The sequence below is a fragment of the Nonomuraea sp. NPDC050310 genome (assembly GCF_040655795.1).
Taxonomy (GTDB): domain Bacteria; phylum Actinomycetota; class Actinomycetes; order Streptosporangiales; family Streptosporangiaceae; genus Nonomuraea.
On sequence record NZ_JBFAKP010000028.1, the window covers coordinates 1 to 56,183 of the forward strand.

The following is a 56,183-nucleotide window of genomic DNA, read 5'->3' on the forward strand; positions in this document are numbered from 1 at the left end:
TGTTGAGCGGAGCCGCGCCGGCGGGAACGCGCGTGCCCGACGGGGACGTGCCCTCCTCGCCCCGGGCCCGGCCCTGAGCGGTCGCCGAGGCCGCGGCCGCGGCGACGCCGGCCGTGCTGCCCGCGGCGGTCGCCGCGATGAGCGGCTCGGCCTTGCGCAGGCCCCACTTGCCCACCCGCGCCGCGGCCACCGGCGGCAGCGCGACGGCCGAGCGCTCCAGCACCGGGGAGCTGGCCGCCTCGCCGAGCATGCGGGTGGTGATCGTGTGCCCGCTCATCGAGGCGAACAGGTGCTGGAACGGCCGGCGGTAGAAGAAGACGGCGATGGTCAGCAACGCCATGAACAGGATCTGCAGGCCCCACGACATGCCCGTCGACATGATCAGGGCGTAGCCGTACACCAGGATCGACAACACCAGCGCGAGCACCGCCTGCCGAAGCAGGGTGCCGACCAGCATCTCCACCCAGCGCATCGCGATGATCCGGCCACTGCCCGGATGCACGCCGATGAGCAGGAAGACCGGGCCGAGGATCAGCAGGAGCAGGAAGCCGACCTTGAGCACGAGCAGCGAGACCGCGACCAGGAAGATCAGCAGGCCGGCGACCAGCGCGGCGAGCAGGGCGCCGATGGCGACGCCGAGCCGGTTGGTCCAGTCCTTGCCCTGGAAGATGGCGTAGCGGTAGTCGCCCTTGAGCTTGTTGGCGATCTCCTCGTACTTCGCCTGGTGGGCGCTGCTGTTCGGCGGCACCGCCAGCTCGGTGGCGTCGACCGACTGCGTCTCCAGCATGGTCAGGCCGTAGTCGCGCACGACCGGCGCGGTCGGGTCGGAGGTGCCGAACAGGCCGACCAGCCACGGCTTGCAGACCAGCGTGGACCACAACGCGTTGGCGTTCTGGTCGACGCCGGGCGTGCCGGTGTTGCCGAAGGAGCCGGCCGCGCCGGGCGCGGTGAGGCAGTCGGTGCCCTCGGCGCCGGGCAGGCCGGAGAAGGCGGAGTTGACCACCTCGCCGGTCTTGTCGGTGACCAGCTTGCCCAGCCCGGTGAAGTCCTGCGGGCGGGCGAAGAACCAGGTGGCCACGGTGACCGCGAGCACCATCCAGACCACGCCCTCGACGCTGACCGAGGCCCGCTTGCGCAGCAGGCCGTACCACGCCAGCCAGATCGCGGCCAGCAGGATGATCGGCGTCAGGTAAGGCCAGTACAGCGCGTTGGACAGGTTGGTGACGATCTCGTCGACCTTGTCCTTGATCACGGTGAGCGGGCCCTCGCTGGCCGCCGCCTGGTAGGTGCTGATCGTCAGCTTGTCGATGGACTTGGCCCACAGGAAGATCGTGTTGGCCCACGAGTTGCCGAAGACCGCGGCGATGTCGGAGCAGCCCAGTTCGTTGGTGTGCCAGAACTGCCCGGCCATGCCGAAACGGGAGTAGTTGGTGGTCGCGGCCGGCGCCGTGCCGCCCTCCGGCACGGGCGGCTGGAGCAGCCCGTCGACGCTCGATCCGACGACCTCGGGGGTCAGGTCAGGTGACAGGTCACATGGCCCGTCGGCCACGGCGGACCCCGGCATGGCCAGCAGTCCGACGAACATGACGAGGACAAGCATCCACAGCCGACGACGTCTCATGACCGGACCTCCTGAGCTCGGACCACTCCCCCTTGAAGATCATGCCCGTTGTCTTTGGGTTTGTCGTGCGTCGGGTTCGTGTCGAGCCACCGGAGCAGGTCTTCGGAGATCAGGTCTACCCCGATCCGGCCGGCCCGGCCATCCAGATCGCGGAAAATGCATTCGCCGTTGCCGAGCGAACGCAGCACTGCCTTGTGCTCCTCGGACGGGTCGACGCCGAGCAGCGACATCACGTGCTCGACCTCGGTGCGCTCGGTGGAACGGAAGGCGAAGACGGACGACAGGCAGTTGGTCACCTGCTCGTTCAGCAGGTCACCGGCGTTCTGCGAGACGAGCACCAGGGCGGTGTTGCGCGAGCGGCCCATGCGGCTGACCTCGGGCACCAGCTTGGCCCCCTCCGGGGTCGAGGTGATCGCCCACGCCTCGTCCAGGAAGATCGCCTTGGGCGCGCGGCGATCCAGGCCGTTCATCAGCCTGCGGGCGAACTGCGAGACCAGGTAGAGCAGGGCCACGCTGAGCCGCTGCTCGTAGCTGTAGTCGTCGCGACCGGTGGCCACGTCGGGCAGCGTCAGCCCGGCGAGGGTGAAGACGGTGGTCCAGCCCTCCGAATCGATCTGGTCGCCGCCCGAGGGGTCGAAGCAGAGCCGCGCCAGGTGCATCTCCGACATCGAGCGCAGGACCGCGCCCAGGTTCTTCGACGCGGCGTCGTCGGCCTGCTCCAGGAAGTCGACCACCTTGCCCAGCGACGGGTCGGGGTTGTTCGAGACAGCCGAGACCGCCTGCACGAGCGCTGACTCGCGTTCCTCCGACATGCGGGGCAGCAGCAGGCGCAACGTCTCGGTGGCCATCATCTTCTTGGTGGCGATGTCGTCACCGAAGGAGAACGGGTCCAGCAGGCCGGGCGCGGCCGAGCCCAGCGGGATGATGCGCGCCTTGCGCTCCCGCTTCTGCAGCAGCCGCACCAGCGACTCGGCGTCGCCCTTGGGGTCGATGACCGCCACGGTCACCCCGCGCAGCGCCATCTGGTAGATCATCAGCAGCGCCAGCGTGGTCTTGCCGCCGCCCGGCTCGCCGGTGATCGCGATCGCCGTCGGCCGGTTGCGGGTCGCCGCCACCAGCGGGTCGAAGTGCACGATGCTGCGCGCGCGGCCGATGGTCTCCCCGATGTACGGCCCGAGCCAGCCGGCCTCACCGGTGTCGATCCGGTCGCCCAGATCGACCGTCGCGGTGGCCATCCCGCCCGCGATCGTGCGCAGCGGCTGCCGCTGGGCGTAGGCGTTGACCGTGACCTTCTCGCCCGGCAGCGACTCCTTGAACAGCGAGAACTGGTCGCCGGTCGAGTTGACCACGTCGATGCCCATGTCGCGGTAGTGCTCGATGACCGCCTCGACCCGCTGCAGGCACAGCGCCTCGGTCGGGCCGGAGACGATCAGCCGGTGCCAGCCGTAGACGAACGGCAGCCGCTCCTTGGTGATGCCGTGCTCCAGCATGCGCGCCGCGTCGATCTGCTCGGCCAGCGCGATCGGCGCCTCGGCGCCCGCCTCACGGATGTGGATGTCCATGTCGCGGGCGTGCGCGAGCTTGCGCGCGACGTCCCGCGACGCCTTGACCGGCGGGATCAGCCGCATCCTGGAGGAGACCTCCACCGGGAAGGGCAACTGGTCGGCGAAGTGCATCCACGGCTCGCCGTCCGGGAAGGGCATCAGGTCCGGGAAGCGAGCGAACGACAGGTAGGCCACATAAGCCTCACCCTGCGGCTGCACCATGCGGAGCACCGCCCGCCCGTTGTGGATCTGGCCCTCGACCAGCGTCTCGATCTCGCCCCTGCCCCAGCGGCGCTTCGGGCTCGCGCTCGGCGGCGGATCGCCCGCGCTGCCCGCGGCGGCGTGCTGGAACAGCCAGGCGACCTCCACCGAACTGGCGTGCCGGGCGTACAGGGCGCTGGAGGCCAGCGCGCGGCCCAGGCGCTCGGCGTGCTCGGTCCACTTGGCGATCTCGCCGTCCGGCACGTGGTCGTCGTCGAGACCCAGCGCCTTCTCGCTGCGCTGGTAGAAGCCGAACAACTGGCTGAGCACGCCCTGGCCGATCTGCCGGCCGCGCGGGCCGAGCCGTACGCCCAGGTAGACCTCCTTGGTCCAGAAGTCCTTCGCCCAGACGTGCCCGTACATCTCCTCCAGGTAGTCGCGCCAGCCCGGCCCCTGGTCGGAGGTGGCGTTGAGCGCCATCGCCCACTCCGCCGCCGGATAGGCCCGATGCGCCACCCGCAGGTGCACCTCGGCGTCAGGCATGCGGATCGCGGCCAGCGCGATCGTGATGTTCGTCGCCAGCGCCTCCCGCTCCTCGGGCGTCACGAACTCGTAGCTGACCGTGGGCAGCCTGAAGTACGCCCACGCGCAGGTGTCCGTCAGCAGGATGCGGTCGTCGAAGTAACGGACCGCCAGGCGGCTGTGCGCCTTCGAGGCCCTGCTCACAGCCTCTCCTTCACCAGGGCCGGCGAGATCACCGGATCACTCGCAAGCCCGCTCACCTAGCGCTCACCGATTCTCGTGCCCGGGGGGTCACCGGCCAGCTCCCTTCCACTCGGCGCCTCGCTCACCTGCTGTGCTGCCTGGGCCGCGGCGAAGCCGGCGACCACGACCCCCGCCAGGGCCAGGTAGGCCCGGCGTCCCGCGGTGCGCAACTGCTCCAGCGCGATCGGCTCGCCGCCCTCCGCGGCCAGCTCGTCCTCCCACGGCACCCGGACGATCGCCCGGCAGCGGCCCCTGGCCATCGCCTCGGCCTGCTCGACATCGCTCATGCTGCGCCGGCTCACCCCGTTGACCACCAGCACCGCGCGCCGGCGCAGGTCCGCGCAGCCGTGCCCGTCGAGCCAGTCGTAGGTCATCGCCACCGCGTCCGCGCCGTCCTCGTTCGCCGGGACCACCAGCACGAGTTGGTCCGCGTACGGCAGGACGCGCGCCGCCAGCGCCGGCGCCGGGTCCATCACGGTCAGCTTGTAGTGCCGGTCCACCAGGTGGACGGCCTGGCCCAGGCGGTGGTCGGAGAACAGCGTGCGATCGGCCAGCCGCTGCTCCGCGCCCGCGGCCGAATCCGCCGCGATCACCTCCAGGCCCGACGGCGTCCTGGTGGTGAAGGCCCGCATGGTCAGGTAGCCGCTGATGCCGTCCAGGCCGGACAGGAAGCTGGTGAGGGTCTCGGGGGACTCCTCGATGATCCTGCTCGTCAGCGTGGTCGGGCCGGTGCTGGCGTCGATCGCCAGCACCCGGTCGTCGCGCACCGACGCCAGCGTCTGGCCCAGCATCAGCGCCGTCGTGCTCTGCCCCGCGCCGCCCGTGCAGCCCAGGACCACGATGCGGCGGCTGCCGGAGAACACCGCCCTGGTGCGGGCCTCGTCCACCTCCGAGCCGTCGCCGCGCACGTTCGTGTTGCCTACGACCACCTGGGCGATCCGGCGCCAGCCGCCGGAGTTCTCCCGCCCCACAACCGACTCCACCCTGCGGACCTTTCCCTCACCTGTCCGCGGCGTGGGGACGCCCTGCTGGGGGCTCCTCTCCGGGGCACGGGCGGCGGGGCGGTCCTGGACGGGGCGGCCTTGAACGGGGCGGTCTTGAACGGGGCGGTCTTGAACGGGGCGACCTTGGGTGGGCCGGTCCTGGGTGGGCCGGTCCTGGACGGGCCGCTCTTGGGTCGGCCGGTCTTGGCCGGGCCGGTCTTGGCCGGGGCGGCTCTGGGCGGGCCTTCGGGGCCCGGGCGGCGGGGTGAAGGTCGGACGCTCAGGCTCACGAGCAACCGCCTTGTCCGCCATCCGGCCGCCAAGCGGAAGAACGGTCGCCGTCCGCTCCCCCTCCAGCTTCTCGGGACGCGCAGTCTCGGGCCGCTCCGGCCGCGTGGGCTCGGCCCCCTCCGACCGCACAGGCTCGGGCCGAGCGGGGGCGGCCTGCTCGAGGTGTGTGGGGACGGTTGGCTCGGGTTGCTCGGGGCTTGCGGACTCGGGTCGCGCGGGGGCGGTCGGCTCAGGACGTTCCGCGGCCGACGCCTCGGCCCGTTCGGTGGCCACCGGGCTGGGGTGATCCGGGGTGACCGGGCCGTGGCGTTCCGGGGTGGCCGGGCTGTCCGCCGTAGCCTCCCCTGCCACCGGTGTGACGTCGACGGCACCCTCGGGGGCCGGACGTCCACCGACGACGCCGGCCTCCTCGACGGAGCCAGCCGAGCTCACCGGGCCAGCGGTGGCCTCAGCATGGTCCCGCGCGACCGCTCGTGCGGCCTCGGCGGGCGTCTCCGAGTGGCCAAGGTCGGCAGAGGCCGGCGGCTGAGCGGAGACGGCAGAGGTGGGGGCAGGAGTCTCCGACTGGCCGGAGTCGGCGGGACTCGCGGGCTGGGCGGTGGTGGCTGAGGCAGGGGTGGGCGTCCCCTCGGCCGGGGTGTCCGAGGAGGTGGGCCACATCCGGTGGGCGTCCAGGGCGGCGACCGACGGGAGGGGGCGCGGGGGCGGCTGCCCCTTGCGGTGCTGGGTGCGCGCGACCTCATCCCCAGGCGGGATGGGCACGTGCTGGCCGGGCCCCGGCTGGGCAGGACGCGGTGCCTCGTGGCGCGGTGAGTCGGCCTCGGCGCTGGCGGCCAGCTTCCGCAACCGCCGAAGCGCCTCGGTGTCGATCGGCTTCCCCACCACCGGCCTCCCGGCAGCGGGCTTGTCCGTCGCGGGCTTGTCCGTCGCGGGCTTGTCCGTCGCGGGCTTGTCCACAGTGGGCTTGTCGGCCGAAGGCTTGTCCCCAGCAGTCGGACCACCGGCAGCTGCACCCGCGGTGGCAGGCCTTCCGCCAGCGCCACCCGGGGTGGCGGGCTTCTCAGCAGCCGCACCCGTCGTGGCGGAGATTCCAGCAGCCGCACCTGTCGTGGCGGGCATTCCGGCCGCCACATCCCCGGCAGCAGGCTTTCCGACCGTTGGGGCTGAGGTCTTCTGGTCCGGTACGGCAGGCGTCCCGGGCTCTCCCACGGGCTGGTCGACCGGCGGCTCGTCCAGCCGGCGCACCAACGGACGGTCGAACGGGCGCCGCGCACCCCGCTCCTCGACCGGCCGGCTCGGCGCACCCTCGGCGTGGCGGGCCGTCTCAACGGGCTCGACCTCACGCCCACCCGCACCCCGACCACGGGCCCCGCGAGGCGGCTCGGCCCGCCGACGTCCAGCCTCGGTCTCCCGGGCACGGACCTGCGCGGGCTCACCACCACGAGTGGACTCGGTGGCACGCGAGGGCTCGGTGGGGCGGGAGGACTGGCCGCTACGGGTGGACTCCGTGGCGCGGGAAGACTCGGTGGCACGGGTGCGGTCGCCGCCACGAGCGGGCTCGGTGGCGCGGGTGCGCTCGCCGCCGCGAGCGGGCTCGGTGGCGCGGGTGCTGCGTGGCTCGGCGTCTCCGCGGGCACGGCCACGCTCCGTCTCGCGGGCGCGACCACGCTCGGTCTCGCGGGCCCGGCTCGGCTGCTCGGCCTCGCGCCCGCGACCCGGCTCGGCCTGCCGTACAGACGGGTGGGGGGGGACGGTGAGGGCGGGGGCGTTGGCGGGGCGGCGGGAAGGGTGTGGGGTGAGGGTCGCGGGGACGTCGGCCACAGCGGGCGCGACGGCGCGGGATGGCTGGGCGGCGGAGGATGGCTGGGCCGTTGCGCGGGACGGCTTGCGGGTCTTGGACGGGGCGGCGGCGCGGGCGGGCTTGCGGGTCTTGGCACGGGCGGGGAGGGCCCGCCAGACCCGGGCGGTGAAGAAGACGGTCTCCGGCTCGGAGGCAGGCGCCAGCCGGCACCACACCTTGGGCTCGCCGACATACCGCGCCTGCGACTGCAGCAGCTCGGTGAGCCGCTTGCTCTCGATGACCGGCCGGGTGGACAGCCACGTGACGACACCGGGCGGGACCAGGTAGAGGACGTGCCAGGGCGCCTGGAAGGGCACGCCGACGAGGTACAGCAGGAGCGACCAGGGCACCACGACGCCGACGAACACGCCGATCCACACGATCGGCAGCGGCATAGGCAGCCGCAGGTCGTACAGCTTGTAGAGCCGCTTCTCGATTCGCCAGATATTGGTATACGTAGGCAGGTCCACGCGGTCCCTCCTCTCCGTCCGCTCGTCAGGTAACCGGGTGGCCGCTTACTTGATGCCCAGTGCGCCGGCGATGGCCTTCGCCGTCACCTCGATGATGTTCGGCACGTAGAAGATCACACCGATCGCCACCGCCAGGATCAAGAACTGCACGAATCTGGTGATCTCCCTGGTGAACAGGAAGAACAGGGCGACCACCGAGACGATGACCAGGAACAGCGGGGCGAAGAACGAGCGGAGGAAGTTCGCCAGTCCTTCGGTGTTCACGCCGGTCGGTGCGGGGGACGGCGTGGCCAGTTCGATCAGGTTCAGGAAAATGGTCTTCACGATCACTTCTCGTCCTCCAGGGGGGTGTCGATCAGCAGGCTGTTATCCAACGGCTCGACCGGCGCCGCGGATGTCCTTGACGTACCACTTGTCGCCCTGCTTCACGACCGTGAGCCGGTAGCCCTGCTCGAGACGCCCGGCCATCGCGCCAGGGTCGGACGGCGTGGGCTCGGCCGTCGGCGCGGCGCCGGACGGCACGCCCCAGACCACGACGGCCTGGATCTCACGGCTGGTGGTATCCCCCACAGGTACCACGATGTCCTTCAACTCGACGAAGCTGAACGCGCCGCCGAGACTGGTCAGGCTGGTGCCGCTGGCGGTGTAGCGCGAGAGCTGGTCACCGGAGGCGTAGGCGCGGAAGAACTCGGCGAGCTGCGACCTGAGCTCGGTCGCGGTCTCGTCGTCGGTCGCCGCGGCGGCGACCTGGGGAAGCTCGGCGGGGCCCGGCGCGGGGAGCACGCCGGGGCGGCCGGAGACCACGAACTTGCCGCCGCCGTCCCAGTGCACCGGCACCGAGAGCAGGTAGCGCCGGTCGCCCGACTGGAAGGTCAGGGTGACCACGGCGTTCTCGTTGTCGCCCGGGTTGACCTCGACGCTGTAGGGCTGGATGTAGGCGGCCTGGAGGCGGCCGTAGCCGTCCCAGCCGAACTGCTCGCCCGCGTCCGGCGGCAGGTACGGCTTGAGCCGCGCGGCCCGGATGGAGAGCTCGGCCGGGTTGAGGTCGAGATAGAGGTGGGCGAACTGCACCACGAAAGCGGAGGCGGCCGCGGTCGGGAAGGGCGCGGCCGAGCTGGTGGCGCCGCCGGGCGTGGTGACGGCGCCTTCGCGGAAGCGGCTGACGATGGCGATGACGCCGTTGGCCAGGACCACCAGGATGAGCGCCCAGACGATCACCCGTCCGGTGGCGACCAGCCAGCGGCCGCCGCCGCCGGACCAGCCGCGCCGGGCCGACCTGCGGCCCTCGAAGTTGGAGGTCGATTCCGGGCGTGCCGAAAGCTCGAGGTCACCAGCGATCATGGGATCGTTCTGGGTGGTGGACCTACGAGCCATCACGCCTCCGCTCGCGCCATCCGAACTGGAGGACGCGGTCTGAAGATGTCACATTACCGGTCGCGGCAATTCTTCCAGGAAAGCCACGCCCATGCTGCAGGCATCGCCGTGCAGGAGCAAACCGAGTGTGCATGACTCGGCGAAGTGCCGGCTCCTGGCACGGTTTGCTGAAATGAGTAGTCGACCAGGCGATATGCCGGAAAACCCATAGCCCGACAGTCAGGTAATGCTGTCCGAATAGCTCAGATACCCTCGCTACCTGTTCATTTCGTACAAGTCACGCGGGCTCGGGGTCCTCCGCCTGCCGGGCCCGGCGGTGACTGCGCAGGTCGACGACCTTGCCGGCGGACTGGGCGGGGACGGGGGCGCTGTTCAGGGACGCGGGGTGGACCACCCGCTCCAGGCAGCCGCGCAGCTCCGAGAGGAGCTCCTCCGGGTCGCGCCCGTGCAGGCGGCGGCTGAGCTCCTCGCGCTCGTCCATCTTGCGCCGCAGGTAGGCCTCCCTGCTCACGCGCAAGCCGTACATGAGCTCGACACGGAGCAGCGCGAGCTCCTCCTCCAGGCTGATGCCGACCAGGGTAGGCCGGCGCTTGCCGAGAATGCGACGGATCATGGGGCCCTCCGAGTGAACACGGTTGCGCGTGAACGCCGTGACGATTCGACGCGCCAGAGCCCCGTGAGGTTGTCAGACGTTGAAGCGGAACTCCACCACGTCGCCGTCGCGCATGACGTAGTCCTTGCCCTCGATGCGCGCCTTGCCCGCGGACCGGGCGCTGGCGATCGAACCGGCCGCGACCAGGTCGTCGAAGGACACGACCTCGGCCTTGATGAAGCCGCGCTGGAAGTCGGTGTGGATGACGCCGGCCGCCTCGGGCGCGGTCGCGCCCTTGGGAATCGTCCAGGCGCGGGTCTCCTTCGGCCCGGCGGTCAGATAGGTCTGCAGGCCGAGGGTCTCGAAGCCGACCCGGGCGAGCTGCGACAGGCCCGACTCCTCCTGGCCGACGCTCTGCAGCAGCTCCAGCGCCTCCTCGTCGGACAGCTCGTACAGCTCCGACTCGATCTTGGCGTCGAGGAAGACCGCCTCGGCGGGGGCGACCAGCTCGGCGAGCTGCTTGCGCAGCGCCTCGTCGGTCAGCTCGTCGGCGTCGAGGTTGAAGACGTACAGGAACGGCTTGGCGGTCAGCAGGTGCAGCTCGCGCAGCTCCTCCTGGTCGAGGCCGCTCTCGAAGATGGTCTTGCCGGTCTCCAGGACGGCCTTGGCGGCCTCGGCGGCCTCCATCGCGGCCTTCTTGTCCTTGTTGATCCGCGCTTCCTTCTGCAGCCGCGGCAGGGCCTTCTCCACGGTCTGGAGGTCGGCGTAGACCAGCTCGGTGTTGATGGTCTCGATGTCGCGGCGAGGGGAGACGTCGCCGTCCACGTGGGTCACGTCGGGGTCGGAGAAGACCCGGATGACCTGGCAGATCGCGTCGGTGTTGCGGATGTTGGCGAGGAACTGGTTGCCGCGGCCCTGGCCCTCGGAGGCGCCGCGCACCAGGCCGGCGATGTCCACGAACTCCACCTTCGCCGGCAGGATGCGGGCCGAGCCGAAGATCTCGGCGAGCTTGGCCAGCCGCTCGTCGGGCACGCCGACGATGCCGACGTTGGGCTCGATGGTGGCGAAGGGGTAGTTGGCCGCGAGCGCGTTGGCGCTCTTGGTCAGGGCGTTGAACAGCGTGGACTTGCCCACGTTGGGCAGGCCGACAATGCCGATGCTGAGGCTCACGAGCGCTCCTTCGTCGGCCTCATGAGCCGATGGCTGCGGTGTGTACGGCAGGCAAGTTTACCGCCGGACACCACCGTTACTCGCGGGCGAGCGCCAGGCAGGTCGCCGGCCGGCCGGGGCCGGTGAGCGCGTGGTCGGCGGCGGCCGGGCAGCCCTCGGCGGACGCGGCGAAACCGAGCACCCGTCCCCACGCCCGCCGCGACCGGCAGGCGACCGCCGCGACCCGGCCCCGGCTGGGGCGCGTGACGCAGTCGCCGGCGCCGGGCACCTGGCCGCCCCGGCCGAGGCAGACCAGCGCGGCGGAGAGCTCGATCGAGTCCACCGAGCCGCCTGGACACCGGGAGCCGCCCGCGCCGGGGCCGCCGGGCACGGGGCCGCCCGGCAGGACCGCCACGGCTCTGCCGTACCAGCCCTTGGCCGAGCATGGCCGCTCGCGGCCGTCGCGGGTCAGGCAGTCGCCCGCGCGCAGCACCCCGCCGCCGCGCCCGGGGTCGCCGGGATGCGGCGCGACGTGGTTGCGCGCGCAGGCCGTACGCCCGCCCTCGACGCGCATGAGCACGTCGGTCGGCGCGGGGCACTCCTGCGGCGAGGGGGCGACGGCGAGCACCTCGGCGTCGCCGCCGTTGCACGGCACGAGGTCGAAGCGCGCCCCCGTCCGGCTGACGCACGCGCCCTCGGCCCACCGCAGGGTGAACTGCGGCACGGGAGGCGGCGGCTGCTCCTCGGCCCGGCTCGCGATGACCGCTCCGGAGACGGCGACCGCCGCGGCGGCGACGGCGACGGTCGCGACGATGGAGAGGATCATCCGCTGGCCGGTAACCATATGGGTACTCTGGGTGACAGAAGTGCGGCGGCACAAGCGGAATGCGCAGTTTCCCCGCCCCACGCGTGTCGGGACGACCCGCGCGACCCACGGTGCAATCATCGATCGAGTGGATGTCGTCTCGCTTCTGCTCGGCCTCGCCGTCGGGCTCGCCATCGGATTCCTGATCGCGAGGACCCGGTCGGCGGTCCGGGTGGCCGAGGCCGACGCCCGCGCCAAAGCCGCCGCCGACAAGCTCACCTACGTCGAGGAACAGCTCACCGAGCGCTTCCAGGCGCTGTCCAGCCGCGCGCTCGACGTCAACAACCTCCGCTTCCTGGAGCTGGCCGAGACCCGGCTGGCCGCCAGCCGCGCCGAGGCCAGCGGCGACCTCGACCAGCGCCGCCAGGCCGTCGAGCACCTCGTCGAGCCGCTGCGCGAGGCGCTGGGCCGGCTGGAGGCCCAGCTCCGCGAGGCCCAGGCCGGCCAGCGCGCCGCCCGCACAGAACTGGAGCTGGTACGGCAGAGCAACGAGCAGCTCCGCACCCAGACCGGCGCGCTCGTGCGGGCCCTGCAGCGCCCCGAGGCCCGGGGCCGCTGGGGCGAGCTCCAGCTCCGCCGGGTCGCCGAGATCGCCGGGATGCAGCGCTTCTGCGACTTCGACGAGCAGGTCGTCTCCGCCGACGGCACCCAGCGCCCCGACATGGTGGTGCGGCTGTCCGGCGGCAAGAACATCGTGGTCGACTCCAAGGTCTCCCTCGCCGCCTACCTGGAGGCCGCCGGGCTGGAGGACGAGGCCCAGGCCTCGGCGCGGCTCGACGCGCACGCCAAGCACCTGCGCCAGCACGTCGACCAGCTCGCCTCCAAGTCCTACTGGCAGTCCTTCCACCCGACGCCCGAGTTCGTGGTGCTGTTCATCCCCGGCGAGGCCTTCCTCGCCCCCGCGCTGGAGCGCGACCCCGCGCTGCTGGAGCACGCCATGAACCGGCGCGTGCACATCGCCACCCCGACCACGCTCATCACGATGCTCCGCACCGCCCAGTACGCCTGGCAGCAGGCCGCGCTCAGCGAGAACGCCAAGGCCGTCTTCGACCTGGGCAAGGAGCTGTACGAGCGGCTCTCCTCGATGGGCCGCAACGTGGACGGCCTGGGCAAGGCCCTCACCCGCGCGGTCGAGGCGTACAACAAGACGGTGGGATCCCTGGAGAGCCGCGTGCTCGTCACCGCACGCAAACTGCACGATCTGGGCGTCGTGGAGGGCACGCTCGACGAGCCGGGGATGCTCGACGACCTGCCCAGGCCGCTCGCCTCCCCCGAACTGCTGGAAACCACATCACTGATCACTCACGTCAACGGTAAGTTGAGCCATTAAGGGGGTGGGCTGGTGAGTGGTGACTACGGCAGGCGATCGGCGATCAGGCTGACCGCCCGCGGCGCCATCGCGCTCGCCCTGTTCTCCGCGCTGGCCGGATACGTCGCCGCGGCGGCCACCGGCATACCACTCGTCGTGGGCGCGGTCTTCGTCGTGGGCAGCCTGCTCGGCGTGCTCTTCGTCAACCCGCGCGAGCTGTTGTCCCTCGTGGTGACGCCGCCGCTGGTGTTCTTCGTCGCGACCTTCGTGGTCGAGCTGGCGCGCGCGCTCGGCTCGCCCTCGCTGCTGCAGTCGCTGGGCTTCGGCCTCTACACCTCGCTGTCGGCGGGCGCGCCCTGGCTGTTCGCCGGCTCCGCGCTCGTGCTCGGCGTCGCGTGGAAGCGCGGGCTGCCGGCCAACGTGCGCGACCTGCGCGACGACCTGCGGACCGCCGGCGAGGTGCCCCGGCCGCGGCGCGGCGGCGAGCAGTCCGCCTTCGCGCCAGAGCCGGAGGGATACTTCGAGCCCCGCGTGTACGGCACAGCACGGGGCTCGGAGGAGTGACTAGTTGGCCCGCAGGTCCTTGCGCAGCTCGTGCGGAAGGGCGAAGCGCATGCTCTCCTTGACCGACTCGATCTCCTCGACGTCGCCGTAACCGCGCTCGGCCAGGTAGGCCAGCACCTCGGCGACCAGCTCGTCCGGCACCGAGGCGCCGCTGGTCAGGCCCACGGTGGTGACGCCGTCGAGCCACTCCTCCCGGATGAAGGAGGCGTTGTCGACCAGGTAGGAGGCGTCGGCGCCGTAGTCCTTGGCCACCTCGACCAGGCGCTTGGAGTTGGAGGAGTTCTCCGAGCCGACCACGATGACGAGCTGCGCCTGCTCGGCCAGCTCCTTCACCGCGACCTGGCGGTTCTGGGTGGCGTAGCAGATGTCGTCGCTCGGCGGGTCGAGCAGCGTCGGGAAGCGCTCGCGCAGCCGCTTGACCGTCTCGGTCGTCTCGTCCACCGACAGCGTGGTCTGCGACAGCCACACCAGCTTGGACGGGTCCTTCACCTGGATCCCGTCGACCGCGTCGAGGCCGTCGACGAGCTGGATGTGGTCGGGCGCCTCACCCGCGGTGCCCTCGACCTCCTCGTGACCCTCGTGGCCGATGAGCAGGATGTCGTAGTCCTGGCCGGCGAAACGACGGGCCTCGTTGTGCACCTTCGTCACCAGCGGGCAGGTCGCGTCGACGGTCTTGAGCCGGCGCTGGGCGGCCTCCTGGTGCACCGCCGGGGAGACGCCGTGCGCGGAGAAGACCACGATCTCCCCCTCGGGCACCTCGTCGGTCTCCTCCACGAAGATCGCGCCCTTGGCCTCCAGGGTGCGGACCACGTGCGTGTTGTGCACGATCTGCTTGCGGACGTAGATCGGTGCGCCGTACTGCTCCAGAGCCCGCTCGACCGCTTCCACGGCACGATCGACTCCAGCGCAGTAGCCACGGGGCTTGGCCACCAGGACGCGTCGGGTGGTAGTGGGGGTCTGAGGCTCCATGTTCCTATGCTACGTGGAGCGACGAAGCGGCCCGCTCGCAACTGGTAACAGCCTTTGCCAGACTGGCCGTCCACACCCAAGGAGTCGGCATGTCCCTCAGCGACGTCATACGCAGCATCACCAAGACGATCACCGACAAGGAGAAGGTCAAGGAGATCCCACTCGCGATCATCCAGGGGACGCTCAGCGCCGCCGGTCAGGCGCTGCTGGTGGTGGACCGGGTGAAGAACTCCATCAAGGGGCTTGGGCAGAAGGAGGAGGAGCAGGAGGAGACCGTCCTCGAGGTCGAGGAGAGCAAGCCTCGGCGTGAGCCGGTCATCTTCGCTCCCCGGCCGGCCGGTGGCGCGGCCGAGTCGAACGGGACGGGGTCCAAGGAGAAGGCCGAGCCGGTCATCTTCTCGCCCGCGCCCAAGAAGGAGGAGACCCCCGAGCCCGCCGCCCCCACGGCGACCGTCTCCCCTGCTGAGACCCCGGCCCCTGCGGCCGAGGCCTCCAAGGCCGAGCCCGCCAAGCCCGCCGAGCCCGTTGAGCCCGCCAAGACTGCCGAGGCCGTCGAGCCGGTCGTGTCGAAGGCCGACGAGGCCCAGGCCGTCGAGCCCGTGGAGACCGTCGAGCCGAAGCCCGAGCCTGAGGCCGAGGTCAAGCCGGTTGCCAAGCCGAAGGCCGCCGCCACGAAGGCGGAGGGTGCGGCGAAGGCCAAGGCTCCTGCCAAGCCGCGGGCGAGCGCGGCGTCGAAGGCCGCCAAGCCGGCCCCCGCCGCCGAGGGCGGCGAGCTGGCGACAGCCGTACACGCGGTGGAGAGCACGCTCACCGAGGAGCCCAAGCGGGTCCCCGCCGACCTGGCCGAGCCGCTGCCCGGTTACGCCACGCTCACGGTGGCCTCGCTGCGCGCCCGCATGCGCGGCAAGACCCCCGACCAGCTCAGGGAGCTCCTCGCCTACGAGCAGGCCACCTCGGCCCGCGCCGACGTGGTGAAGATGTTCGAGAACCGCCTGGCCAAGCTGGAGACCGCGGAATAGTCGGTCGCACCGTAGTCTGCCCTCATGGCCACCACCTCGCCGGAGTCCCCCCTCCCGATCCGCACCGTCCTGCAGATGGTGGCGGGCTGGATAGGCAAGCTCGGCACGGTCTGGGTCGAGGGGCAGATCACGGAGCTGACCGCGCGTGGCGGCACGGTCTTCCTCACCCTGCGCGACCCGGTCGCCAACGTCTCGGCCCGGGTCACCGCCCCGCGCGGGGTGTATGAGGCGACCGTCCCCCGCCCGGCCGACGGCGCCCGCGTGGTCGTGCACGTCAAACCCGACTTCTGGGTCAACCGGGGTTCGTTCGCCTTCACCGCGCTGGAGATCCGGCCGGTCGGTGTGGGCGAGCTGCTCGCCAGGCTCGAACGGCTCCGCCAGCTCCTGGCCGCAGAAGGCCTGTTCGGCGCCGAGCGCAAGCGCCGCCTGCCGTTCCTGCCCGGCACCGTGGGCCTGGTCTGCGGGCGTGACTCCGCGGCCGAGCGCGACGTCCTGGAGAACGCCAGGCGCCGCTGGCCCGCGGTGCGTTTCAAGGTCGAGCAGGTGGCCGTGCAGGGACCCTACGCGGTGGCCGAGGTGACCGACGCCCTGCACCGGCTCGACGCCGACCGCGAGGTCGATGTGATCATCATCGCCCGCGGCGGCGGCTCGCTGGAGGACCTGCTGCCCTTCTCCGACGAGTCGCTCGTGCGCGCCGTCTCGGCCGCCCGCACTCCGGTGGTCAGTGCCATCGGCCACGAGCAGGACAGCCCGCTGCTCGACCTCGTCGCCGACGTCCGCGCCTCCACCCCGACCGACGCGGCCAAGAAGGTCGTGCCCGACGTCGGCGAGCAGCTCACCCTGGTCCGGCAGCTTCGCGACCGTGGGCGGCGGGTGGTGGGCGGCTGGCTCGAACGCGAGCGTTCCTGGCTGGCCTCCGTCCGCTCCCGGCCCTCGCTGGCCGATCCCGTGCGGGAGATCGAGCGGCGGGCCGAGCAGGTCGACGCCCTGCGCGACCGCACCCGCCGTAGCCTCCACAGCTCCCTCGACCGGGCCGAGGACTCCCTCACCCACCTGCGCGCCCGCCTCGTCGCCCTCTCCCCCGCCGCCACGCTGGAGCGGGGGTATGCCATCGTCCAGCTCCCTTCCGGGGAGGTGGTACGGCAGGCGAAGGGGATCGGCGTGGGCGAGGCCCTCACCATCCGCCTCACCGACGCCCGCCTCGCCGTCCGCACCGAAGACCCCGAGGCTTTCGAGGGCTCCGCCGGGGGCCGCGCGGCCGATCCTGCGGCGGCGTCGGCCGAACCGGCCGCCAAGCCTGCCCCGAAGGCCCGCAAACCCCGCAAGAAGCCCGAGCCCGCCCCCACCAAGGTGACCGACTCGCCGGATGCGGCGGAGTCCGGAGCCGCCGCGGGATCCAAGGTGGCGGCGGAGGACTAGGCCCGTCCCCCGGGTGACATCCGGGGGTGTCGGCGGGCTTGGGGGCGGTTGTCGGTGGTGGACCCTAAGGTGGGTCCCGTGGCAGACGAGAATGCATCCGCGACCAAGTCGCCCTCATATGAGCAGGCCAGGGAAGAGCTGACCGATGTGGTGCGGCGGCTGGAGGCCGGCGGGCTGACCCTGGAGCAGTCGATCGAGTTGTGGGAGCGCGGCGAGAAGCTGGCGGCGATCTGTGAGGAGTGGCTCCAGGGCGCACGGGTCAAGCTGGCGGCGGCGATGGCCCGCAAGACCGAGCCCGACCCTGGAGCTCCTTTCTAGGCGACGCTCCCGCGCTTCGGCACGCCCGGCTCTCAGGTATGTCCCGGCTTCGGCTGGGAAGGCGGCGGTGGCTGAGAGGTGGCCCGGCCGCTGAGGGCGGGTAGCCGGCTGCCGGGTGGTGGAGAAGCGAGGTGGCCAGGTGGAGGCTGGAGAGGTGTCGGTCCCCGGCGAGAAGGAGCCACGCCCGGAGGGGCCGCTCGGCCAGGAAGAGGGTTGGCCTGGGGAAGAAGTGCTGCCTTTTCGGGTTGAGGTGGCGGAGGGCGAGCTGGCTGATCTGCGGGAGCGGCTGGGGCGGACGAGGTGGCCGGAGCGGGAGACGGTCGACGACTGGTCGCAGGGAGTGCCGCTGGCGTACCTGAAGGAGCTGTGCCGCTACTGGGCCGAGGAGTACGACTGGCGGGCGACGGAGCGACGGCTCAACGGGTTTCCCCAGTTCCGCACGACGGTGGACGGGCTGGGCCTGCACTTCCTGCACGTACGCTCGCCGTACCAAGACGCGGTGCCGTTGGTGTTGACGCACGGGTGGCCCGGGTCGGTGGTGGAGTTCCTCAAGGTGATCGGGCCGCTGACCGACCCGCCGAAGTACGGCGGCGATGCGCGGGAGGCGTTTCATGTGATCTGTCCGTCGTTGCCGGGTTACGGGTTCAGTGACAAGCCGGCGACAACGGGGTGGGGTGTGGAGCGGATCGCGGGGGCGTGGATCCGGTTGATGGGGCGGCTCGGGTACGAGCGGTTCGGGGCGGCGGGCGGCGACTGGGGCACGAGCGTGACGGCGAGCATCGGGCAGCAGGCGCCGGAGCGGGTCGTCGGGATCCACCTGATGCCACCGCTGGCACCGCCGGACCCGGCGACGTTCGGGACGCTGACGGAGGCCGAGCGGGCGTCGATCGCCGCGCTGGAGCAGGCGCAGGAGTGGGAGGACGGCTACTCGCTGGAGCAGTCCACCCGGCCGCAGACGATCGGGTACGGGCTGGTGGACTCACCGGCACTGCTGGCCGCCTGGATCGTGGAGAAGTTCCGGGCCTGGACGGATTGCGCGGGGCATCCGGAGAACGCGCTGACACGGGATGAGCTGCTGGACAACCTGATGCTGTACTGGCTGCCGGGCACGGGGGCCTCCGCCGCCCGGCTGTACTGGGAGAGCTTCCGATGGGTGCAGCGGCTGTTCGCCGGGGAGGCCGGTGACGTGGTGGCGGTGCCGGCCGGGTGCTCGATCTTTCCGAAGGAGAATCCCCGGCCGTCGCGCCGGTGGGCGGAGCAGCGCTTCACCGACATCCGGCACTGGAACGAGCTCGACCGGGGTGGGCATTTCGCGGCGTTCGAGCAGCCGGAGCAGTTCGTGGCGGAATTGCGGGCGTTCTTTCGGCTGGTCCGCTGACGTCGGTGCGTGGCTAGCGCACCACCTCGTACGGCACGGGCGAGTCGACCGTGAGGTCGCCGTCGCGCACCTCCACGGTGACCAGGCCGTGCGGGGTGGGGACGGCGCCGCGGGCCCAGGCGAGCGGGCCAAGGCGGGGCTCGACCCGCACCTTGGTGTAGCCGGGCTCGGCCGGGGTGAGGCCGAGGACGTAGGTGACCAGGTCCCGGGTCGGAGTGGCCGACCAGCCGTGGCAGAACGAGCCGCCCTCCCAGCACTCGCGGAAGGCCCCGTGCCGCATGGGCGCCCAGTCCAGGCACAGCTCGGCGATCCGGTCGGCCGCGCCGAGCAGGGCGAGGGCGTCGTGGACGACGTAGCGGTAGAACGGCTGGGCGCCGACCACGAGCCGTTCCACGTCCCAGTCGGGCAGCGCGCGGGTGGACACCGGCTCGCTGGAGACGGGCCCGTCCTGGTCGGTGCCCCGAGCGCCCATGGGGCTGCGGGTGAACAGGGCGGCCCGGTCGAGCAGGAGCCGGAGCACCTCGGCCCGGCGATGGCCGGGGACGAGGCCGGCGCAGACGGCGGTGGCGGCGACGTGCTCGCTGACCGAGCGGATGTCCAAGGTGTCGAGGTAGGCGCCCCGGCCGGCGTCCCAGAAGGCCTCGAAGCCGGCCGCGACGCCCGCGTGCAGGTCACGGGCCCAGTGGGCGCGGCCCAGGTCGCCCAGCCAGGCGGCCATCTCGGCGAAGTCGGCCAGCGCGCGGGCCCACAGCGCGTTGAGCGCGGCGCTGGTGCCGGTGACCTGGACGGGTGACCAGTCGATGAGCACCCAGCCGGTCACGTCGTGCAGCAGGCCGTCGCCGCCGCGGAAGGGCACGAACCAGCGCAGGACGCCTTCCGCGGTGGCCAGCAGGTCGGCGACGAGGGCCCGGTCGCCGGTGTAGCGGTAGAGGTTGTGGACGGAGCGGATCCAGTGCAGCGCCCAGTCGGGGATGGACGGGAGCGCGGGTGAGGCGAAGTCGCCGGCGGCGACCATGCCGAGCAGCCCGTCGGGGCGAGGCTGGGCGGCGAGCTTGGGGTGGTGGCGGGCGAGGCTCCAGTCCGGGTTGGCGATCAGGTCGACGGACTGGTGGACGACGGAGTCGCCGGTCCAGGCGCGTTGCTCGCGGGTGGGGCAGTCGAGGTAGGCGTCGTGCGCGGTGAGGTCGACCGTGCGCAGGCCGGCGGCGTAGATCTCGGTGAGGCGCTGGTCGGAGCACTCGAAGAAGGGGCCGGGCGGGCGAGGGCGGAGGCGTTCGACGACCTCGACCCGGACGAGTTCGGCGGCGCCGGTGACGGAGAGCACGGCGTGCCGGCCGCCCACCGGGTCGGCCGTCTCGAACGACTCGGCCTCGCCGCCGCGCAGGGTGTAGCGGAAGGAGTTGGCGGTCTGCCGGCCGATCGGGCTGTCCACCTCGACCAGCGCGCCGTCCACCACGCTGCCGCTGGGGCCGCGCAGGGTGAGCCGCAGGGTGCCGCTGACCACGTCGCCGAAGTCGGCCCTGAACTCCCCCGGCGCGGCCCCCGCCTGCACGTCCGCCTGCCGTACCGTCGCGGTGAGGGGCGGGATCGGGCGGGGCAGGAGGGCGCCGAACGGGTCGGAGGGCGGGCGCGAGTCCGGGGCGCCGCCGACGACCGCGCGGGCCTCGATGAGCTGGGCCGGCTCCCAGGAGGAGTCGTCGTACTCGGGCCGCGTCCAGGCGGGGTCGAGCAGCCGGGCGTCGAGCACTTCGGGGATCTGGGAGACGAGCTGGTGCTTGGGCCGGCCGGGGGTCCAGGCCGCCGGGACGGTGCACCGCCAGGAGGCGTCGGTGCCGAGCACCTCGTCCCCGAGCACGAACTCGGCCGCCATGCTGCCGCGGCCGAGGGTGAAGGTGGCCGGGGAGGGCTCCCACCAGGGGGTGGGGTGGCCGTAGAAGCGGGCCAGGACGGTGATCACGTTCAGGCCGGGCCGCAGCGCGGGGGCGGCGTCGCCGTGGTCGTAGGAGAGCGAGCGCGGGCCGTGCCGTACCGGGCCCCGGGCCAGTTCGACGCCGTTGACGCACAGGACGTGCCGGGAGTCGGTGGTGATCCGGAAGGGGACCCGTTCCGGCACCTCGGTCAGGGTGAGGGTCCGGCGGAACAACACCCGGCGGTCGGAGCCCTCCGACCGTGGGGCCCAGATCCAGTGGCCGGTCCACCGGCCGGGGCGGAAGGGGTCAGCGGGCGGGAACGACATCGGTGTCCCTTCGGGCGGCGAGGTCGCCGGCGACCTGGGCGGCGAGCCGGCGGCTGATCGGGTAGCAGGCGAACAACAGGGCGCCGAGCAGGGCGAGCCCGGCGGGCAGCAGGGACTGGGCGAGGACGATGCCGCGCAGGCTCTCGGCGGTCTGGGCCTGGCCGGCGAGGTAGCCGGTGGCCGCGAGGGTGTAGCCGGTCAGTGCGGCGCCGAGCCCGCCGCCGGCCTTGGCGGCGAAGGAGCCGAGCGAGGCCATGGCGCCCTCGATGCGGAAGCCGTGCCGCCACTCCACGAAGTCGACGAGCTCGGCCACCACCACGTAGATCATGGTGAGCGCGCCGCCGCCCCCGAAGGCGGTCACCGACAGGGCGACCAGGGCCAGGTGCGCGGAGTCGGCCGGTACGGCGAGCAGCGTGGCCATGGCCGCCGCCTCCAGGACGAGCGCCCCGACGAAGGTGGCCTTGTAGCCGAGGAAGCGCGCCAGCCAGGGGAAGGCGATCGTGCCGAGCGCGGTGGGGATCACCGTGGCGAGCGCGGCGACGCCGATGAGCGAGCGGTCGCCGGCGTAGTAGGTGAAGTAGTAGGCCATGCCCGCGCTGCGGGCGCCGTTCGCGGCGGTGAGGGCGACGACGGTGGCGGCGAGCACGACGACCGCGGGGGTCGTGAAGACCATCCGGGCCAGGTCGCGCCAGCCGTACCGGATGCCGGACACCGGGGTGACGCGCTCGCGCACGCGGGTGGCGGCGAAGACGGTGAGCACCAACGACAGGACGGCGACGCCGACGATGAAGACGGGCCAGCCGACCCGGTCGGCGAGCGGCAGCGCGGCGGCGGTGAGCAATGCGCCGCCGAACAGGTAGGAGAAGGCCTTCAGCCCGGACAGGACGCGCCGGTCGCGCGGGTCGGTGGCCATCGCCGGGATGAGCGAGTTGAGCGGGATGTCCATGAGGTCGAAGGCGAAGCCCCACAGCAGGTAGACAACCCAGACCGTGACCAGCGGGGCCGGTGTCCAGGCGGGGGCGAGGAAGAGCAGGACGAAGCTGACCGCTCCCAGGACGCCGCCGAGGGCGAGGTAGGTGCGGAAGCGGCCCCAGCGGGTGACCGGCAGGTGGTCCACGACGTAGCCCATGACCGGGTCGCTGACGCCGTCCACGATGCGCGCGACGAGGAAGAGCGTGCCGACGGCTCCGGCGGCCAGGCCGATCTCGTCGGTCAGGTAGATGAGCAGGAACGAGTTGATGGTCGTGCTGAAGACGATGTTGCCCACGTTCCCGGCGAAGAAGCCCGCCTTCTCGGGGAGCGTGACCCTGGCGGTTGTCATGCGCTACATAATTGAACGACGTTCTAGCGGAATCCATTGGACAGATTCGCAGGTTTTCTTGTGACGGATCTCAAAATCGGCGGGCAGCCCGTGCATCGGCGGCTCCTGCACGAGCGTTCGCGGCTGGCCGATGCGCTCGTGGCGCGGCTGCTGGCGGAGAACGAGCAGTACCGCAGCCTGCCGGCCGGCGAGCTGGCGCACGACATCCTGCGGGTGGTCGAGGAGAACCTGGTCGCGCTGGCGGAGGCGCTGCGCGAGCGGCGGGTGCCGGCCGACGTCGGCGGGCGGGTGGTGGAGACCGCGGTCAGGGGCGCGGAGCAGGGCATGCCGCCGAGCGCGCTGATCGACGCCTACCACCTGGCCTTCGCCGAGACGTGGCGGGCGATGACCGCGCAGGCGCGGCCGGAGGAGCTGGCCGACGTGCTGGAGTGCAGCCGGCTGATCATGGCGTACACGCGGCGGGTGAGCGAGGTGGTCACCGACGCCTACTTCGAGGAGGCGCACCGCCGCTCGGCCGAGGAGCGCGACGAGCGGCACCGGCTGCTGTCGGCGCTGCTCAACGGGGTGCGGGTGGACGGGCTCGCCCCTGGGTACACGGTGGTGTCGCTGGCGATCGAGGACGGCCCGGCGGTCGCGACCAGGCGGCGGACACACCGGATGGAGCGGGAGCTGGAGTCCTTCGCCGCGGGGGCGCTGTTCGACCACGGCGGCTCGATCGCGCTGCTGCCCTGGTCGGGGCCGTGGGCGCAGCTCGAAGCCCTGATGGTACGGCTGGCCGAGGCGGCCCGCACCCCGGTCGCCGCGGCGGCGGCCCACGCGGCGCCCGAGGAGGTGCCGGCGCAGGTGCGCCAGACGCGCGAGGTCCTGGAGGTGGTGGGCTGGTTCGGGCTCGGCCCGGGGCTCTACCGGCTCGCCGACGTGCTGCTGGAGTACCAGCTCACCCGGCCGACCGCGGCCTCGGCGGAGCTGGCGGCGCTGCTCGACCCGCTGGAGCCGCACCCCGACCTGCTGCGCACGCTCCGCACCCACCTGCGGCACGGCCGCTCGCGCCGGGTCACCGCCGAGCGGTTGCACCTGCACCCGAACACCGTGGACTACCGGTTGCGGCGGGTCGCGGCGCTGACCGGGCTCGACCCGGCCGACGACGCGCACGTGCAGCGCCTCGGCGCGGCGCTCGCCGCCCGGCTGGCGAACGAGCGGCCGCGGGATCAGTCGCGGTAGAGCGCGACGACCGGGATGCGGCGGCTGGTGCGCGCCTCGTACTCGGCGAAGCCGGGGGCGACCGCGACCATCCGGGCGTAGAGCTCGTCCCGCTCCTGGCCGGTGATCTCCACGGCCTTGGCCCGGTAGGTCTCGGAGCCCTGCTCGACGGTGACCGTGGGGTTGGCGGTCGCGTTGTGGTACCAGGCCGGGTGGTGGTCGGCCCCCGCGTTGGAGGCGATGATCACGATGCGCTCGCCGTCCGGCAGGTACATGACCGGCGAGGTGACCTCGCGCCCGCTCTTCGCCCCCACGGTGGTGAGCAGCACCAGGTTCGATCCCTCGAACATGCCGCCGACGCGGCCCTCGTTGGCCCTGAACTCGGCGATCACGTTGGCGTTGAAGTCGCTCATCAATCCGCTCCCAGTCAACCGGAAAACTCTCCGCTTCAACCTAACCGGAGAAGTCTCCGTTTACAAGCGCCCGTATGCTCGACCCGTGAGCAACCGTCGCGACCTACCGGTGCTCGGGCAGGCGCCGCCCGAGCGTTCCGACGCCGCGCGCAACCGGTTGAAGATCATCGACGCCGCCGTCCGCCTGCTGGCCGAGCACGGCGCCGAGCAGCTCTCCCTCGACGAGGTCGCGCGGGCGGCCGGGGTCGGGGTCGGCACGGTCTACCGGCGCTTCGGCGACCGCTCGGGGCTGCTGCTGGCCCTGATCGACGAGCGCGAGCGCCGGTTCCAGGAGTCCTTCCTGTCCGGCCCGCCGCCCCTCGGGCCCGGCGGCGGCGCGAGCGCGGCCGAGCGCGTCACGGCGTTCCTGCACGCGCTCGTGGACCGCATCACCGAGCAGGAGAAGCTCTTCCTCCTGCTGGAGCGCAGCGGGCGCTACACCAGCCCGTACTCGGTGCACCACACGCACCTGGCGGTCCTGCTGGCCGAGCTCGTGCCCGGCGCGGACGCGCACTTCCTGGCCGACGTGCTGCTCGCGCCGCTCAACGCCAACCTGCTGTGCCTGCGCGGGTACGACACCGCGCGGGTCAAGGCGGGGCTCGACGATCTCGTGCGCCGGCTGACCCCGCGAGGCTAGGCCGCCGGCTTGGGCAGCTCCTTGAGCGCCGCCGCGAGCTGGCCCAGCTCCTCCCAGCTCGCCGTACCGGTGACCACCAGGGTCACGTCGGGCAACATGCGCACGAGCGTGCGCTGCTTCTTGTCCTCGCGGAAGCGCCGCTCCCAGGTCGTGCCGCCCACGTCCTGGCTGCCGACGACCTGGTTGGAGTTGGCCAGCCGGTTGGCGAACTCCGCCGCCGGGCGCTCATCGCTCTGCAGGAACATCGCGTGCTCGCGGGTCGCCGTCGCATAGCCGATCGACAGCACCTGCGCCCCGCCCGCGCCCTTGGCGACGCGGTTGCTGTTGCTGATCCAGCCGGCCGGGTCCTGGCTCGGCGCCCAGACCTTGTACGGCACGGCCCGGTTGAAGTTGGCGACGGTGATGCCGTACTCGCGCTTGGGGATGTGCTCCTCGCGACTCGGCGGCGAGACGAGGAAGAACACCCCCACCAGACCGAGGCTGACGAACACGGCCACCGCGTAGCCGTAGAAACCCTCTGTGAACCGTCGCACGTCGCGAGGTTACCCGCTCCGGCCCCCGCCCTACGAAACGGCCGGGCGGATCTGGCCGATCAGGGCGAGCGCCTCCTCGGCCAGATCGCGGTCGCCGGTGATGACGACCTCGTTGACCGCCGCCGCCAGCGCCCCGGTGATGACGACCACCAGCGCGCCCTCGTCGCCCTCGAACAGGGCGGCGTTCCGCTTGGTCCAGGTGCGCAGCCGCTCGCGCATCACGACCTCGAAGCCGGGCGGCCCGTCGCCGCGCAGGAAGAGCGCGGCGAGCTCGCGCTCTTCGAGGCAGCCGTCGAAGTAGGCGCGGGCCGAGCTGATGAAGACGCGCATCGGGTCGCTTTCGCCCGCGTCCCGCGCCGCCCGCGCGGCCTGTTTGGTGCGGTGCGCCTGGCGGGACTGGAACTCCTCGAAGAGGGTCAGGTAGAGGTCGGCCTTGCCGGAGAAGTGGTGGTAGAGGCTGCCGACGCTCGCCTCGGCCTTGGCAACCACGTCCGTGACGCCCGCCTCGGCGAATCCCTTGGCGACGAACACGTCACGTGCGGCCACCAGCAGAGCGGTCCGGGTGGCCGCGCCACGGGGGGTCGCCTGGGTCATCGCCTCGCTGCTCATAGCAACGCACATTATCCTCCGCTGACCGGGGAAAGGAGGACAACTACCATCGAGGGCGTAGAGGACGCCGAACCCGGACACCCCGGAAGCGGCGGAATCGATGTCGAGGACCGTGTCCCACAGGGAAGGCTCACCAACATGTCCGATCAGTCGTCCGTTCCCGCGCCGCTCGTCACCGGCGAGCACGCCCCTGATCGCAACCTGGCGATGGAGCTGGTCCGCGTCACGGAGGCCGCCGCGATGTCCGCGGCCCGCTGGGTCGGTCGCGGCGACAAGAACGGCGCCGACGGCGCCGCGGTGAACGCGATGCGCCAGTTGATCAACACGGTGTCGATGAACGGCGTGGTGGTGATCGGCGAGGGCGAGAAGGACCACGCGCCGATGCTCTTCAACGGCGAGCAGGTCGGTGACGGCACCGGCGCCGAGTGCGACGTGGCGGTCGACCCGATCGACGGCACCCGGCTGACCGCGATGGGCATGCCGGACGCGATCTCCGTCATCGCGGTGAGCGAGCGCGGCTCGATGTACGACCCGTCGGCCGTGTTCTACATGGAGAAGCTGGTCACCGGGCCGGACGCGGCCGACGTGGTGGACATCAACGCGCCCGTCGCCGCCAACATCCAGGCCGTGGCGCGCTCCAAGGGCTGCTCCCCCGCCGACGTCACGGTGGTCGTCCTCGACCGGCCCCGGCACGAGCAGATCGTCAAGGAGATCCGGGAGACCGGGGCGCGGATCAAGTTCATCACCGACGGCGACGTGGCCGGCGCGATCATGGCGGCCCGCCAGGGCACCGGCATCGACCTGATGCTCGGCATCGGCGGCACCCCCGAGGGCATCATCGCCGCGTGCGCGCTCAAGTGCCTGGGCGGCGTCATCCAGGGCAAGCTCTGGCCGCGGGACGAGGCCGAGCGCCGCAAGGCCCTGGACGCGGGCCACGACCTCAACCGGGTGCTCACCACGCACGACCTGGTGCGGTCCGACGACGTCTTCTTCGCCGCCACCGGCATCACGCAGGGCGAGCTCATGCAGGGCGTGCGGTTCCGCAGCGGGGTGGCGGTGACGCACTCGCTGGTGATGCGCGGGCGCTCGGGAACGATCCGCAAGGTGGAGTCGGAGCACCAGCTCTGGAAGCTGCGCGCCTACAGCGCCATCAACTTCGACACCGCGGGCTGACCCCCGCAGCGGCTTCCGGGGTGAGGGGGCTACCTGCGGCGCTTGCGCCGGGGTGGCTCCTTCACCTTGATCTCGCCGACGAAGTTGGTCGTGCGCACCTCGATGACCGGCGCGTCCGGCTCGGTCGGCTGCTTGGTGAGCCGTGCGGTGCGGTCCTTGGCCACCCGGATGACCTCGACGCCCTCCGGCACGTGGATCTCCAGCCCGCCGAAGACCAGCGTGGCGTTGATCACGATGCGCCGGTTCTGCAGGATCGCGTCGCGGAAGTCGAGCTTGGTCGTGCCGAACATGGCGTTGACGCCCAGTTCGGCGGGCACCACCCAGCGTCCGCCCCTGGCCTCCTTGCGGAAGACGGCCGAGACCGGCCGCCCGTCGAGGACCAGTGGTTGCTCCTCGGGCGGCAGGAGGTCTCCGGTGAGCTCGGCGAGCTGGCCGAGGGTGCGGGCGGAGTAGAGCACTCCGAGCCGCTCCTCCAGCTCGTCGAGACCGATCCGGCCGTCGGCGTGGGCCTCTTGCAGGACCTGGGCGATGCGCTCGCGATCCTCGTCGGAGGCTCGGAGCTCGTGCGGTTGCGGTAGTCCGTCCTTGCGTGGGTTGCGCGCCGCGTTCCACTCCTCGGCTAGCCGCTCACCGACCTCGGACAGGCGTGGGAGCCAGTCGTTCACACTCTTGACGATAACCGGTCCACGGCGATTTATCGGCATACGACGCCCAAGATCGCGAATGGGCGCTCACTGGTGATGGTAAGCAGGCGAGGCGGCTTCGCCGTACCGCGTGGGGCGGTGGAATCTTCCTCTTTGCCACTCCGTTGAACAGTCCATGCAGCGAGCGGGACAGGCCGGCCTGGCGGCCGTCGGGGTGGGGTCGGCCGTGGTGGTGGGGCTCGATCTGGCCCGGCTCGACGAGATGAGCCCGATCCGCCGGACGATCTCCGAGCACGGGCTGGGCCCGCAGGGCTGGATCTTCGCGGTCGCGGTCGCGTTGCTCGCGCTGGGGTCGGCGGCGATCGCGGCGTGCCTGGCCAGGCGGCGGCTCGCGGGGCCGGTCGGCACGCTGGCGCTGCTCGCCTGGAGTGCGGGGCTGCTGGTCGCGGCCACCTTTCCCAAGCACAACTGGGCCGTGGGGCCGAGCCTGAGCGGGACCGTGCACCGCTGGGGCAGCATCGTGGCGTTCCTGAGCCTGCCGGTGGCCGCGCTGATCATCGCCCGGCCGTGGCGGCATCCGGAGTGGCGGCGGCGGGCCGCGGTGGCCTACGGGCTGGGCATCGGGTCGGTCGTGACCGTGCTCGGCATCGCGGCGGTGATGACGGTCGGCTGGGGCAACGGGCTGGCGTGGTGGCAGGTGATGCCGCTCGGGCTGGTGGAGCGGGTGCTCGCGGCGGTCGAGGTGGCGACGGTGATCGCCCTCGGCCTGTGGTCCGCCGCTCGAGCCGATCGGGGACGGAGTCAGGGACGCAGCCCGGCGATCAGGTCGTCCACGTAGCCGCGGAAGATCGTCGCCATGTCCACCTGCTCGGGGTCGATCAGCCACTGCGTCTGCAGGCCGTCCATCATCGCGATGAGCCGGTCGGCCAGCGCCTCCGCGTCGAGCCCGGCCCTGAACTCGCCCGCCTCGACCCCGCTGCGGAAGGCGTCGGCCATGCTCGCCCGCAGCCGCCGGTAGCGCTCCAGCGCCCAGGCGTGCCCGGGGTGGTCGCCGGTGACCGCCTCGCCGCTGATCACGGAGAAGAGCTGCACCAGGCCGGGCATCCGGGCGTTGTAGTCGACCACGTCCGCCAGCCGCCGCAGCGCCTCGGCGCCGCGCAGCGAGGCCAGGTCGAAGCGCCGGGTGTCCATCTCGTCGCGGTATTCGAGCACGGCCACGAGCAGCCGTTCCTTGCTCTTGAAGTGGTGCAGCAGCCCGGCCTGGGACAGCTCGACGCGCTCGGCGATGCGGGCGAGGGACGCGCCGCGGTAGCCGTTCTCGGCGAACTCCTGCAGCGCGACGGCGAGGATCCGCTCGCGCCGCGCGTATCCCCTGCGACTCACGGGGGTCACCCTAACAGAATGGCCACATACCTATCATTCGGTTGGTTATACGTATAAATTCCGGCCCATGAACCGCCCGAGATGGATGCTCCTCTACGGCCTGGGCCTGCTCGCCGCCGGAGCCGCCTTCGCCGCCCTCATGCTCGCCGACCCGGTCGCCCCGATCACCCAGGGCTTCGACTCCGCCTGGAGCGAGGCCATGCTCGGCACGCGCAACGAGGCCCTCACCGCCGTCTCCCACGTGCTGAACCTCGCCGGCGGCCCGGCCAGCCTGGTCATCATGCTCGCCCTGCTGGCCTGGTGGATCCCGACCGGCCGCCGCTGGGGCGCGCTGCTGCTGTTCACCGCCACGCTGGCGACGACCGTGGTGGCGCAGGGCGTCAAGCACCTGGTGCTCCGCGCCCGGCCGGAGAACCCGATGGTCACCGTGGACACCGGTTCCTTCCCCTCCGGCCACGTGGTCACGACCGTCGCCTTCTGCCTGGTCGTCGTGGCCGTCCTGGTCTCCACCCGGCTCCGGGCGGGGCTCATCGCCACCGGCGTGATCACCGTGCTGATGATCTGGGACCGCACCTACGTCGGCGCGCACTGGTTCTCCGACACCGTCGAGAGCGTGCTGCTCGGCGGGGGCACGACGCTTTTGCTGTGGTGGGGCTTCGCGCCGCTCCTGGAGCGGGATCTGGCCAAGCGGGAGGCCCGGGCACTAACCTGACGAGGGCTCACGTTCCCCCCACAGGAGGCCGCCGTGCCGACTCCGCGTGACCGTCAGGCCCGTATCGCCACCTTCGTCGTCTACGCCGTCCAGGGACTGTCCTTCGCCACCCTGCTGGTCCAGGTGGCCAACCTGCAGAACCGCCACGGCCTGTCCGAGGGCGAGCTGACCCTGCTCCTGCTCATCGTGCCGGTGCTGGCCGGCGTGGGCAGCGTGCTGGCCGGCTCGCTCGCCGGCCGCCTCGGCAGCCGCCGGGTGCTGCGCCTGGCCCAGCCGCTGGTCGCCGTCGCGGTGGCCGGCGCCGGCTTCGCCCCGAACGTCCCGCTCCTGCTGCCCGCCCTGGTGCTGTTCGGCCTCGGCGTCGGCGCGGTGGACGCGGGCATGAACATGCAGGGCGTCGCGGTCGAACGCCGCTACGCCCGGCCCGTGCTCAACGGTTTCCACTGCCTGTGGAGCCTGGCCAGCGTGCTCGGCGCGCTGTGGGTGTCGGCCACCGCCGAGTCCCTGCCGATGGGCGTGATCATGGCCGCGCCCATGGTCCTGGCCGTCGCCGGCTCCCTCTACGCCGGCCCGCGGCTGTGCCCGCCGGAGGAGGAGACCGTGCCGGCCGCCGCCGGCCCGCGCACCTTCCCGTGGCGGGCGATCGTCCCGCTCTGCCTGGCCATGGCCTTCCTGTACGTCGGCGACGCGGTGATCTCCAACTTCAACTCCGTCTACATGGAAGACATCCTGCTCGCCTCCCCCGCCGTCGTCCCGCTCGCCTACGCCGCCTACCAGGCCACCACCCTGCTCGTACGGCTCGGCGGCGACCTGGCGGTGCGGCGCTACGGCCCGGCGGCGATCGTGCGCGTCGGCGGCGCGGTCGCCACGCTCGGCTTCGCGGGCATCGTCCTGGCCCAGAACCAGCCCCTCGGCATCGTGGCCTTCGGCCTGACCGGCATCGGCCTGGCCGTGGTCGCCCCGCAGTCGTTCTCCGCGGCCGGCCGGCTCGACCCGACCGGCAGCGGGGTGACCATCGCGGTGGTCAACCTGTTCAACTACGTCGGTTTCATCCTGGGCGCGATGCTCGGCCTGGTCGCCGAGCTGACCAGCCTGCGGGTGGCCTTCGCCGTACCGCTGGTGCTGGCCGCGGGCATCATCCTCCTGGCGCGGGGCTTCGAGCCGGCCGCGCGTCCAGCATCGCCGCAGCCGTATCCACAGCCGTGACCACGTCGTCGTCGGGCGGATAGAGCAGCGCCCGCCCGACGACGAGCCCGCGCACGCCCGGCAGCTTGAGCGCGTTGCGCCAGGCGGCGTAGGCCAGGTCGGGGGTGTCGCCCGGGTCGCCGCCGAGCAGCAGCGCGGGCAGCGTGGTGGCCCGCATCACGCGGTCCATCTCCGGCACCACGGGGATCTTGAGCCAGGTGCGCGCCGAGGTGGCGCCGAGCGCCTGGCCGACGTTGATCGCCTTGATGACGCCCTCCGGCGACAGGTCGTGCCCGGAGCGGTGCGACCAGAACGGCTCGACCATGGCGATCAGGTCCCGGGCGGCCAGCTCGCTGACCGCTCTGGCGCACGCCTCCAGGGTGGCCGCGGTGCCGTGCTCGTCGAGCGCGATGCGGCAGAGCATCTTGCCGCCGTCCAGCCGCATGCGCGCGATGGCGTCGGAGTCGAAGGCGGTGAAGCGGTCGTCGAACTCGAAGACCGCGCCCTGGATGCCGCCCCGGTTCATGGAGCCGATGACGATCCGATCGTCCAGCGCGCCGAGCAGCAGCAGGTCCTCGACGATGTCGGGGGTGGCCAGCAGGCCGTCCACGCCCGGCCGGGCCAGGGCGGCGACCAGCCGGTCGAGCAGGTCCTCGCGGCTGCCCATCGCCAGCGGCCGGCTGCCGACGCCCAGCGCGCCACGGGCCGGGTGGTCGGCGGCGATGATGAGGAGCTGCCCGTCGCCGGTGAGCGGGCGGCGGCGCCGTTGCGCGGCGGCTTCGGCGATGCGCTCGGGATGGCGGGCCCGGATCTCCCGCAGTGCGCCGTAGTCAGCCAACGCCCAGCGTCCTTTCGATCCGCTCGATCGTCGGCATGGCCGGCGCGCAGGCCAGCTCTCCGGCGACGATCGCGCCCGCCGCGTTGGCGTATCTGAGGGTTCGTTCCAGCGGCCAGCCGGCCAGCAGCCCGTGGCAGAGCGCGCCGCCGAAGGCGTCGCCCGCGCCGAGGCCGTTGACCACCTCGACCTCGACCGGCTCGACCAGGACCTGTTCGTGCCTGGTCAGGCCCAGGACCCCGGCGCCGCCCTGCTTGACCACCGCGAGCTCGACCCCGGCCTCCAGCAGGGCCTGCCCCGCCTCGTACGGCTCGCGCAGCCCGGTGGCCACCTCGACCTCGTCCAGGTTGCCGACCGCCACGCTGACGTGCGGCAGCGCCTTGGCCACCTGCTCGCGGGCGGTGGCGGGCGAGTCCCAGAAGGCCGCCCGGTAGTCGAGGTCGAGCACGGTGTGCGTCTTGCGCCCGCGGGCCTCCCAGGCGTGGAAGTGCGCCGCCCGCGACGGCTCCTGCGACAGCCCGGTGACCGTCGCCCAGAACAGCCCGGCTTCGCGGATCGCGGTGAGATCCAGCTCCTCGGGGCGGATCTCCAGGTCGGGGGCCTTGGGGAAGCGGTAGAAGTAGATCGGGAAGTCGTCCGGCGGCCGGATCTCGCAGAAGGTCACCGGCGTCGGCAGCCCCTCGACCGCCGTGACGTACCGGTCGTCCACCCCGTAGCCGCGCAGCGCGTCGTGCACGAACTCGCCGAACGGGTCGGCCCCGGTGCGGGTGATCACCGCCGCGCTGCGGCCCAGCCGGGCGGCGGCCACCGCCACGTTGGTCGGGCTGCCGCCGAGGTACTTGCCGAAGGTCTCCACCTCACGCAGCGAGACCCCGACCTGCAACGGGTAGACGTCGACGCCCACCCGGCCGATGGTCAGCACCTCAGGCACGGGCGATCCCCTCCAGGTAGGCCAGGCTCCGCCGGACGTCGGCGGCCGGATCGTCCGCCTCCCCGGTCAGGACCACGTCCTGCTCCATGACGTACCACCCGGCGTAGCCGTCCTTGTCGAGCGCGGCGACCAGGCCCGCGACGTCCACGTCGCCCTGGCCCAGCGGCCGGTAGAGGCCCTGCCGGACCGCCTCGGTGTAGCCGATCTCGGGCACGCGGGCGGCCAGCGCGGCGTCCACGTCCTTGAGGTGCACGTGCGCGATGCGGCCGGGGTCGCGCCTGGCGATCTCGACCGGGTCGGTGCCGCCGACCAGCAGGTGGCCGGTGTCCAGGCAGAGCGGCGCGACGCTGCCCGCCAGCACGCCGAGCACCTCGGCGCGGCTCTCGACCATGGTCCCGACGTGCGGGTGCAGGGTGACCAGCCGGTCGAGTTCGGCGGAGGCCCGGTCGAGGTTGGCGCAGAGCGTGGTCAGGCCGCGCTCGTCCAGCGCCGGGCGCGAGTCGTAGCCGTCCTGGCCGGTCGCGGCGGCGAGCACCATCACCTCGACGCCCGCCGCGGCGAACTCGGCGGCCTTGCGCCGCAGCTCGGGCAGCGGGTCGTGCTCCGGGTCGTGCAGGACCACCGGGATGAAGCCGCCGATGCCGTGCATGCCGTACTCGATCAGGTCGGCGGCGGACAGGAAACCGTCCGGGCCGAGTTCGGTGGCGGTCAGGCCGAGCGCGCGCATCTCCGCCAGCACCCGCTGCGCCGGGAGCTGGTGACCCCAGCCCGGGACCTCGCAGACACCCCAGGAGATGGGGGCTCCCGCGATCTTCATACCTTCTCCACTTCCACGGGGCGCCCCTCGCGGCGCGAGCGGTCGGCTGCCTCGGCGATCAGGAGCGCCGCGAGGGCGTCCTCGATCGTGCACGGGCTCTCCCGGTCGCCGCGCGCCGCCTCCAGGAAGGCGCGCAGCTCGGCCCGGTAGGCGTCCTCGAACCGGGTGACGAAGTCGGGCCAGGGCTCCGCCGGGCGGGTGCCCTCGTCGAGGCTGGCCAGCGGGGCGCGGGGCCCGAGGCCGACGGCCTGGGTGGCCCGCGTGCCGGCCACCTCCATGCGCACGTCGTAGCCCGCGCCGTTGTACCGCGAGCCCTGCAGCGTGGCCAGCGTGCCGTCGTCGAGCGTGAGCAGGGCGGCGCTGGTGTCCACGTCACCGGCCTCGGCGAAGAACGCCTCGCCCCGGTTGGCGCCGGTGGCGTAGACCGTGCGGGCCTCCCGGCCGGTCACCCAGCGCAGGATGTCGAAGTCGTGGATGTGGCAGTCGCGGAAGATGCCGCCCGAGGTCGGGATGTAGCCGGCCGGCGGCGGCGCGGGGTCGGCGGTGAGCAGGTGCACCCGGTGTACCTGCCCCAGATCCCCGGCGCGCACCGCGGCGCGGGCGGCGGCGTACCCGGCGTCGAAGCGGCGCTGGAAGCCGATGTGCACCATCGTCTCCCCGCGGGCGTCGAGCACCGCGCGGGTCTGCTCGACGGTGAGCGCGACCGGCTTCTCGCAGAACGTCGGGATGCCCTGGGCGCAGGCACGCAGCAGCAGCTCGGCGTGGGTCGCCGTCGGTGTCGCGATCACCAGGGCGTCCGCCTCGAAGGGGTCGCCCGGCCTGCCGTACGGCGAGGTGCGCACCGGGTCGGCGACGATCAGCTCGTCGACCAGAGGGGCCAGGGTTTCTGCGTGAAACGCCCCGATTCTTCCTAATCCAAGCAATCCCACCCGCATGGCTACTGGTCTAGCCGGTGCCTCCGGTATCAGTCAATAGTTTGTCCTGACATTCTGACTTTTAGCGCCCGTACGGCCGGCAGCGCCCGGTGTACAGGCACCCGCGCGAACCCGGCCACGATGGCCGGCGGCCCCGGCGTGAACCGCATCGGACCGACCGGCTCGGCGGCCAGCCCGAGGTCCTGGGCGGCCCGCGCGACGGCCACCTCGTCGCAGCCTCGCGGGAGCTCCAGGTAGATGTGCAGCCCGGCCTCGATGCCGTGCACGCTCACCTCGGGCAGCTCCTCGGCCAGCGCCCGCACCAGGGCGTCGCGCCGGCGCCGGTACTCGCGCCGCATGCGCCGCAGGTGCCGGTCGTAGCCGCCGGTCCGCAGGAAGTGCGCCAGCGCGTACTGCTCGACCACCGGCGAGCCGAGATCCAGCTCGCCCCGCGCCCGCCGGATGCGCGCGGCCACCTCCGGCGGCGCGGCCACCCAGCCCAGCCGCAGGCCCGGCGCCATCGACTTGCTCACGCTCCCGCACAACACCACCCGATCGGGCGCCAGCCCCTGCAGGCAGCCGACCGGGTCGCGGTCGAAGCGGAACTCGGCGTCGTAGTCGTCCTCCAGGATCAGGCCGCCCCACTCGATCAGCGCCGCGCGGCGGCCGGGCGACAGGACCACGCCGGTCGGGTAGTGGTGGGCCGGGGTGACCAGCACGGCCTGCGCGCCGCTCGCCTCGACCGCGCGGGCGTCGATGCCCGCCGCGTCCGCCTTGATCGGCAGCAGTTCGGCGCCCGCCCGGCGCAGCAGCGGCACCTGGCGCTGGCTCGTCGGGTCCTCGACGGCGAGCCGGGTGCGGCCCAGGACGTGCAGGGTCAGGCTGAGCCCCTGGGCGACCCCGCCGACCACGACCAGGTTCTCCGGGCGCACGTCGGCCGCCCTGACCCTGCGGAGGTAACCGGCCAGCTCCACGCGCAGCTCGGGCACGCCGCCCGGATCGCCGTAGTCGAGGGCGTCCGACGGCAGGGTGGTCAGCACGTGCCGCATCGCGGCCAGCCACCGCTCGCGGGGGAAGAACCCTAGGTCGGGCGAGGTGGGCCGGTGACCGTGGTAGGGGACGCCCAGGCCCGCGGGCTGCGCGGCCGGCTCCTCCTCGTCGCTCGGGACAGCCGCCGTCGCCGTACCCGTCGCCGTACCCGTCGCCGTACCCGCCGCCGTGGCGGCGACGGTGGTGCCCAGGCCGACGCGGGAGACCAGGAAGCCCTCGGCGACGAGCTGCTCGTAGGCCTCGACCACCACGCCCCGCGAGACCTGGAGGTCGGCGGCGAGCTCGCGGGTCGAGGGCAGCCGCGCCCCCGCCGCCAGCCGCCCCCGCCGCACGGCCTCCCGCAGCTCGGCGGCGACCTGGACGGCGATCCCGCCGCCCTGCCGGTCGATGGAGAGATGCAGATCGGCCAATGGTCCACTCTTTCCGCACCGGATTGGACTCTACGAGAGAGCCATTACCTCCCTAGCATCTCAGGCATGCACAAGGGAGTCATCGGCGCCGCCTCGGCCATGGTCCTCGTCGGCACCCTCGCCGGCGCGTCCGGACTGATCGCGGACTATCCGATCTACGGCGGCCAGGCCGTGCGCTACCTGATCGCCGCGCTCATCTGGGTGGTGGTGATCCGGGTCATGCGGGTGCGCCTGGTCCGGCTGACCGCCAAGGAGTGGCTCCTGCTGGCCGGCCTGACCCTGCTGGGCCTGGTCGTCTTCAACGTCGCGGTGATCGAGTCGACACGCGCCTCGGGGCCCGCGCTCGCCGGGGTGGTACTCGGCACCGTGCCGCTGGCCCTCGCTCTGGTGAGCGGACGGCCCGCACCCCGCCTGCTGGCGGGTGCGGTCGTGGTGGTGGGCGGCGCGACGCTCGCCACCGGGCTGGGCAGCGGCAACCTGCCGGGGCTGCTCTGGGCCCTGGTCGCGCTGGTCGGTGAGGTCAGCTTCTCGCTGCTGGCCATCCCGCTGCTGCCCAAGCTGGGCGCGGTCCGGGTGTCGGCCTACTCCACCGGGCTGGCCGTGCCGATGCTCTTCGCCGTCGGCCTGGTCAGCGAGGGTACGGCGATGCTCCGCGTGCCGACCCCGGCCGAGGCCCTCGGCTACCTCTACCTGGCCTCGGTGGTCACCGTCGTGGCGTTCTTCCTGTGGTACTCGTCCCTGCCGAAGCTCGGCCCGGGCCTGGCCGGGCTGTTCGCCGGGCTCATCCCGGTGGGCGCGATCGGCACCGGCCTGCTGCTCGGCATCGCGGTGCCGACCGTGCCGGACCTGCTGGGCGCGGGGCTGGTGATCGTGGGCATCGTGATCGGCCTCAGCGCACCACGAACCCCCGCCAGATCACCCGGCGCCGCCGCAGCACCGGCCACTGCCCGGTCCTGATGCCGCTCAGCGCCATCGCCGCCAGCGCCCCGGCCATGCCGCCGACGACCAGGACGCCCATCACGAGCATGAACACGATCTCCATGACGCCTCCATGTAGTTGAAAGTTGGACTACATAAGCCGATACCGGTCCCGCGTATTCCCCGGGGGCCGTAGGCTCTAGGAGGACCGAAAGGATCGAGGACAATGCCCGAGTTCGACTACACCGACCTGCTTCCGCTTGGCGCCGACGAGACCGAGTACCGGCTGATCACGGCGGAGGGGGTGCGGAAGGTCGAAGCGGCGGGCCGCACGTTCCTGGAGGTCGACCCCGAGGCGCTGCGGCTGCTGACGGAGACGGCCGTGCACGACATCTCCCACTTCCTGCGCTCCTCGCACCTCGCGCAGCTCCGCAAGATCGTGGACGACCCCGAGTCGAGCGGCAACGACCGCTTCGTCGCGCTCGACCTGCTCAAGAACGCCTCGATCTCGGCCGGCGGCGTGCTGCCGATGTGCCAGGACACCGGCACCGCGATCGTGATGGGCAAGCGCGGCCGGCACGTGCTGACCGACGGCGCCGACGCCGAGCACATCTCGCGCGGCGTCTACGACGCCTACACCAAGCTCAACCTGCGCTACTCCCAGATGGCCCCGCTGACCATGTGGGAGGAGAAGAACACCGGCTCCAACCTGCCGGCCCAGATCGAGCTGTACGCCGAGGACCCGGGCGGGCACGCCGACGAGTACAAGCTGCTCTTCATGGCCAAGGGCGGCGGCTCGGCCAACAAGTCGTTCCTGTACCAGGAGACCAAGGCGGTGCTCAACGAGAAGCGCATGCTGCAGTTCCTGGAGGAGAAGATCCGCTCGCTCGGCACCGCGGCCTGCCCGCCGTACCATCTGGCGATCGTGGTGGGCGGCACCTCGGCGGAGTTCGCGCTGAAGACGGCCAAGTACGCCAGCGCCCGCTACCTCGACTCCATCCCCACCGAGGGCTCGGCCAGCGGCCACGGCTTCCGCGACCTGGAGCTGGAGCAGAAGGTCTTCGAGCTGACCCAGAAGCTCGGCATCGGCGCGCAGTTCGGCGGCAAGTACTTCTGCCACGACGTGCGGGTCATCCGCCTGCCGCGGCACGGCGCCTCGTGCCCGGTGGCCATCGCGGTCTCGTGCAGCGCCGACCGCCAGGCACTGGCCAAGATCACCGCCGAGGGCGTCTTCCTGGAGAAGCTGGAGACCGACCCGGCCCGCTTCCTGCCGGAGACCACCGACGAGCACCTCTCCGACGACGTGGTGCGCGTCGACCTCAACCGGCCGATGGCCGAGGTGCTGGCCGAGCTGACGAAGTACCCGGTCAAGACCCGGCTCTCGCTCACCGGCCCGCTGGTCGTCGCCCGCGACATCGCCCACGCGAAGATCGCCGAGCTGCTCGACGGCGGCGGCGAGATGCCGGCCTACCTCAAGGACCACGCGGTCTACTACGCCGGTCCGGCCAAGACGCCCGAGGGCTACGCCTCCGGCTCGTTCGGCCCGACCACGGCGGGACGCATGGACTCCTACGTCGAACGGTTCCAGTCGGCCGGCGGATCGATGGTCATGCTCGCCAAGGGCAACCGCTCCAAGCAGGTGACCGAGGCGTGCCAGCGCTACGGGGGCTTCTACCTGGGCTCCATCGGCGGCCCGGCGGCCCGGCTGGCTCAGGACTGCATCAAGAAGGTGGAAGTGCTGGAGTACCCCGAGCTGGGGATGGAGGCGGTCTGGAAGATCGAGGTCGAGGACTTCCCCGCCTTCATCGTCGTGGACGACAAGGGCCAGGACTTCTTCGCCGACACCACCGGCCCGGTGCTCACCATCGGACGCCGCTAGGGCTCAGGCGGCCACCAGGCCACGATGCGGGTCCACCACGCGGCCGTCGGGCAGGAGCAGGCCGGTGTCCTCGAACAGGATGACGCCGTTGCACAGCAGGCTCCAGCCCTGGTCGTGGTGGGACCGCATCACGTGGGCGGCTTCGCGGTCGAGCGAGTCGGCGGTGGGACAGAGCGGCTGGTGCTTGCACATTTCGCACACCTTCTTCTGGGTGACGAGCTCCTGGCGGGTGGTCGTTCAGTAGGGCAGCTTGCGCCCGGACGGAGTACGCAGGTCGAGCGAGGACTTCACGGGCCTGCTCGGCCTTTTCCTGACCTGGGTCTGTCGCATCCTCATCACGTCCTTCAACGACGGTGTGGTGATCGCGAGTTCCGAGGGCGTATGCCTTCATTCTGACGATCCCGACCGACACTTTTTCGTGCTCTGTCCGGAGGATGAACCCGCCCGCTTACCGCAGACCTACAGACCGCTGACACGCGCATTGCATGACGCGTCAGGTCAGACAACTTGACCCCACATCGCAACATTTAATCGGCCCCGCCTCTACAGGTACGTTTGGGCGAATCGGTAAGCTGCCTGGCATGCGTGCGCCGTCCGGTTATCTCCTTGCCGCGCGCTATCGGCTCCTGGAGCCGGTCGGCCGCGGCGGCATGGGCACCGTTTGGCGAGCACATGACGAACTGCTGGACCGCTACGTCGCGGTCAAGGAGGTCCGGCTGCCCGTCGTCATCGACGAGGACCTGCGGATCGAGCTGTGCGCGCGCACCGAGCGCGAGGGCCGGGCGACCGCGATGGTCGCGCACCCGTCGGTCATCACCGTCTACGACGTCGTCACCGAGGACGACCGGCCCTGGATCGTGATGGAGCTGCTCCAGGCCAGGTCGCTGGAGCAGCTCATCCAGGACAACGGGCCGCTGCCGCCGCGCTTCGCCGCCGAGATGGGCCGGCAGATCCTCGGCGCGTTGCGCGCGGTGCACGGCAAGGGCATCCTGCACCGCGACGTCAAGCCCAGCAACGTCCTGGTGACCGAGCAGCGGGCGGTCCTCACCGACTTCGGCCTGGCCGCCTTCGAGGGCGAGATCTCCATCACCCAGGCCGGCATGGTGCTCGGCTCGGCCGGCTACATCGCGCCCGAGCGGGTGCTGGGCGCCAAGGCCAGCCCGGCGGCCGACCTGTGGTCGCTCGGCGCGACCCTCTACACCGCCGTCGAGGGCCACGGCCTGCACGGCCGCCGTACGGCTGCCGCCGCGCTGGCCGCGCTGACCAGCGGCGAGCAGATCCCGATGCCCAAGGCCGGGCCGCTGGCCCCGGTGCTGGAGGCGCTACTGCGCATCGACCCCGAGACGCGCATCGACTCGGTACGGGCCTCGCTCATGCTCGCGCGGGTCGCCGCGGGCGGCTCCGCCGAGCAGCCGCTCAGCCAGTCCGGCCGCCGTCCCGCCCTCGCCCTGGCCGGGCCCGCCTTCACCCGGCGTCCCACGCATCGCGGGCTGCACCGGGCGGAGGCCCAGGCCGCTGCCGTATCATCGGGGGCGCAGGCCGTACCTCTTCCCCGTGGCGGGGTGCACCGCAGGCCGGGATCACCGCCCACGGCGTACGGCAGGCTACGGGCCAGATTGATCAAGCTTTTCCTCCCGCGCCGCTTCTGGCCCAAGGAACTTCGCAAGCGAGGGTAAAGCACTTTCTAAGCAGGAATAGATATCTTCTTCTCATGTCGGAACAGCACAAGGGCGTGGCGGGGCGCGTGCTCGCCGGACGGTACGAACTGCTCGCACCGCTCGGCCGGGGGACGATGGGGACGGTCTGGCGCGCGCACGACCGGACGCTGGGCCGCGAGGTCGCCATCAAGGAGATCCGCCAGGACTCGGGCCTGAGCGAGGCGCAACGAGCCGAGCTGCGCGAGCGCATGGTGCGTGAGGGGCGGACCGCCTCCCGCATCAACCACCCCTCGGTGGCGGCGATCTACGACGTGCTGATCCACGACGACAGCCCCTGGATCATCATGGAGCTGGTCGAGGCCCGCTCGCTGGAGCAGGTCATCGAGGAGGAGGGGCCGCTGCCGCCCCGCCTGGTCGCCGAGATCGGCGTCGACCTGCTCGGCGCGTTGCGCGCGGCCCACGCCCAGGGCATCACCCACCGCGACGTCAAGCCCGGCAACGTGCTGATCACCGAGCACGGCCGGGTCGTGCTGACCGACTTCGGCATCGCCAAGGCCGAGGGCGACACCAAGCTCACCAAGACCGGGATGGTCATCGGCTCGCCCGGCTACACCGCGCCGGAACGTGCCAGGGGCGAGTACACCGGGCCGGAGTCGGACGTGTGGTCGCTGGGGGCGACGCTGTACTTCGCGGTCGAGGGACGGCCGGCCTACGAGCGGTCGAGCATCGCCGAGACGCTGGCCGCGCTGATGACCGAGAGCGCCGACCCGCCCACCCAGGCCGGTCCGCTGCGGCCGGTGCTGGACGGCATGCTCAACAAGATCCACCAGCAGCGGCTGAGCACCGCCAAGGCCGAGACGATGTTGCGGATGGTGGCCGACACGCCCACGCACGAGTTCCCGGCGGTGGAGGAGCCGATCCGGGTGCAGAGCGCCGAGTCGTGGCAGGTCCCGCAGCCCACCTCCGACGCCTGGCCCCGGCCCCAGCAGAACCCGCAGCAGAACCCGTGGCAGAACCACCAGCCCCCTGCCGCTCCCCCGGCCCAGCAGCCGGCCCAGCAGCACGGTCATCCCCCAGTGCAGCACCCCGGGCAGTCCCCGGTGCACCCCGGTCAGCCGCCGGTGCAGCAGCCCGGTCAGCCGCCGGTCGAGGTGCCGGGGTGGTCCGGTGGGTTCGACCCGGACCAGGACCCCAACCGCACGGTCACCGTCGCCCGCCCGAAGCACCCCCTGAACCAGCCACCCGGCCCCGGTCATGCTCCTGGCACCCCCGGACCCGGCCACGCCCCGGGACCGCAGGGCCCGCCCCCCGGCTACGAGCCCCAGCCGCCGAGCTTCGGCGGCCCCCTGCAGCCGGCCGACCCCCGCCCGCCGGTCTACGACGAGAGCTCCGAGACGACCCGGGTCGTGCAACCGCACCCGCCCGGCCAGCAGGTCTACCCGTCCCCGCCGCAGAACCACCAGCAGAACCCGTGGCAGAGCCACCAGCCCCCGCCCGCCGCCCCGATGCCCCCGGAGCGCGGCCTGGGCACCGACCTGTTCGCCATCGCCGGCCAGTCAGAGGCGCCCCGTAAGGCCAGCCGTACCGGCATGTTCATCCTGATGGCCATCGCCGCCGCCGCGGCGGTGATCATCGCCATCCTGGTTCTGACCGGCTGACCGGCCTGATACAGACTGGGAGCATGAGCGAATACCGCACCGAGCACGACTCGATGGGCGAGGTCCGCGTCCCCGCCACGGCGCTGTGGCGGGCCCAGACCCAGCGGGCGGTGGAGAACTTCCCGGTCTCCGGCCGTGGGCTCGAACCCTCCCACATCGCCGCGCTGGGCCTGATCAAGGCGGTCGCCGCCGAGGTCAACGGCGAACTGGGCGTGATCGACAAGGAGATGGCCGAGGCCATCGCGCAGGCCGCGGCCGACGTGGCGGAGAACGAGCACGACGAGCACTTCCCGGTGGACGTCTTCCAGACCGGCTCCGGCACCTCCTCCAACATGAACGCCAACGAGGTCGTCGCCACCCTCGCCGAGCGCCGCCTGGGCCGCGAGGTGCATCCGAACGACCACGTCAACGCCTCGCAGTCGTCCAACGACGTCTTCCCGACCTCGATCCGGGTGGCCGCCGCGACCGAGGTCTCCTACCACCTGCTGCCCTCGCTGACCCATCTGGCGGCGACGCTGGAGGGCAAGGCCGAGGAGTTCGCCGGGCTGGTCAAGGCCGGGCGCACCCACCTCATGGACGCCACGCCGGTCACCCTCGGCCAGGAGTTCGGCGGTTACGCCGCCCAGATCAAGCTGGGCCTCACCCGGGTGGGCGGCGCGCTCAACAGCGTCCTGGAGCTTCCGCTGGGTGGTACCGCGGTAGGGACCGGCATCAACACCCCGCCCGGCTTCGCGCCGCGGGTCATCGCCAAGCTGGCCGCGGCCACCGGACTGGACTTCACCGAGGCCGGTAACCACTTCGAGGCGCAGAGCGCCCAGGACGCCATCGTCGAGCTGTCCGGCGCCCTGAAGGTCGTCGCCGTATCGCTGAACAAGATCGCCAACGACCTGCGCTGGATGGGCTCCGGCCCGCGGGCGGGGCTGGGCGAGATCAACCTGCCCGACCTGCAGCCCGGCTCGTCGATCATGCCCGGCAAGGTCAACCCGGTCGTCCCCGAGGCGGTCTGCATGGTCGCCGCCCAGGTCATCGGCAACGACGCGGCGATCACCTTCGCCGGGGCGTCCGGCTCGTTCGAGCTGAACGTGCAGCTCCCGGTGATCGCCCGCAACATCCTGGAGTCGGTCCGGCTGCTGGCCAGCGTCTCGCGGCTGCTGGCCGACCGCTGCGTCGCCGGGATCACGCCCAACGCCGAGCGGCTGCGCGAGTACGCCGAGTCCTCGCCCTCGATCGTCACCCCGCTGAACCGGTACGTCGGCTACGAGGAGGCCGCGCGCATCGCCAAGCAGGCGCTGGCCGAGCGCAAGACCATCCGCGAGGTGGTGATCGAGCGCGGTCACGTGGCCAACGGCACGCTGACCGAGGAGCAGCTCGACTCGGCGCTCGACGTGCTGTCGATGACTCAGCCGGCCAGCCGCTCCTGAACCTGCCCCACGCTGGGGTTGACCAGGGCTCCGCCGTCCGGGAAGACGACGGTGGGGATCAGCCAGGAGCCGCCGTTCAGCTCGCTGATCAGCTCGATCGCGCCGGGCGTGTCGTCCACATCGATCTCGGTGTAGGCGATCCCGGCGCGGGCGAGCTGGCCCTTGAGGCGCTGGCAGTGGCCGCACCACGGGGCGCTGTAAACCTTGATCATGTTTTCCATCTTTGACCCTGGACCGAAGGAGCGAATACTCTCATGTGCCACTTGGATATTACCGGTAGACATCGCAGGTAGGCCGGTTGCACGAAATGGGGTCCCGCCGTGACCGACAGCCCTCTCGCCAGGCGCTCCTTCCTCCTCGCCACCGCCCTGATCGCGGGCACGGGCGCGCTGGCCGCCTGCGGCTCCGGCGGCGGCTCGGGCTCCAGCCCCGCCCCGGCCGGTACGACAGGCGCACCCAAGACCGCCGACCTGCTCCGCGTAGCACTCCCCTCCTCGCTCAGCACGCTCGACGTGAGCAAGGAGGCGGGGATCATGAACTACGTGGTCGCCCTCCTCTGCCAGGAGGCGCTGGTCGCGGTGGGCGAGGACGGCGGCCTCCAGCCCTCGCTCGCCGCCTCGTGGGAGCGCAAGGACGCCAGGACCTACGTCTACCAGCTCCGCCAGGGCGTCACCTTCGCCGACGGCGCGGCCCTCACCGCCGCCGACGTGGTCGCCAGCCTCAACCTGCACGCCGCCAAGGGCTCCACCAGCGCCTTCGCCTACGCCTACGCCGGCGTGGAAAGCATCGAGGCCACCGCGCCCGCCGAGGTGACGATCACCCTCAAGCAGCCGGACGCCTCCTTCGCCTGGACCCCCTCCCCCGGCACCCTGCTGGTCACCAGCGAGAAGTTCCTCAAGGACACCGGCGCGGACCTCGGCACCCCGACCGGCAAGATCCTCGGCACCGGCCCCTACAAGGTGACCGAGTTCGCCCCCGACTCGCACGTCACGCTGGAGCGCAACGACGCCTGGTGGGGCGGCGAGGCCCCCTACCGGCAGATCAGAATCGACTTCATCCCCGAGGAGTCCACCCGCCTGCTGGCCATGCGCGGCGGCCAGGTGGACGTCGCCCTGAACGTCCCGGCCGAGCAGATCGACCAGTGGAAGGCGGTCTCCGGCGTCCAGGTCATGACCGCCGCCGACCGCTCGCTGGTCACCCTCGCCTTCAACACCGCCAAGAAGCCGTGGGACGACGTGCACGTGCGCCGCGCGGTCGGGCACGCCGTCGACCGGGCCGGCATCGTCAAGAGCATCCTGCGCGGCCACGGCGCGGTCGCCACCACCATCCCCGACCCGGTCCAGTGGGGCGGCGTGCTCGGCGAGGCCGAGGTCAAGGCGCTGTACGCGAGCATCCCGCAGGTCGAGTTCGACCTGGCCAAGGCCAAGGCCGAGCTCGCCCAGTCGGCCAGCCCGCAGGGCTTCGGCGACACCGTGACCTACCCCAACAGCGGCCCGCAGATCGGCCGCGCGCTGCTCACCCTGGCCCAGAACCTCAAGACCATCGGCATCACGCTGGAGGTCAAGGAGGTGCCGCTGGAGCAGTGGATCGCCGAGCTCGGCGCGCACTCGGCCGGGATCTACGCCGGGTGGTACTTCGCCACCACCGGCGACCCCTCCGAGTACGTCAACCAGCTCCTGGACGGCGGCGCGACCGGCAAGAACGGCACCAACATCGCCGAGTACGCCAACGCCGAGGTCACCAAGCTCCTCGCCGACGCCAAGGCCAGCACCGACGACGCCGAGCGCGGCAAGCTGCTCGGCCAGGCGCTGCTGAAGTCGGCCGCCGATCTGCCCTACCAGCCGCTGTGGTGGGGTGAGGCGGCCACCGCCTTCGGCCCGTCGGTCACCGCCACCGGCTTCGGCCCGTACTTCTTCGTCGGCCCGTGGGCCGCGAAGGTCGCCCCGCGCTGATGGCCGCCCCGCTCGACGTCCACCGCGCGCTGCGCGGGCTGCGGGTGCCCGAATGGGTCGCCCTCCACCCCGGCGGCGCGGCCGTGGCCTGCGTCATCGACGGCCGGGCCCACGTGCTCGACCTGCCCACCGGCGCGCTCCGCCCGCTGGCCGCCGCCGAGGGCGAGTGGCACGCGCTCACCCGCTGGATCACCGGCAACCGGCTCCTGCTCGCCACCGCCCGCGGCCCCCTGCTCGACCACGTCGAGGTACGGCTGGCCGTCGGCGAGCCCCCGTGGCGGCTGGACACCGGCGCCGAGATCGAGGACCTGATCCCCGCCGGCGACCGCGTCCTGCTGCGCCTGGCCGACCCCGGCAGCGAGCGCGACGGCAGCCATCTCGGCCTGCGCGTCCACGACCCGGCCGACCCGGTGGTCCGCGAACCGGGCGCCCGGCTGCGCCGCCTGGCCCTCGCCCGCGTCGGCGACGACCGGCTCACGCCCGTCCCGCTCACCGCCACCGTGTGGGACGCCGACTGGCGTGGCGGTCCCGTCGTCGCGGTCACCTCGGCCGACGAGACCCCGGGCGGCTTCTACCGCCCGAACCTGGACCTCATCGACCCCGAGACCGGCCAGACGCGCACGCTTTACACCACCGGCTGGCAGCTCGCCCGCCCCAAGCTCGCCCCCGACGGCCGCACCGCCGTCGTCCTCGAAGGGCTGTCCATCGTCTCGGGCCGCGTCCTGCGCGTCACCGGCCTCGACGACGGCGACACCCGGGTCACCGCGCTCGGCGACCTCGACGACGTCACCGACCTGGGCTGGCTCGACGAGCGGCGGCTCTGGTTCACCGGCTGGGACGGCACCGGCACGCACGGCGGCCTGCTCGACGCGGTCACCGGCGAGGTCCTGTCGCGCTGGGTGCGGCACGGCACGCTCGGCGGGCCCGGCGCCCAGCCGTCGCTGTCGCCCGACGCCACCGGCACGCTGGCCGCCGCTCCCTGGGAGGACGCCGGGCAGCCGCCGGAGATCGCGCTGGCCGACCCGGCGACCGGCGAGTGGCGTGCGGTCACCGCGCTCAACGCGGGGCTGGCTTCGCTTGCCGTACGGCAGGAAAAGGTGCGGTGGGCCGCGCCCGACGGGCGGGAGATCGAGGGCCTGCTGCTGACCCACGGGGCGGCGGACGGGCCCCGGCCGCTGGTCGTCATGGTGCACGGCGGCCCCACCTGGTTGTGGTCGAGCGCCTTCGCGCCCGCCGAGTCCAACCAGCTCGCCTCGCCGCTCGCGCACGCCGGGGCCGCGGTCCTGCTCGCCAACCCGCGCGGCAGCAGCGGGCGCGGCCAGGAGCACGCGCGGGCCGTCATCGGCGTCGCGGGCGAGGCCGACCTGGACGACCTGCTGGCCGGCGTCGACCACCTCGTCGCGACCGGCGCCGCCGATCCCGGACGGATGGCGATCATGGGGCTCAGCTACGGCGGGTACATGACCGCGTGGGCGACCACCCGCACCTCGCGGTTCCGGGCCGCGGTGGTCATGTCCGGCGTCGCCGACTGGCTCAGCTTCGCCACCGCCAGCAACCTGGCCGGCGGCTTCGACCCGCTCTACCACGCCGGCGCCGACGCCGCCACGCCCGAGGGACGCGAGTTCCTGGCCGCGCGCTCGCCGGTCCACCACGCCGCCGAAGCGAGCACGCCGACCCTGATCCTGCACGGCGAACTCGACCGGACCACCCCCGCGGGCCAGGCCGAGCAGCTCTATCGTGCCTGGTCGGCGGCCGGGATCCCAGTCCAGCTCGTCGTCTACCCTCGGGAGGGGCACGAGCTGGTCGAGGACGGGCACCGCCGGGACGCGGCCGAGCGCACGATCGCCTGGCTGAGGGGGAACGGGGTCTTGTGATGGCGGGCTGGGGGTCGTTCCTGCTGCGGCGGCTGGCCGGGACCGCCGTCGTCGTCGCCCTGCTGTCGGTCGGCGTCTTCCTGCTGCTCTACCTCGCTCCAGGCACCCTCCAGCAGACGTTGCTCGGCACCCGCCCGGCCACGGCCGAGACCATCGCCGCGATCACCGCGCGCTACCACCTCGACGAGCCGGTCTTCGTGCGGTACCTGCGCTGGCTGGGCGGCGTGCTCACCGGCGACCTGGGCGTCTCCATCCGCACCGGCGTGCCGGTGAGCGGCATGCTCGGCGACCGGGTGCCGCTCACGCTGGAGCTGACCGCGTACGGCACGCTGCTGGCCGCCCTGGCCGGGATCCCGATGGGCGTGCTGGGCGCGCTGCGGCGCGGGCGGGCGCTCGACCGGCTGGTGGTGGTCACCGGCATCGTCGGGCTCAGCGCCCCGCCGTTCGCCGTCGGCCTGGTCCTGCTGGTCGTGTTCGCCTCCGGGCTCGGCTGGTTCCCGGTCTACGGCACCGGCGAGGGCTTCGCCGGGACGGTGTGGCACCTCACGCTGCCCGCCGTCGCGCTGGCCGCCGGGGCGCTCGGGCTGCTGCTGCGCTTCACCCGCGCGGCGCTGGTGCGGGAGCTGGAACAGGACTACGTCGTCTTCGCCCGCGCGCGCGGCCTCGGCTCGGCGACGGTGCTCGGGTACGCGCTGCGCAACTCGCTCGTGCCGATCCTCACCGCCACCGGGCTCGTGGTCACCAGCATGCTGGTCGGCACCGTGCTGGTGGAGGTCACCTTCGCGCTGCCGGGGCTGGGCTCGCTGCTCATGGACTCGGTCACCTTCAAGGACGTGCCCGTGGTGCAGGCGCTGGCCCTGCTGCTCACCCTGCTCATCGCCGCGATCAACCTGCTGGTGGACGTGGGCTACTCGATCGCCGACCCGCGCGTACGGAGGGCCTCGTGAAGCCGGCCTCGCGCCCGCCGCTGACCGTCCTGGCGGCCCTGCTGGTGCTCGCCGTCGCCGCGGTCTGCGCCGCCTTCGCGCCCTGGCTGGTGCCGGGCGCCACCGAGCAGGACCTGATGACCGGCCTCACCGGCCCCGGTCCCGGCCATCCGCTCGGCACCGACGACCTCGGCCGCGACGTGCTGGAACTGCTGGTCGCCGGGGCGCGCACCGCCGTGCCGGGCGCGCTGGCCGTGGCGCTCGGCTCCATGATCCTCGGCAACCTGATCGGCCTGCCCGCCGGCTACTTCGGCGGCTGGGCCGACACCCTGGCCATGCGCTGGGCCGACCTGATGTTCTCGCTGCCCGCGCTGCTCGTCGCCATCGTGGTGGCGGGCGTGCTCGGCGGCGGGTACGGCCTGGCCATCCTGGTGCTCGTGGTGCTCTTCGCGCCCACCGACGCCCGCGTGGTGCGCGGGGCCGTCCTGGAGCAGCGCCACCGCCCCTACGTCGAGGCGGCCCTGCTGAAGAGCCTGCCCGCCTGGCGGATCATGATCCGGATCATCTGGCCCAACATCGCGCCGGTCGCCCTGGCCACGGTCTTCCTCAACTTCGCCTTCGCGCTGGTCTCGTTGTCGTCGTTGTCCTTCCTCGGGCTCGGCGTGCCGGCCGGCTCGCCCGACTGGGGCCGCACGCTGGCCGACAACCGGGCCCAGCTCGTGGCCAACCCGTGGGCGGTGATCGCCCCCGGCCTGGCCATCATCGTCACCGCCGCCGCGCTCAACCTGGTGGGCGACTGGCTGCAAGAGCGCGTCGACCGGCGCGGAAGGACCCGCTGACATGGCCGTTCCCGCCGCTGCCGTCCCGCCTCCCGCGCTTTCCGTCGCCGGGCTCGCCGTGCGCCAGCCCGCCACCGGCCGCACGCTGCTGTCGGAGGTCGGCTTCGAGGTCGCGCCCGGCGAGTCGCTCGCCATCGTGGGCGAGTCGGGCTCGGGCAAGTCGCTCACCGTGCGGGCCTTGCTCGGCCTCCTGCCGCCCGGCCTCACCGCCACGGGGACGGTGCACGTGGCCGGCACGCGGGTCGACGCCGACGCCGACCGGCTGCGCCGGGTGCGCGGGCGGGCCGTCTCGCTCCTGCTCCAGGACCCGTTCACGTTGCTCAACCCGCTGCGCAAGGTCGGCAGGCAGCTCGCCGACGGGCTGCCGCGCGGCGCTGACGTCACCCGCCTGCTCGCCGAGGTCGGCCTCCCGCCCGAGACCGCCGGGCGCCACCCCTTCCAGCTCTCCGGCGGCATGCGCCAGCGCGTCGGCCTCGCCGCGGCGCTGGCCGGTGACCCGGACGTGCTCATCGCCGACGAGCCCACCACCGCGCTCGACGCCACCACCCAGCGTGAGGTCCTGGCCCTCATCCGCCGCATCCAGCACGAACGCGGGATGGCCTTCGTGCTCATCACGCACGACCTGCGGCTGGCCTTCTCGATGTGCGACCGGGTCATGGTCATGTACGCCGGGCGGGTCGTCGAGACCGGCCGGTCGGCGGCGTTGCGCCGGGAGCAGACCCATCCCTACACCCGGGCCCTGCTGGCCGCCGAGCCTCCGGCCGACCGCCGCCTGGCCCGCATCCCGGCCGTCCCCGGCTCCGTGCCCGCCCACGACGCCGTCCGAGACCGCTGCGCCTTCGCCGACCGCTGCCCCGTCGTCCTCCCCGTCTGCCTGACCGCCCAGCCACCCCTGCTGCCCGTCGAGGAGACCGCCCAGCCGCCCGTTTCCCCGGGCTCCGAGCCGTCCTTGCCGGCCCTGGGTGCTGCCGACGCGCGGTCCTCGGCCTGTGTGCGTGCCTCCGGTCTGCCCCCGGCCCCGGAGCCCGCTCCGGGTGTCGCGGCCCCCGCGCCCGCCACCGCCGTCCCCCTGCTCCGGGTCGACACCCTGCGCAAGACGTACGGCACAGCCGCCCGCCCGGCCCTGGCCGGCGTGAGCCTCACCGTCGCCCCCGGCGAGGTGGTCGCGGTGGTCGGCGAGTCCGGCTCGGGCAAGACCACCCTGGCCCGCTGCGTCGCCGGCCTCGAACACCCCGACTCCGGCACCATCCACCTCGACGGCCAGGACGTCTCCGACTACGGCCGCCTCACCCGCCCCGCCCTCCGCCAGGCCCGGCGCACCGCGCAGATGATCTTCCAGGACCCCTACTCCACCCTCAACCCGGCCCGGACCGTCGGAGCCACCCTCAAGGAGGCCCTTCACGCCGACGGCCGGCCCGCCACCGGCCGCGACGTCGCCCGGCTGCTCGAATCCGTGGGCCTCGGCCCCGACCTGGCCGCCATGCGCCCGGCCGGCCTGTCCGGCGGGGAGCGGCAGCGGGTGTCCATCGCCCGGGCGATCACCGGGGAGCCGCGGCTGCTCATCTGCGACGAGCCGGTGGCGGCGCTCGACGTGTCGGTGCAGGCGCAGGTGCTCGACCTGCTGGCCGACCTCCGGGAGCGGCTGGGGATGGCGATGTTGTTCATCACCCACGACCTGGCCGTGGTCCGGCAGGTGGCTGACCGGGTCTACGTGCTGCGCCGCGGCGAGCTCGTGGAGAGCGGCACCGCCGGGCAGGTGCTCGACCACCCGGCCGAGCCGTACACCCGCGCGTTGCTGGCCAGCGTGCCCGACGGCACCAGCGCCTGGCTGACCCCGCGCCCGTGAGAAACCCGGGGCCTGGCTGACCCCGCGCCCGTGAGAAACCCGGGGCCTGGCTGACCCCGCCTCCTTGAGAGGCCGGGGCCTGGCCGTTCGCCGTCAGACGTCCGCGTAGGAGATCAGGGTCAGCACCCGGCACGGCCGATCCGTCGTGACGTAGGCGTGCTCGCCCTCGGCCGCGAACCGCACCGCGTCCCCCTCACCCAGGGTCACCGACCACTCGGCCGTCTCGACGATCACCTCGCCGGACACCACGTAGGCGTGCTCCACCGCCCCACGCCCGTGCGCGCTCTTCGCGCTGCGCACCCCGGGCGGCATGTCGCCCTCGGACAGCTCGAACCGCCGCCGGTCCGGGGCGTCGAACAACATGCGCACGCTGCCCTCGCCGGCCGGGCCGCCCTCGCCCCGCCGTACCACCTCGGGGCCGGTCAGCCGTACCCGCGTCAGGTCGGCGAAGGTCAACCCGAGCGCGTCGGCCAGCCTGGTCAGCACCTCGACCGTCGGGTTGGCCACCGCCCGCTCGACCTGCGAGATCAGCGCCTTGCTCACCCCGGTCAGCTCCGCCAGCTCCCGCACGCTCAGCCCCCGCGCCAGCCGGGTGCTGCGCAGGTTGCCGGCGATCGCCCCTCGCACACCCCCGCCCGCCGGCGCGATCACCGCATCCGGCGCTGCCTTCTCCTGGCGCACGTACGTCCTCTCTCGTGGTCCCCTCCATCATGCAGGATGGCGGGCGGGTGGATAATGGGCAGGTGAACCGGGAGGATCTGGTCCGGTTGCGGCGGGCACGTGACCTGATGGACCGCAAGTACGCCGAGCCCCTCGACGTCCCCGCCCTGGCGCGGGTGGCGCTGATGTCGCCCGGCCACTTCTCCCGCAGCTTCCGCGCCGCCTACGGCGAGACCCCGCACTCCTACCTGATGACGCGCCGGATCGAGCGGGCCAAGGCGCTGCTGCGCCGGGGGGACGTGTCGGTGACCGAGGCGTGCTTCGCGGTGGGCTGCTCGTCGCTGGGCTCGTTCAGCGCCCGGTTCACCGAACTGGTCGGCGAGAGCCCCAGCGCCTACCGCGCCCGCACCCACGAGCACGCCGCCTCGATCCCGGCCTGCTACGCCAGGATCTACACCCGTCCGGTCCGCGCGGCGGAGGCCACGCAGGACCGCCAGGTGTAGCGTGACCGGCATGAACCTCGCACTGACGTACTGCACGCTGGTGGTTCACGATCATGAGGAAGCGCTCGCCTTCTACCGCGACACCCTGGGCTTCGAGGTGCGCAGCGACGTCTCCTACGAGGGCATGCGCTGGGTGAGCCTCGGCTCGAAGTCGCAGCCCGACGTGCACATCGTGCTGGAGCCGCCGGGCGCCGACCCGGGCGTCTCCCCCGAGGACCGCGAGACGATCGCGGACCTGCTGGCCAAGGGGCTGCTCGGCCGGATGGTGTTCAGCACCGACGACTGCGACGCCACCTACGAGCACATCCAGGCCTCCGGCGCCGAGGTGATGCAGGAGCCGATGGACCAGCCGTTCGGCGTCCGCGACTGCGCCTTCCGCGACCCGTCCGGCAACATGGTGCGCTTCGCCCAGCCGCGCCGCTGAGCGCGCGCCAGGGCGCGTCCCACACAGCCGGGCGCCGACATATGTCCGCCACCCCCATGTGCGCCGGACACCCCAGCGCTTAGGGTCCAGGCATGGCGGACGAGCTGACCGGGCGCACGGCCCTGGTGACGGGGGCGGGCAGCGGCATCGGGCGGGCGTGCGCGCTCCGGCTGGCCGGTGCGGGCGCGCGGGTGCTGGTGGTGGACAAGAACGCGGAGAGCGCCGGGAAGGTGGCCGCCGAGACCGGCGGCGTGGCGGTGGCCGCGGACCTGGCCGAGCCGGGCTTCGCCGAGCGGCTGCCGGACGAGCGGGTGGACATCGTCGTCAACAACGCCGGGTTCCAGCACGTGGCGCCGGTCGAGGAGTTCCCGCCTGAGGTGTTCGCGGCGATCCTCAAGGTCATGGTCGAGGCGCCGTTCCTGATCACCAGGCGCTACCTGCCCGGGATGTACGCCCAGGGCTGGGGGCGGATCGTGCACATCTCCTCCGTGCACGGGCTGCGCGCCTCGCCGTACAAGTCGGCGTACGTGGCGGCGAAGCACGCGCTCGAAGGCCTGTCCAAGGTGATCGCGCTGGAGGGCGCGGCCAAGGGCGTGACCAGCGTGTGCGTGGCGCCGGGCTACGTGCGGACCGAGCTGGTCGAGCGGCAGATCGCCGACCAGGCCAGGGCGCACGGCATCCCGCCGGAGAGCGTGGTCGAGGAGATCATGCTGCAGCCGGCCGCGATCAAGCGGCTGATCGAGCCGGAGGAGGTCGCCGAGCTGGTGGCCTACCTGTCCGGGCCGCACGGGGCGTTCATCACCGGCGTCTCGCTCCCGGTGGACGGCGGCTGGACCGCGCGATAGGACAATGGGCTCCATGCACGTCTATCTCGAACTCCTGGCCAGGGAGGCCTCGGCCGTCGAGTTCGAGGGCCCGATCATCGAGGCCCGGGCCCGCGGCGCGGACCCGGCCGAGATCGCGGAGCTGGAGCGGGCCAAGGTCGAGGCGCTGAAGGTTCGCGAGCTGCTGCGCCGCCGGGCCAGGCGCGAGGCGGAGCTGTCGGCGCTGTACGACACCGCCAGCGACCTGGCGGGCCTGCGCGACGTGGACGCGGTGCTGGAGGCGATCGTGCACCGGGCCAGGCAACTGCTGGCCACCGACACCGCCTACCTGACGCTGCACGACCCCGAACGCGGCGACACCTACATGCGGGTGACCGACGGTTCGATCTCGGCCGCCTTCCAGAACCTGCGGCTGGCGCTGGGCGCCGGGCTGGGCGGGCTGGTGGCCCAGACGGCCAGGCCGTACTCCACCGCCGACTACTTCGCCGACGCCCGCTTCCAGCACAAGGACCACATCGACTCCGCCGTGCACGAGGAGGGCCTGGTCGCCATCCTCGGCGTGCCGCTCAAGCTCGGCCAGCGGGTGATCGGCGTGCTCATGGCCGCCAACCGCAGCGCCCGGCCCTTCCATCAGGAAGAGGTCGCGCTGCTGACCAGCCTGGCGGCGCACGCGGCCGTGGCGATCGACAACGCCCGGCTGCTCCAGGAGACGCGCAACGCGCTGGAGGAGCTGTCGGCCGCGCACCGCAGCCTGCGCGAGCACGGCAACGCGGTCGAGCGGGCGGCCCGGGCACACGACCGGATGATGGAGCTGGTGCTCCAGGGCCGGGGCATCGAGGACATCGCCGCCGTGGTGACCGAGACCGGCGAGCTGACCGTCCTGGACGGCCAGGGCCGCCCGATCACCGGCCCGCACACACCCGCCGATCCCGGCATCCTGGAGGCCGCCCAGGCCTCGCGCAGCCTGGGCCGCACGGTCCGCCGGGGCGACCTGCTGATCGCCTCGGTGGACGTCGGCGGCGAGCCGCTCTGCACGCTGATCCTGCGTTCCGACGACGCCGACGAGCGCATCCTGGAGCGGGCGGCGCTGGTCTGCGCCCTGCTGCTGCTGTTCCGGCGCAGCGTCGCCGAGGCCGAGGGCCGGGTCCGCGGCGAGCTGCTCGACGACCTGATCGCCCGCCCGGAGGACGAGGGCCTGGCCGAGCGCGCCCGGCGGCTCGGCATCGATCTGGCGGAGCCGTACACGCTGATCGTGGCCCGGCACCAGGGCCAGCGCGAGCGGGCGGCGTTCTGGGCGTCGGCGGAGGCGGCGCTGGCGCACGGCCTCGCGGCGGCCCGCCCGGACGAGGTCGTGCTGCTGCTGCCGGGCGCGCAGGACGCGCGCCGGGTCGCCAAGGAGCTCAGCGCCGCGCTGGCCAGTCCCGCGACCGCCGGCGCCGCCGGCCCGGTGCGCGGCCCCGGCGCGGTACGGCCGGCCTACCACGAGGCCCAGCGCTGCGCCGACGCGCTCATCGCGCTGGGCCGCCGCGGCGACGGCACCAGCGCGGCCGAGCTCGGCTTCCTCGGCCTGCTCATCGGCGAGCACCGCGACCTGCCCGGCTACGTCGCGAGCGCGCTCGGCCCGGTGCTCGACTACGACCGCCGGCGCGGGACCACGCTGACCGCGACGCTCGCCGCCTACTTCGCCACCGGCGGCTCGCCCAGCCGGACCGCCGAGGCGATGCACATCCACGTCAACACGGTCTCCCAGCGCCTGGAGCGCATCGGCCGGCTGCTGGGCGACGGCTGGCAGGAGCCGGAACGAGCCCTCGAGCTCCAGCTCGCCCTCCGCCTCCACCGGCTGAGCACATAAGCCCACCGCCGACTGTGGGTGCCGCGCCCATAGGAGTGACTCCCGTCACTTCGTAGCGTGAGCGCACTCCCCAGTCAGAAACGGTGTGATATGTCCATCAAGAAGATCGTGGGCGCGAGCCTGATCGGCACCACCATCGAGTGGTACGACTTCTTCCTGTACGGCTCGGCCGCGGCCCTGGTGTTCAACAAGCTCTTCTTCCCCGACTCCGACCCCCTGGTCGGCACCCTGCTGGCCTTCCTGACCTACGCCGTCGGCTTCGTCGCCCGCCCGCTCGGCGGCCTGGTCTTCGGCCACTTCGGCGACCGGATCGGCCGCAAGACGCTGCTGGTCGTGAGCCTGCTGATGATGGGCGTGGCGACCTTCCTGATCGGCTGCCTGCCCACCCACGCCGCCATCGGCAGCGCGGCGCCGATCCTGCTCACCGTGCTCCGCCTGGTGCAGGGCTTCGCGCTCGGCGGCGAGTGGGGCGGCGCGGTCCTGATCGTCTCCGAGCACGGCGACGCCGAGCGGCGCGGCTTCTGGGCCTCCTGGCCGCAGGCGGGCGCCCCGGGCGGGAACCTGCTGGCCACCGGCGTGCTCGCACTGCTGGCCGCGGTCCAGTCGGAGGCGACCTTCCAGAGCTGGGGCTGGCGCGTGCCGTTCCTGCTGTCGGGCGTGCTGGTGCTGATCGGCCTGTGGATCCGGCTGACCATCACCGAGTCGCCGGTCTTCCAGCAGGCCCCCGAGCTGGACAAGACCCCGCTGGCCGCGGTGCTCAAGAACCACAAGCGCGACATCCTCATCGCCATCGGCGCCCGGCTGGCCGAGAACATCTCGTTCTACCTGATCACCGTCTTCGTGATCACCTACGGCACGACGGCCGTCAAGCTGGACAAGGCGACCGTGCTCAACGCGGTGCTGATCGCCTCGGCCATCCACTTCATCACCATCCCGATGTGGGGCGCGCTCTCCGACCGCGTCGGCCGCCGGCCGGTCTACCTGGTGGGAGCCGCGGGCGTCGGCGTCTGGATCTTCGCCTTCTTCCCGCTGATCAACACCGGCAACTTCGGGCTGATCACCCTCGCCGTCACCGTCGGCCTGCTCTTCCACGGCATGATGTACGGCCCGCAGGCCGCCTTCTTCAGCGAGCTGTTCGGCACCAGGATGCGCTACACCGGCGTCTCCATCGGCGCCCAGCTCTCGGCCATCGTGGCCGGCGCGCTCGCGCCCGTCATCGCGACGGCGCTGCTCAAG

52 protein-coding genes (1 of these 52 running past the window's edge) are annotated in these 56,183 nt (G+C 72.5%); 27 read left to right on the top strand and 25 right to left on the bottom strand.

Annotated features, from left to right (window positions below):
• The 8 genes from AB0I67_RS38355 to AB0I67_RS38390 form a co-directional block, all read right to left on the bottom strand.
• The coding region (locus AB0I67_RS38355) for a type IV secretion system protein (RefSeq protein ID WP_357934523.1) at nucleotides 1-1,621 on the bottom strand (1,621 nt) is incomplete at its 3' end.
• Nucleotides 1,618-4,092, bottom strand: a complete 2,475-nt coding sequence (locus AB0I67_RS38360) for an ATP-binding protein (protein WP_357934526.1) — start codon at nucleotides 4,090-4,092, stop codon at nucleotides 1,618-1,620. The genes AB0I67_RS38360 and AB0I67_RS38355, both read right to left, overlap by 4 nt.
• Before the next feature lie 56 nt (nucleotides 4,093-4,148).
• Nucleotides 4,149-7,715: a TcpE family conjugal transfer membrane protein gene (locus AB0I67_RS38365; protein WP_357934529.1), complete on the bottom strand. Its 3,567-nt coding sequence runs from the start codon at nucleotides 7,713-7,715 to the stop codon at nucleotides 4,149-4,151.
• Between the two features lie 45 nt (nucleotides 7,716-7,760).
• The gene (locus tag AB0I67_RS38370; protein ID WP_357934734.1) at nucleotides 7,761-8,030 is read right to left on the bottom strand and encodes a hypothetical protein; all 270 of its coding nucleotides are present in this window, start codon (nucleotides 8,028-8,030) and stop codon (nucleotides 7,761-7,763) included.
• A gap of 51 nt (nucleotides 8,031-8,081) precedes the next feature.
• Nucleotides 8,082-9,056 (bottom strand): conjugal transfer protein, encoded by a 975-nt coding sequence (locus AB0I67_RS38375; protein ID WP_357934532.1) that lies wholly within the window; start codon nucleotides 9,054-9,056, stop codon nucleotides 8,082-8,084.
• Nucleotides 9,057-9,366: 310 nt separating this feature from the next.
• Nucleotides 9,367-9,702, bottom strand: coding sequence for a hypothetical protein (locus AB0I67_RS38380; protein WP_357934535.1), 336 nt, complete (start codon nucleotides 9,700-9,702; stop codon nucleotides 9,367-9,369).
• Nucleotides 9,703-9,774: 72 nt separating this feature from the next.
• Complete coding sequence (ychF, locus tag AB0I67_RS38385) at nucleotides 9,775-10,851, bottom strand: redox-regulated ATPase YchF (RefSeq protein ID WP_357934538.1); 1,077 nt, start codon at nucleotides 10,849-10,851, stop codon at nucleotides 9,775-9,777.
• Between the two features lie 76 nt (nucleotides 10,852-10,927).
• A complete protein-coding gene (locus AB0I67_RS38390) occupies nucleotides 10,928-11,674 on the bottom strand; it encodes a hypothetical protein (RefSeq protein ID WP_357934541.1) in 747 nt (248 codons plus the stop codon).
• Nucleotides 11,675-11,774: 100 nt separating this feature from the next.
• Between AB0I67_RS38390 and AB0I67_RS38395 the strand changes: the two genes are divergently transcribed.
• Entirely contained in the window at nucleotides 11,775-13,025 is a 1,251-nt protein-coding gene (locus AB0I67_RS38395) for a DNA recombination protein RmuC (protein WP_357934737.1), read from the top strand.
• Nucleotides 13,026-13,037: 12 nt separating this feature from the next.
• Nucleotides 13,038-13,568: a DUF6542 domain-containing protein gene (locus AB0I67_RS38400; protein ID WP_357934544.1), complete on the top strand. Its 531-nt coding sequence runs from the start codon at nucleotides 13,038-13,040 to the stop codon at nucleotides 13,566-13,568.
• Here AB0I67_RS38400 and AB0I67_RS38405 read toward each other — a convergent pair whose 3' ends face one another.
• Entirely contained in the window at nucleotides 13,569-14,537 is a 969-nt protein-coding gene (locus AB0I67_RS38405) for a 4-hydroxy-3-methylbut-2-enyl diphosphate reductase (RefSeq protein WP_357934547.1), read from the bottom strand.
• Nucleotides 14,538-14,626: 89 nt separating this feature from the next.
• Here AB0I67_RS38405 and AB0I67_RS38410 point away from each other — a divergent pair, with 89 nt between their 5' ends.
• From AB0I67_RS38410 to AB0I67_RS38425, 4 genes are all read left to right on the top strand, one after another.
• Nucleotides 14,627-15,556 carry a hypothetical protein gene (locus AB0I67_RS38410; RefSeq protein WP_357934550.1) on the top strand — a complete coding sequence of 310 codons (930 nt, stop codon included), beginning with the start codon at nucleotides 14,627-14,629 and terminating at the stop codon, nucleotides 15,554-15,556.
• A gap of 24 nt (nucleotides 15,557-15,580) precedes the next feature.
• On the top strand, nucleotides 15,581-16,975 hold the full coding sequence (gene xseA / locus AB0I67_RS38415) for an exodeoxyribonuclease VII large subunit (protein WP_357934553.1): 1,395 nt from the start codon (nucleotides 15,581-15,583) through the stop codon (nucleotides 16,973-16,975).
• A 78-nt stretch (nucleotides 16,976-17,053) separates the two neighbouring features.
• Nucleotides 17,054-17,293 (top strand): exodeoxyribonuclease VII small subunit, encoded by a 240-nt coding sequence (locus tag AB0I67_RS38420; protein WP_357934556.1) that lies wholly within the window; start codon nucleotides 17,054-17,056, stop codon nucleotides 17,291-17,293.
• A gap of 229 nt (nucleotides 17,294-17,522) precedes the next feature.
• Complete coding sequence (locus AB0I67_RS38425) at nucleotides 17,523-18,671, top strand: epoxide hydrolase family protein (protein WP_357934559.1); 1,149 nt, start codon at nucleotides 17,523-17,525, stop codon at nucleotides 18,669-18,671.
• A 13-nt stretch (nucleotides 18,672-18,684) separates the two neighbouring features.
• Here the strand turns inward: AB0I67_RS38425 and AB0I67_RS38430 are convergent, their stop codons facing one another.
• Nucleotides 18,685-20,907 (bottom strand): alpha-L-rhamnosidase C-terminal domain-containing protein, encoded by a 2,223-nt coding sequence (locus AB0I67_RS38430; RefSeq protein WP_357934562.1) that lies wholly within the window; start codon nucleotides 20,905-20,907, stop codon nucleotides 18,685-18,687.
• Nucleotides 20,888-22,228 carry a glycoside-pentoside-hexuronide (GPH):cation symporter gene (locus tag AB0I67_RS38435; protein ID WP_357934565.1) on the bottom strand — a complete coding sequence of 447 codons (1,341 nt, stop codon included), beginning with the start codon at nucleotides 22,226-22,228 and terminating at the stop codon, nucleotides 20,888-20,890. Before AB0I67_RS38435 ends, AB0I67_RS38430 begins: the two co-directional genes overlap by 20 nt.
• Nucleotides 22,229-22,288: 60 nt before the next feature.
• Here AB0I67_RS38435 and AB0I67_RS38440 point away from each other — a divergent pair, with 60 nt between their 5' ends.
• Complete coding sequence (locus tag AB0I67_RS38440; RefSeq protein ID WP_357934568.1) at nucleotides 22,289-23,449, top strand: helix-turn-helix domain-containing protein; 1,161 nt, start codon at nucleotides 22,289-22,291, stop codon at nucleotides 23,447-23,449.
• On the opposite strand, the gene AB0I67_RS38445 is transcribed toward AB0I67_RS38440, so the two are convergent.
• The gene (locus AB0I67_RS38445) at nucleotides 23,437-23,841 is read right to left on the bottom strand and encodes a nitroreductase family deazaflavin-dependent oxidoreductase (protein WP_357934571.1); all 405 of its coding nucleotides are present in this window, start codon (nucleotides 23,839-23,841) and stop codon (nucleotides 23,437-23,439) included. The genes AB0I67_RS38440 and AB0I67_RS38445 overlap by 13 nt on opposite strands.
• 85 nt (nucleotides 23,842-23,926) lie before the next feature.
• On the opposite strand from AB0I67_RS38445, the gene AB0I67_RS38450 reads away from it, so the two are divergent.
• Nucleotides 23,927-24,517 (top strand): helix-turn-helix domain-containing protein, encoded by a 591-nt coding sequence (locus tag AB0I67_RS38450; protein WP_357934573.1) that lies wholly within the window; start codon nucleotides 23,927-23,929, stop codon nucleotides 24,515-24,517.
• On the opposite strand, the gene AB0I67_RS38455 is transcribed toward AB0I67_RS38450, so the two are convergent.
• Both AB0I67_RS38455 and AB0I67_RS38460 read right to left on the bottom strand, forming a co-directional pair.
• On the bottom strand, nucleotides 24,514-25,050 hold the full coding sequence (locus AB0I67_RS38455; protein WP_357934576.1) for a DUF4245 domain-containing protein: 537 nt from the start codon (nucleotides 25,048-25,050) through the stop codon (nucleotides 24,514-24,516). The two genes, AB0I67_RS38450 and AB0I67_RS38455, sit on opposite strands and share 4 nt — an antisense overlap.
• Before the next feature lie 30 nt (nucleotides 25,051-25,080).
• Nucleotides 25,081-25,659, bottom strand: a complete 579-nt coding sequence (locus tag AB0I67_RS38460) for a TetR/AcrR family transcriptional regulator (RefSeq protein ID WP_357934579.1) — start codon at nucleotides 25,657-25,659, stop codon at nucleotides 25,081-25,083.
• A 138-nt stretch (nucleotides 25,660-25,797) separates the two neighbouring features.
• Here AB0I67_RS38460 and glpX point away from each other — a divergent pair, with 138 nt between their 5' ends.
• A complete protein-coding gene (gene glpX / locus AB0I67_RS38465; RefSeq protein WP_357934582.1) occupies nucleotides 25,798-26,832 on the top strand; it encodes a class II fructose-bisphosphatase in 1,035 nt (344 codons plus the stop codon).
• Nucleotides 26,833-26,861: 29 nt separating this feature from the next.
• Here the strand turns inward: glpX and AB0I67_RS38470 are convergent, their stop codons facing one another.
• Nucleotides 26,862-27,497, bottom strand: a complete 636-nt coding sequence (locus AB0I67_RS38470) for a DUF1707 domain-containing protein (RefSeq protein ID WP_357934585.1) — start codon at nucleotides 27,495-27,497, stop codon at nucleotides 26,862-26,864.
• 154 nt (nucleotides 27,498-27,651) lie between these two features.
• Here AB0I67_RS38470 and AB0I67_RS38475 point away from each other — a divergent pair, with 154 nt between their 5' ends.
• Nucleotides 27,652-28,314: a DUF998 domain-containing protein gene (locus AB0I67_RS38475; protein ID WP_357934588.1), complete on the top strand. Its 663-nt coding sequence runs from the start codon at nucleotides 27,652-27,654 to the stop codon at nucleotides 28,312-28,314.
• Here AB0I67_RS38475 and AB0I67_RS38480 read toward each other — a convergent pair.
• Nucleotides 28,278-28,859, bottom strand: coding sequence for a TetR family transcriptional regulator C-terminal domain-containing protein (locus tag AB0I67_RS38480; protein ID WP_357934591.1), 582 nt, complete (start codon nucleotides 28,857-28,859; stop codon nucleotides 28,278-28,280). The two genes, AB0I67_RS38475 and AB0I67_RS38480, sit on opposite strands and share 37 nt — an antisense overlap.
• Before the next feature lie 67 nt (nucleotides 28,860-28,926).
• Between AB0I67_RS38480 and AB0I67_RS38485 the strand changes: the two genes are divergently transcribed.
• Together AB0I67_RS38485 and AB0I67_RS38490 are read left to right on the top strand one after the other, a co-directional pair.
• On the top strand, nucleotides 28,927-29,571 hold the full coding sequence (locus AB0I67_RS38485; RefSeq protein WP_357934594.1) for a phosphatase PAP2 family protein: 645 nt from the start codon (nucleotides 28,927-28,929) through the stop codon (nucleotides 29,569-29,571).
• Nucleotides 29,572-29,604: 33 nt separating this feature from the next.
• On the top strand, nucleotides 29,605-30,777 hold the full coding sequence (locus AB0I67_RS38490; RefSeq protein ID WP_357934596.1) for an MFS transporter: 1,173 nt from the start codon (nucleotides 29,605-29,607) through the stop codon (nucleotides 30,775-30,777).
• Here the strand turns inward: AB0I67_RS38490 and AB0I67_RS38495 are convergent.
• From AB0I67_RS38495 to AB0I67_RS38515, 5 genes are read right to left on the bottom strand one after another with little or no spacing between them, the layout of a single operon-like run.
• Nucleotides 30,707-31,594: a deoxyribose-phosphate aldolase gene (locus AB0I67_RS38495; RefSeq protein ID WP_357934598.1), complete on the bottom strand. Its 888-nt coding sequence runs from the start codon at nucleotides 31,592-31,594 to the stop codon at nucleotides 30,707-30,709. The two genes, AB0I67_RS38490 and AB0I67_RS38495, sit on opposite strands and share 71 nt — an antisense overlap.
• A complete protein-coding gene (gene iolC / locus AB0I67_RS38500) occupies nucleotides 31,587-32,522 on the bottom strand; it encodes a 5-dehydro-2-deoxygluconokinase (protein WP_357934601.1) in 936 nt (311 codons plus the stop codon). Before iolC ends, AB0I67_RS38495 begins: the two co-directional genes overlap by 8 nt.
• On the bottom strand, nucleotides 32,515-33,339 hold the full coding sequence (locus AB0I67_RS38505) for a TIM barrel protein (protein ID WP_357934604.1): 825 nt from the start codon (nucleotides 33,337-33,339) through the stop codon (nucleotides 32,515-32,517). Before AB0I67_RS38505 ends, iolC begins: the two co-directional genes overlap by 8 nt.
• Nucleotides 33,336-34,274 (bottom strand): Gfo/Idh/MocA family oxidoreductase, encoded by a 939-nt coding sequence (locus AB0I67_RS38510; protein ID WP_357934607.1) that lies wholly within the window; start codon nucleotides 34,272-34,274, stop codon nucleotides 33,336-33,338. Before AB0I67_RS38510 ends, AB0I67_RS38505 begins: the two co-directional genes overlap by 4 nt.
• A gap of 29 nt (nucleotides 34,275-34,303) precedes the next feature.
• Nucleotides 34,304-35,713: a PLP-dependent aminotransferase family protein gene (locus AB0I67_RS38515; protein ID WP_357934610.1), complete on the bottom strand. Its 1,410-nt coding sequence runs from the start codon at nucleotides 35,711-35,713 to the stop codon at nucleotides 34,304-34,306.
• 66 nt (nucleotides 35,714-35,779) lie between these two features.
• On the opposite strand from AB0I67_RS38515, the gene AB0I67_RS38520 reads away from it, so the two are divergent.
• Nucleotides 35,780-36,670, top strand: a complete 891-nt coding sequence (locus AB0I67_RS38520) for a DMT family transporter (RefSeq protein WP_357934616.1) — start codon at nucleotides 35,780-35,782, stop codon at nucleotides 36,668-36,670.
• Here the strand turns inward: AB0I67_RS38520 and AB0I67_RS38525 are convergent.
• A complete protein-coding gene (locus AB0I67_RS38525; RefSeq protein ID WP_357934619.1) occupies nucleotides 36,603-36,755 on the bottom strand; it encodes a hypothetical protein in 153 nt (50 codons plus the stop codon). The genes AB0I67_RS38520 and AB0I67_RS38525 overlap by 68 nt on opposite strands.
• Before the next feature lie 102 nt (nucleotides 36,756-36,857).
• On the opposite strand from AB0I67_RS38525, the gene AB0I67_RS38530 reads away from it, so the two are divergent.
• Nucleotides 36,858-38,510: a fumarate hydratase gene (locus AB0I67_RS38530; protein ID WP_357934622.1), complete on the top strand. Its 1,653-nt coding sequence runs from the start codon at nucleotides 36,858-36,860 to the stop codon at nucleotides 38,508-38,510.
• Between the two features lie 3 nt (nucleotides 38,511-38,513).
• On the opposite strand, the gene AB0I67_RS38535 is transcribed toward AB0I67_RS38530, so the two are convergent.
• The gene (locus tag AB0I67_RS38535) at nucleotides 38,514-38,702 is read right to left on the bottom strand and encodes a DUF5999 family protein (RefSeq protein WP_357934625.1); all 189 of its coding nucleotides are present in this window, start codon (nucleotides 38,700-38,702) and stop codon (nucleotides 38,514-38,516) included.
• Nucleotides 38,703-39,091: 389 nt separating this feature from the next.
• Between AB0I67_RS38535 and AB0I67_RS38540 the strand changes: the two genes are divergently transcribed.
• The 3 genes from AB0I67_RS38540 to AB0I67_RS38550 are packed head-to-tail and all read left to right on the top strand — an operon-like array spanning nucleotide 39,092 to nucleotide 43,247.
• The gene (locus AB0I67_RS38540) at nucleotides 39,092-40,186 is read left to right on the top strand and encodes a serine/threonine-protein kinase (RefSeq protein ID WP_357934628.1); all 1,095 of its coding nucleotides are present in this window, start codon (nucleotides 39,092-39,094) and stop codon (nucleotides 40,184-40,186) included.
• A 35-nt stretch (nucleotides 40,187-40,221) separates the two neighbouring features.
• Entirely contained in the window at nucleotides 40,222-41,826 is a 1,605-nt protein-coding gene (locus AB0I67_RS38545) for a serine/threonine-protein kinase (RefSeq protein ID WP_357934631.1), read from the top strand.
• Between the two features lie 23 nt (nucleotides 41,827-41,849).
• On the top strand, nucleotides 41,850-43,247 hold the full coding sequence (locus tag AB0I67_RS38550; protein WP_357934633.1) for a class II fumarate hydratase: 1,398 nt from the start codon (nucleotides 41,850-41,852) through the stop codon (nucleotides 43,245-43,247).
• On the opposite strand, the gene AB0I67_RS38555 is transcribed toward AB0I67_RS38550, so the two are convergent.
• Nucleotides 43,226-43,459 carry a glutaredoxin domain-containing protein gene (locus tag AB0I67_RS38555; RefSeq protein ID WP_357934635.1) on the bottom strand — a complete coding sequence of 78 codons (234 nt, stop codon included), beginning with the start codon at nucleotides 43,457-43,459 and terminating at the stop codon, nucleotides 43,226-43,228. The two genes, AB0I67_RS38550 and AB0I67_RS38555, sit on opposite strands and share 22 nt — an antisense overlap.
• Nucleotides 43,460-43,567: 108 nt before the next feature.
• Here AB0I67_RS38555 and AB0I67_RS38560 point away from each other — a divergent pair, with 108 nt between their 5' ends.
• The 5 genes from AB0I67_RS38560 to AB0I67_RS38580 are packed head-to-tail and all read left to right on the top strand — an operon-like array spanning nucleotide 43,568 to nucleotide 50,684.
• Nucleotides 43,568-45,199 (top strand): ABC transporter substrate-binding protein, encoded by a 1,632-nt coding sequence (locus tag AB0I67_RS38560; RefSeq protein WP_357934638.1) that lies wholly within the window; start codon nucleotides 43,568-43,570, stop codon nucleotides 45,197-45,199.
• Entirely contained in the window at nucleotides 45,172-47,073 is a 1,902-nt protein-coding gene (locus AB0I67_RS38565) for a S9 family peptidase (protein WP_357934641.1), read from the top strand. Before AB0I67_RS38560 ends, AB0I67_RS38565 begins: the two co-directional genes overlap by 28 nt.
• Nucleotides 47,073-48,020: an ABC transporter permease gene (locus AB0I67_RS38570; RefSeq protein ID WP_357934644.1), complete on the top strand. Its 948-nt coding sequence runs from the start codon at nucleotides 47,073-47,075 to the stop codon at nucleotides 48,018-48,020. The genes AB0I67_RS38565 and AB0I67_RS38570 overlap by 1 nt, the downstream gene beginning before the upstream one ends.
• The gene (locus tag AB0I67_RS38575) at nucleotides 48,017-48,838 is read left to right on the top strand and encodes an ABC transporter permease (RefSeq protein ID WP_357934647.1); all 822 of its coding nucleotides are present in this window, start codon (nucleotides 48,017-48,019) and stop codon (nucleotides 48,836-48,838) included. The genes AB0I67_RS38570 and AB0I67_RS38575 overlap by 4 nt, the downstream gene beginning before the upstream one ends.
• Before the next feature lies 1 nt (nucleotide 48,839).
• Complete coding sequence (locus tag AB0I67_RS38580; protein ID WP_357934650.1) at nucleotides 48,840-50,684, top strand: ABC transporter ATP-binding protein; 1,845 nt, start codon at nucleotides 48,840-48,842, stop codon at nucleotides 50,682-50,684.
• Nucleotides 50,685-50,777: 93 nt separating this feature from the next.
• Here the strand turns inward: AB0I67_RS38580 and AB0I67_RS38585 are convergent, their stop codons facing one another.
• Nucleotides 50,778-51,365, bottom strand: a complete 588-nt coding sequence (locus AB0I67_RS38585; protein ID WP_357934653.1) for an XRE family transcriptional regulator — start codon at nucleotides 51,363-51,365, stop codon at nucleotides 50,778-50,780.
• Between the two features lie 107 nt (nucleotides 51,366-51,472).
• On the opposite strand from AB0I67_RS38585, the gene AB0I67_RS38590 reads away from it, so the two are divergent.
• From AB0I67_RS38590 to AB0I67_RS38610, 5 genes are all read left to right on the top strand, one after another.
• Nucleotides 51,473-51,847, top strand: coding sequence for a helix-turn-helix transcriptional regulator (locus AB0I67_RS38590; RefSeq protein WP_357934740.1), 375 nt, complete (start codon nucleotides 51,473-51,475; stop codon nucleotides 51,845-51,847).
• Between the two features lie 10 nt (nucleotides 51,848-51,857).
• Nucleotides 51,858-52,271 (top strand): VOC family protein, encoded by a 414-nt coding sequence (locus tag AB0I67_RS38595; RefSeq protein ID WP_357934656.1) that lies wholly within the window; start codon nucleotides 51,858-51,860, stop codon nucleotides 52,269-52,271.
• Nucleotides 52,272-52,363: 92 nt separating this feature from the next.
• Complete coding sequence (locus AB0I67_RS38600; protein WP_357934659.1) at nucleotides 52,364-53,116, top strand: 3-hydroxybutyrate dehydrogenase; 753 nt, start codon at nucleotides 52,364-52,366, stop codon at nucleotides 53,114-53,116.
• Between the two features lie 13 nt (nucleotides 53,117-53,129).
• Nucleotides 53,130-54,947, top strand: a complete 1,818-nt coding sequence (locus tag AB0I67_RS38605) for a helix-turn-helix domain-containing protein (protein ID WP_357934662.1) — start codon at nucleotides 53,130-53,132, stop codon at nucleotides 54,945-54,947.
• Between the two features lie 90 nt (nucleotides 54,948-55,037).
• Nucleotides 55,038-56,183, top strand: partial view of an MFS transporter gene (locus tag AB0I67_RS38610; RefSeq protein ID WP_357934665.1) — the 5' portion only. Its footprint extends 129 nt past the window's final position; only the first 1,146 of its 1,275 coding nucleotides appear in the window; its start codon is at nucleotides 55,038-55,040; its stop codon lies beyond the right edge, outside the window.

Bases quoted from the DNA above. Each gene is read 5' to 3' on its own strand.
- AB0I67_RS38530 (WP_357934622.1), top strand. From the start codon at position 36,858: ATGCCCGAGTTCGACTACACCGACCTGCTTCCGCTTGGCGCCGACGAG.
- AB0I67_RS38520 (WP_357934616.1), top strand. From the start codon at position 35,780: ATGCACAAGGGAGTCATCGGCGCCGCCTCGGCCATGGTCCTCGTCGGC.
- AB0I67_RS38475 (WP_357934588.1), top strand. From the start codon at position 27,652: ATGCAGCGAGCGGGACAGGCCGGCCTGGCGGCCGTCGGGGTGGGGTCG.
- AB0I67_RS38430 (WP_357934562.1), bottom strand. From the start codon at position 20,907: ATGTCGTTCCCGCCCGCTGACCCCTTCCGCCCCGGCCGGTGGACCGGC.
- AB0I67_RS38390 (WP_357934541.1), bottom strand. From the start codon at position 11,674: ATGGTTACCGGCCAGCGGATGATCCTCTCCATCGTCGCGACCGTCGCC.
- AB0I67_RS38535 (WP_357934625.1), bottom strand. From the start codon at position 38,702: ATGTGCAAGCACCAGCCGCTCTGTCCCACCGCCGACTCGCTCGACCGC.
- AB0I67_RS38375 (WP_357934532.1), bottom strand. From the start codon at position 9,056: ATGATCGCTGGTGACCTCGAGCTTTCGGCACGCCCGGAATCGACCTCC.
- AB0I67_RS38525 (WP_357934619.1), bottom strand. From the start codon at position 36,755: ATGGAGATCGTGTTCATGCTCGTGATGGGCGTCCTGGTCGTCGGCGGC.
- AB0I67_RS38550 (WP_357934633.1), top strand. From the start codon at position 41,850: ATGAGCGAATACCGCACCGAGCACGACTCGATGGGCGAGGTCCGCGTC.
- AB0I67_RS38405 (WP_357934547.1), bottom strand. From the start codon at position 14,537: ATGGAGCCTCAGACCCCCACTACCACCCGACGCGTCCTGGTGGCCAAG.
- AB0I67_RS38570 (WP_357934644.1), top strand. From the start codon at position 47,073: ATGGCGGGCTGGGGGTCGTTCCTGCTGCGGCGGCTGGCCGGGACCGCC.
- AB0I67_RS38590 (WP_357934740.1), top strand. From the start codon at position 51,473: ATGGACCGCAAGTACGCCGAGCCCCTCGACGTCCCCGCCCTGGCGCGG.
- AB0I67_RS38555 (WP_357934635.1), bottom strand. From the start codon at position 43,459: ATGATCAAGGTTTACAGCGCCCCGTGGTGCGGCCACTGCCAGCGCCTC.
- AB0I67_RS38485 (WP_357934594.1), top strand. From the start codon at position 28,927: ATGAACCGCCCGAGATGGATGCTCCTCTACGGCCTGGGCCTGCTCGCC.
- AB0I67_RS38540 (WP_357934628.1), top strand. From the start codon at position 39,092: ATGCGTGCGCCGTCCGGTTATCTCCTTGCCGCGCGCTATCGGCTCCTG.
- AB0I67_RS38605 (WP_357934662.1), top strand. From the start codon at position 53,130: ATGCACGTCTATCTCGAACTCCTGGCCAGGGAGGCCTCGGCCGTCGAG.
- AB0I67_RS38460 (WP_357934579.1), bottom strand. From the start codon at position 25,659: ATGAGCAGCGAGGCGATGACCCAGGCGACCCCCCGTGGCGCGGCCACC.
- AB0I67_RS38510 (WP_357934607.1), bottom strand. From the start codon at position 34,274: ATGCGGGTGGGATTGCTTGGATTAGGAAGAATCGGGGCGTTTCACGCA.
- AB0I67_RS38445 (WP_357934571.1), bottom strand. From the start codon at position 23,841: ATGAGCGACTTCAACGCCAACGTGATCGCCGAGTTCAGGGCCAACGAG.
- AB0I67_RS38435 (WP_357934565.1), bottom strand. From the start codon at position 22,228: ATGACAACCGCCAGGGTCACGCTCCCCGAGAAGGCGGGCTTCTTCGCC.
- xseA (WP_357934553.1), top strand. From the start codon at position 15,581: ATGGCCACCACCTCGCCGGAGTCCCCCCTCCCGATCCGCACCGTCCTG.
- AB0I67_RS38600 (WP_357934659.1), top strand. From the start codon at position 52,364: ATGGCGGACGAGCTGACCGGGCGCACGGCCCTGGTGACGGGGGCGGGC.
- AB0I67_RS38505 (WP_357934604.1), bottom strand. From the start codon at position 33,339: ATGAAGATCGCGGGAGCCCCCATCTCCTGGGGTGTCTGCGAGGTCCCG.
- AB0I67_RS38595 (WP_357934656.1), top strand. From the start codon at position 51,858: ATGAACCTCGCACTGACGTACTGCACGCTGGTGGTTCACGATCATGAG.
- AB0I67_RS38410 (WP_357934550.1), top strand. From the start codon at position 14,627: ATGTCCCTCAGCGACGTCATACGCAGCATCACCAAGACGATCACCGAC.
- AB0I67_RS38545 (WP_357934631.1), top strand. From the start codon at position 40,222: ATGTCGGAACAGCACAAGGGCGTGGCGGGGCGCGTGCTCGCCGGACGG.
- AB0I67_RS38380 (WP_357934535.1), bottom strand. From the start codon at position 9,702: ATGATCCGTCGCATTCTCGGCAAGCGCCGGCCTACCCTGGTCGGCATC.
- AB0I67_RS38580 (WP_357934650.1), top strand. From the start codon at position 48,840: ATGGCCGTTCCCGCCGCTGCCGTCCCGCCTCCCGCGCTTTCCGTCGCC.
- glpX (WP_357934582.1), top strand. From the start codon at position 25,798: ATGTCCGATCAGTCGTCCGTTCCCGCGCCGCTCGTCACCGGCGAGCAC.